Origin of the sequence: Paractinoplanes globisporus DSM 43857 (assembly GCF_000379645.1) — a bacterium.
In the GTDB taxonomy this organism is placed as follows: domain Bacteria; phylum Actinomycetota; class Actinomycetes; order Mycobacteriales; family Micromonosporaceae; genus Actinoplanes; species Actinoplanes globisporus.
Genome location: NZ_KB903306.1, coordinates 110,354 through 166,549, shown reverse-complemented (window position 1 = coordinate 166,549; position 56,196 = coordinate 110,354). Strand labels below are relative to the sequence as shown.

The window sequence follows — 56,196 nt, the reverse complement described above, 5'->3', positions numbered from 1 at the left end:
GACCCTGTCCAGCACCCACGACGTCGACCGGATACTGCAGGTCATCCTGCGGACCGCGCTGGCCGCGACCGGGGCGCGGGCCGGGCTCGTGCTGCTGCTCGACCCGGCCGGCGGGCACCTGGTGGCGCACAGCGCGATCGGACTGACCGGTGCCTGGGACGTGCCCGAGGCCGAGCTCGGCGCGCTGCGCCTGCCGGTCGGCTCGGGGGTGCTCGGCACGGTCGCGGCGGGCGGCGAGCCGCGGCGCGGGCACGGGGAGCTGGCCTCGGCCGAGCCGCCCTGCCGCACCTACGTCGCCGTGCCGATCCGCGCGCCGGCCGGCGTCGACGATCCGCTGCTGCCGGGCGAGTCCGCGCCGGCGACCCTCGGGGTGCTCGCCCTCTACGACCGGGTCGGCGGCGACGATTTCGACGACGCCGACCTGGGGACGCTGCGCACCTTCGCCGGGCAGGCCGGGGTTGCCGTGCACAACGTCCGGGTACACGAGGAGGCTCAGCGGCTCTCGCTCACCGACCCGCTCACCGGCCTGTGGAATTACCGTTATCTGCGGGAATCGTTGCGCCGGGAGGTGGAGCGGGCGAGCCGGTTCGGCCGGAAGCTGGCCGTGCTGGTGCTTGATCTCGACCACTTCAAGGAGGTCAACGACACGTACGGGCACGCGGCCGGTGACGCCGTGCTGGGCGAGTTCGCCCGCCGGATCCGGATCGGGCTGCGTGAGGTGGACGTGGCGTTCCGCCAGGGCGGGGAGGAGTTCGTGGTGCTGCTGCCGGAGACCGACGCGTACGGCGGGGTGATCGTGGCCGAGCGTCTCGGTGCGGCGGTGCGCGCCCGGCCGGTGTCGATCGAGGCGCGCGGCGCCGTCCCGGTGACGGTGTCGATCGGGGTGGCGGTCTTCCCCGAGCACGGCGCGACGGCGCAGGAGGTGCTCGAGGCGGCCGACGATGCCCTGTACGCCGCGAAGAACGCGGGCCGGGACACCTACCGTCTCGCCGAGGACGCGACTCGCCGCGTACCCGAAATGAATTTTGATCCTGCCGTGGGTCCGAGCGGTGGGCCGCAGCCGCCGCGTCAGGCACGCGGCCGATAGTCTCGCGGAATATCCGGGCACGATCCGAGCGAAGGTGCGGTGACCTGATGACCCAGAACGCGCATGCGACCCGTCGGCGGGCGGTCAAGGCCGTCATTCCCGCGGCTGGGCTGGCTACGCGGTTCCTGCCGGCCACCAAAGCGGTCCCCAAAGAGCTTCTGCCGGTTGTCGACCGGCCCGTGCTGCAATACATCGTGGAGGAGGCGGCCGCCGCCGGCATCACCGACGTGCTCCTGGTGACTGGGCGCGGCAAGACCTCCATGGTGGACCACTTCGACCGCCGCCCCGACGTCGAGCAGCGCCTCGAGGAGAAGGGCGACCTCGAGCGGCTCGCCGCCGTCCGCCGCACCAGCGAGCTGGCCGACATCTACACCTGCCGCCAGGGCGAGCCGCTCGGCCTCGGCCACGCGGTCGGCGTCGCCGCCTCGCACATCGGCGACAACGCGTTCGCGGTTCTGCTCGGCGACGAGTTCGTCGAGGAAGACAAGCCGCTGCTGCCCGCCATGCTCGACCTGCAGGCGCGGACCGGCGGGATCGTGCTCGCCTTCATGGAGGTCAAGCCTTCCGAAACGTCGCGCTACGGCATTGCTTCGGTGGCGCCCTCTTCCCTGGGCGACGACATCGTCGAGGTCACCGGCCTGGTCGAGAAGCCCGCCCCCGACGAGGCGCCCTCGAACCTGGCGGTTTTGGGCCGGTACATCCTGCCCGCCGCGATCTTCGACGCGATCGCCAACACCAAGCCCGGCAGCGGCGGCGAGATCCAGCTGACCGACGCCATGGCCCAGCTCCTGGCGGACGGCGTGCCGGTGCACGGCATCATCTACCGGGGCTTCCGTTACGACACCGGCATGCCGCTGGGTTACCTTCAAGCGGTGGTGATGTTGGCGAGCAAGCGGGCCGACCTCGGCGAAGAGTTCCGTTCCTGGCTCGCCGAGTTTGTCGCCGGCGGTGCGAAGGGATGACGGCAACGGCCGATGCCGAGGCGGCCGCCAACGAGCTGATGCCTCTCGCCGAATACCTGGGCAGCGTGCTGCGCAGGCTTCGGGCGCTGCCTCCGCTCGACCTCGACCTCACCCAGGCGCACGGCAACGTGCTCGCCGGTGACGTGCTCGCGCCGCACCCGTACCCCGCCTTCGACCAGGCCGCGATCGACGGATACGCGGCCCGGTGGGAGGACCTCGCGTCGGCCGGGCGCATCGGCTCGCATCCGTCCTTCGGCAAGTTCGAGGGCGGGCCGCGCCCGGTGCGGCTCAACGTCGTCGGCGACCTCGGCGCGGCCAGCTGGCGTCCGGTGCGGCTCACCCCGGGCACCTGTTTCTCGGTGGCGGCCGGCGCGCCGCTGCCGATCGGCACCGACGTGGTCGTCCCCGTGCACTGGACCGACCAGGGCATGGCGGCCGTCGAGATCCTGCATGCGCCCAAGCGCGGTTCGGGTGTCCGGCGTACGGGCGAGGAGCTGGCCGCCGGTCAGCTGCTCGCCTCGGCCGGCACCTACGTGACGCCGGCCATGGTGGCCACGTTCGCCGCAGCCGGCATCGGTCACGTGATCGTGCGGCCCAGCCCGCGCGTGGTCGTGGTGGCGACCGGCGACGAGCTGGTCGACGTGGGCCGGCCCAGCCAGCCCGGGCAGGTCGTCGACGCGAACTCGCACGCGCTCACGGCCGCCGCGGTCGAGGCCGGCGCGCTCGCGTACCGGATCGGGATCTGCGACGACGACCCGGAGGGCCTGCGCGGCCTGCTCGAGGACCAGACGCTGCGCGCCGACCTGATCATCACGACCGGCGGCACCGGCACCGGGCCCGGCGACATGCTGCGCCGCGTCCTCTCCCGGCGTGACCCGGGCCGGGGCGTCGTCGAGTTCACCGACGTGGCCCTCTGTCCCGGCGCGACGCTCGGCTTCGGCACGGTCGGCGGCGAGGAGGTGCCGGTCGTCTGCCTGCCCGGCGAGCCCGGCGCCGCGCTGATCGGCTTCGAGGTGCTGGCCCGGCCGGTCATCCAGCTGCTCGCCGGCGCCGAGCCGGTGTTCCGACCCAGCGTCAAGGCGCACCTGCTGGAAACCGTCTCCTCGCCCGGCGGGCTCCGCGAGTTCCGCCCCGCTCACGTGGCCGAACGGCGCGGCGGTGGCCACACGGTGCAGCCGCTCGCCGGTGGGCCGTACACTCTCTCCGGCCTTGCCGAGGCCAACGGTCTGCTGGTCCTCGGCGAGCGGGTCACCTCGGCCGCGGCCGGGTCGACCGTTGACGTGTTACTCCTCGACCGGAGGCGATGATGCTGGGCTCGACGCCCGGATGGCCTGCCGTCCTGGCGGACGGCCCCGTGCTGCTGCGGCCCTACAAAAGGGGTGACGCGCGCGCGTGGTCGGAGGTGCGCATCGCCAACCAGAAATGGCTCGCGCCGTGGGAGTCGTCGCCGCCCGGTCCGTGGGCCGAGATGAACTCGACCCGCGCGTACGCCTACGTCTACCAGGACATGAAACGTTCCGCCCGGCGCGGGGACAGCATGCCGTTCGCGGTCTGCCTCGACGATCGGCTGGTCGGGCACCTCAATCTGGGCAACATCGTGCGGCGAGCCTTCGGTTCGGCGTACGCGGGCTATTGGGTCGACTCCCGGGTGGCCGGCCGGGGCGTCATCCCGACCGCGCTGGCGCTCGCCGTCGACCACGCCTTCGGGCCCGGAGGCCTGCACCGCATCGAGGTCAACATCCGCCCGGAGAACCGGCCGTCCCGCCGCGTCGTGGAGAAGCTCGGCTTCCGCGAGGAGGCCTACCACCAGCGGTACATGCACATCGACGGCGGCTGGCGCGACCACCTTGGATACGCCCTGACCAGCGAGGAGGTGGCCGCCGAGGGCGGTCTGCTGGCCCGCTGGCGGCGCGTACGTGCTTGAAGCTTCGATCTTCGCAGCGTGACGCGCCCGGCGCGGCGCGCGCATTTCCGCAGCTCCCGCCCGTAGCCTCGGGGAGATTGGGTCTTGCGGTCCGCCTTGTTTTTCGGGTAGAGCGGGCCGCCCGTAGCTGACGGGAGGGGTGAGGGTGCCGACCTCGGTGCTCCTCGCCGTCCTCGCCGCGGCCGGACTGCTCGCCCTCGCGCCGGCGCTCGTTCGCCGTTACGACGCGACCGAGCGGCTGGCCGCGGAGCGGGCGTCGTCGACGGCGCGGGTGCTGCAGCGCCGCCGCCGTCGCCGCACCGTGCCCGGACGCCGACCGATCAACCCCGGGCGGGCCGTCACGGTTACGGTTCCGTCGGCTCCCGCTCCGGAACGGCGACTGCGCCTGGTGACCGGCCGGTCGCCGCGCCGGATCCCGCCGCGGCGGCACACGCCGGCGATGGTGCGGCGGCGCCGGGTCTTCGCGGCGCTGCTGCTGCTCAACGTCATCGAGCTGGTCGGGGTGCTGTCGGTCGGTCCGGGGTTCTGGATCGGGTTCGCGGTGACCGGGTCGCTGCTCGCTCTCTACCTGGTGCACCTGCGGAACCGGGCGCTGGCCGATCGGCGGCGCCGGCGGATCGAGGCGCGCGAGGCCGCGTGGCTGGCGGCGCGGCAGGCCGAGGTGCGGCGCGAACAGGCCCGGCGAGCGGCGGCGCGGCGGGAGGCGCAGCGGCGGCTGGCGGCCCAGCGGGAGGCCGTGCGGCGGGCGGCGATGGGTATCGACCGGGAACCGTCGGAGCTGCCGGCGGCGTCCGTTTCGTACCGGCGGGGCGGCGGGTTGCGGGGGCGGGCGTACGAGGCCGGTGGACGGCACCACACGGCGTGATGTTTGGGGGGTCCGGTTCGCAAGCCCGTCCGCTGACCTGTTAGCCTTGCTGCGGTTCGACGGACGCGTTCCATCGAGGGGCTGTGGCGCAGACTGGTAGCGCACCTCGTTCGCATCGAGGGGGTCAGGGGTTCAAATCCCCTCAGCTCCACTCTCACATCGACTGGCCAGCGGAAACGCTGGCCAGTGATCGTTAGGACCAAATCCGGCACGCTTCAGAGCCGGATGAGGGTCGCGACCGCCTCGCCGCCACTGCGCCCACAGCTTCGACCAGGTTTGGTCGTGAATCGGTTGGCCGAGATCGTCGGCGAACAGCCTGCGACCCGCTGTCAACCACACACTCCCGGCTGAGGTGTAGCTGCGCAGAGATGCGACGTTCCGCACGTTCACGCCCTGGTCAGGGCGCGAGAGATCCGTTTAGGGCAATTGAAGGGCGAACTCTCTCTACATCTTCAAGGCGCGGCTTTGGGGCATGGCCGCGCAGACCCTGAGTCCCGTCGGACACGACGAAGCGCCCGAGCATTCCCAAGCAGCAAACGTTCGGGGCTCATCCGATCGGGTGATCGACGTTCGACAGCCCGCAGGCGCGGCGTGCGCAGGCGGGGTCGCTGCCTGGTGGGCAGCTATCAATGGCGTTCGCACGCTCAGGCAGGCCCGAACCGACAGCCGCAACCGGAGTAGGCCGATGGTCGCGGCGGAACTTCAGCCGGTCGAATACTCCAAAGGGATGATCGCGCTGGTCGTCAAGAACTTCGGTCCGACGATTGCCCGCAACGTCAAGGTCACGTTTGATCCGCCGATCCCTGACCCGAACAACCCGGCCCAGAGCCTTACAACGTTCCTCAAGCGCCGCTACGAGAAGCCCATCCCGACCCTCACGCCCGAGATGAAGTTGTCGAACCTGTGGTTCATTGGGCGGGCGGGAGATGACGACCAGTTCCGCAACACGGAGCCGACTCCCGATCAGTGCACAGTGACGATCACGTGCGAGTCGGCCGACGGGACAGAGTACGAGGACAAGTTCGTGATCGATGTCGCCCTGGTGAAGGCCGAGACTTACGCCGAATCCTCGACGTCGCCCCAGGGTCGTATGAAGACTGTCGCCGACAGCCTCAAGTCTCTTGACGCTTCGGTGACGTCGATTGCCAGGGCTCATGCGCGCCCTCAGGCCGCTGCGGACTCCCTGGCAGGGCGAGTGCATCCCAGCACCAGCAACTGAGGGCCTCCGGCGGCCGGGGGCACAGCCCCGGACCCCGCCAAGACCGGCCGGTCACCTGCTGCGGGACAGTGCCTGAATTCGTGTCCGCTACGCACTGGAAGCGCGCATCCTTCGCCGACTGCTGCTGAACATTGATGCGCAGGTGTTCGCTACGCGCACGTCGTCATCATTGTTCGCCGGCTGTCGCTGAAGGTGCGCCGCTGGCATCCCGATACGCACATCGAGTCGTCAATCAATCATGACCGCGCGGCTGCCGCAGCACCGACGGCGATCGGTCGCACCCCGCGCAACCATGCGCCGCCCGGCCCATGGCACGCTCAGCCCGGCCACCGGCCGCGCGTGACTGGCGCGGATGACGCGTACGGGGAAATTGCCGGCTTTGGCGAGGCCGTGCCCAGCTCACACGCCTAATCGTCAGATGTCGATGTTGTAGTCTGCCGCAGAGGTCTGTGGGTTCAACCGTCGCGCATTCGTTGTAGACAGGCTGCAGGACTTCATCCGATCGTCCAGTTTCTCTTGACGATCAGCCGAGGTTCAGGTCGTAAGACTCGACGGCGATCAATTTGAGGACAAGAGTGTGAGCGCCCCCACACCCATCGTGCAAGGACGCTCGATGTCTTACGCGAATTCGCACCAGGGATATCAGCCGCCTTCCCCCGACGAACGCTGGCCTCAAGGACCTCGGCACACCGGCCAGCAACCGCATATCGGCCCCCAGCACTCCGGTCCGCAGCACTCCGGGCCGCAATATCCCGGCCCGCAATACACCGGTCAGCAACCCTCGTGGGCGCAGCCGACGCCTGCGCCGGCGCTACCCGCACGACCCAACTGGCAGCCGGGCTCCGGCTGGGAGCAGACACCGCCACCGCCTCCGCCCGCGCGGGGATCGGGCGGCAAGTGGGCGGTGATCGCCGTCGCGGTCGTCGCGCTTCTCGGCATCGGCTACTGGCTGTTCTGGCCGTCGACGGGCACCGGCTTCGACGTCAAGGTGACCAAGTGCCAGTCGTCCGGCAGCGTCGCCACGGTCGGACTCGAGGTGCACAACCGGTCCTCCAGCACGCAGACCGCGACGATTCGGGTCGAGTACCACGCCAAGGACGGCAAACTGATCGACACCGACACCGTGCTGGTGCGCGACATCGGATCGGGGGACACGTCGCGCATGGAGCAGAGCACCCTCATCGACGCAGGCGACGGCGGAGTCACCTGCAAGGTGACCGGTTCCGCCTGAGCCTCACCAGGCGGTCCACCCGCCGTCGACCACGAGGTTGGCGCCGGTCGTGAAGCTGCTGCGCGGTGACGCCAGATAAAGCACCGAGGTAGCGATCTCGGCCGGGTCCCCGACCCGGCCGAGTGGCGTCTGGCTGCCCAGCCGCGCCAGTAGCGAAGGGTCGCCGCCGCCCGGGAACGCCCCCGGCGTCAGGCAGTTGACCCGCACCCCGGCCGGGCCGAGCTCGACCGCGGCGTACCGGGCGAGCTGCACCAGGCCGGCTTTCACCGCGCCGTAGTAGGGCGGGTTGCCGGCCTCCGGCGTGTCGTACAGGTGCGGCTTGGGGCTGACCAGGCCGTACATCGAGGCGATGGCGATCACGGCGGGGGAGCTGTCGGCCGCCGCGGCCACCAACAGGTCGCGGGTCGCGTCGAGCAGGCGCTGGAACGCGGCCAGGGCGAGGTCGGCCGCCGCCAGATAGTCGGCCGGTTTCGCGGAGCGCAGCGACCCGCCCCGGCCGACGTGGGCGTTGTGCACGAGCACGTCGACCCGGCCGCCGGCCCGGCGCAGGGTCTCGCCGAGGGCCACGACGTCGTCGTCGACGGTGACGTCGCAGCGCGCGGCCTCACAGCCGAGTTTCGCGGCCAGGGCGTCCAGGCGGCCCTGGTCGCGGCCGACCAGCCAGACCCGCGCGCCGGCGCCGGCCAGCGCCTCGGCCATGACCGGGCCGAGCCGGCCGGTCGCGCCGGTCACCACGGCCACCTTGCCGTCTAGGCCGAAGAGGTCGTTCGGGGTGATCATTTCGACCACCGGCTCGGGTCGAGCAGGTCCACCGGCATCTCGGGCAGCTCCTGAAGAACGTGTGCGCGTTCGTCGGCGGTCAGTGGCGGGCGGGCGATCAGGGCGGCGTTGGCGCGCAGCTGCTCCTCGGTCTCCGCGCCGACGACCAGCGAGGTCACCCAGGGCAGCGACAGCAGGTAGGCCAGGCAGAGGTCGGCGCGGCCGTCGCGACCGAGGCCGGCCGCGAGCTTGTCGAGCGTGGCCACCACGGCGTCGCGGTCGGCGTCCGGCACGTTCGGCCAGCGCACGGCCGTTCCGGCCACAAGCAGACCTTGGAGGTACGCGCTGCGCACCGTCACGACGAGGTCGGGCCGCTGCCCCAGATCGGTGTCGAGCCACCGCCGGTCCAGGATGTTGCAGGGCAGCTGGACGTACCCGAGGTCGGGCAGGTCGAGGACCCGGCGCAGCTCGTCGGGGGACTGCACCGAGACGCCGATCCGATCGGCCTCGCCGGTGTCCAGCGTCGTCCGCAGCTCGGACCAGCCGTCGTCGGCGTCGGCCGCCCGGTGCAGCAGGATCGTCAGCGGCCCGCGCGGGCGCAGCGCGGCCCGGCTCGCGTCGACGCTCTCGCGGACCGGCACGCCCGGCGCCACCTTCGTGATCACCGAGAGGCCGTGGTCGACGGCGCCGATGCGCCGCTCGCTCTCGCCGTAGGCGCGGGCGGTGTCGAGGTGGGTGACGCCGAGGCTTCGGGCGGTGGCCAGGATGGTCGCGACCGCGTCGTCGCCCGGCACGCCGGTGCGGTTGGCTATCCCGTACGCGCCGCCGAGCTGGGCCGTGCCGAGCACCAGCGCCGACTGGCGATAGCCGCCGCGCTCCCGAGTTCTCATGGCTGGCGTCATCCGTTCGTCCGCAGTTCGATGGTCCCGCGCGCTTTCGGGCACCGCCGCCGTGGCGGGTACCATCCAACGCCGGGACCGAACGTATCCGCTCGGTTTTCCGGCGGGACTCCGGGGTCGGTGAGGGTATGCATCACGCGAACTACTACTACGGGCACGCCCACGTGCTGGCCCGGTACTGCGAGCTGCCCGAGCCGCTGCACCCGCCCCGCATCCAGGGCTACCTTCAGCACGGGTGGAACATCGGCGACGGCCTCGCCCCCGGCGTGCCGTTCGTCGAGGGCAGCCGGCTGCTGGTCTGGTCCGAGCAGGTTCGCCGTCGGGCCTGGTCGCAGGGCCGGCGCGACACCGTGGTGGTCGGTTCCCCGTTCGCCTACCTGCTCGAGATGGACCCGCCGGCCGACGACGAGCGCGAGGGCACGATCTTCTACCCGTTCCACGGCTGGGAGGGGCAGGAGGTGATGGGCGACCACCGGCGGTTGATCGACGAGATCAAGGCGCACGAGTCCGGCCCGATCACGGTCTGCCTGTACTGGAACGAGCACCGGGTCCGGGCGATCCGCAAGCTGTACGAGAACGCCGGTTTCCGGGTCATCTGTCACGGCTACCGCGGTTTCTGGTGGCGTGACACCGACCGCGATTTCCTGGTGCGCCAGCTCGCCGAACTGCGCCGGCACCGCCGCGTGGTCTCCAACCGTCTGTGCAGCGCGATCTTCTACGGCCTGCTGGCCGGCTGCCAGGGCGCGGTCTACGGCGACCCGATGGTCCTCGAGAACGGCGACACCACCTTCGGCGGCGAGCCGCGCCAGCGCCGCCAGTGGCCCGAGATCTTCGGCTACGACCCCGACCAGTCGGTGGGCTACCAGATCGCCCGCGCCGAGCTGGGCGCCGACGAGCTGGCCCGGCCGGAGGAACTGCGTGTCCTGCTCGGGTGGCCGGTTTCGGACCGTACGCTCGCCAGGGTTTAGGTCTTGGCCCAACGGTTCGCCCACTCGTCGAGCGGCCCCAGCGCCCGGCCGAGATCCCGGCCCAGCGGCGTCAGCTCGTAACCTCCCTCGCCCGCAGTCGCCAGGCCGCTCTCGGTGAGCTCACCGAGACGCTGGTACAGGACGCTCGACGACAGCCCCTCACAGCGGGCCAGCAGTGCGCGCGCGCCGAGGGGCTCGTCGCGCAGCTCCCAGATCACGCGCAGCGCCCAGCGGCGGCCGAGCAGATCCATGGCCGCCATGATCGGCCGGCCCGTGGTCGATCCGCGTACGGGATGTCCGGGGCGCGGAGTCGGCATGCGTTCTCCCTTGCGTTTCGTTTTCAGAAACACTAGCGTCCGTTTCGGAAATCGAAACAGGGGAGGGTCCATGCCGCGGATCGCCGTGCTTCAGCCGCCGTACGCCGAGGAGGCCGCCGCCCAGCTGGCGGGCATGATGCCGGCCGGGGTGCCGCCGATCGGGCTGTTCCGGATGTTCGCCCGGAACCTGCCGATGACCCGGGCCATGCACGGCTGGGGCCGGTACGAGCTCGGTCGCGACCTGACGCTGAGCATGCGCGAGCGGGAGCTCGTCATCGACCGCACCTGCGCCCGCTGCGGTTGTGAGTACGAGTGGGGCGTACACGTGATGATGTTTGGTGATCGGGTGGGTCTGACGCCCGGCCAGCGGCGCTCCCTGGCCCACGGCGGCCCGGCCGACCCGTGCTGGACTGATGAGCGGGAGCGGCTGCTCCTGGAGGCCGTCGACGCGCTGCACGACGACAACGACATCGGCGACGAGCTGTGGGCACGGCTCGCGGCGGCCTTCGACGAGCCACGTCTGATGGACCTACTGCTGCTCTGCGGCTGGTATCACGCGGTCAGCTTCGCGGCCCGCGCCGCCCGCCTGCCGCTGGAACCGGGAGCACCCCGCTGGTGAAAAGCACCGAAATTACTACTTTTCGGTGGTATCTCTGAAGCAAGTCTTCGGAGGTGACGCATGCAAGCTCCCCTGCCCGACAACGAAACCGATCGTCTCGCCGCTCTCTACGCGCTCGACATCCTCGACAGCGCGCCGGAACAGGATTTCGACGACATCGTGGCGCTCGCGTCGAGCGTGTGCGGCACGCCCATGTCCCTGGTCACCCTCGTCGACACCGACCGGCTGTGGTTCAAGGCCCGGGTCGGCACCGACCTCGCCGAGATCCCGCGCGAGATGTCGTTCTGCGCGCACGCGATCCTCGCCCGCGACCTGCTGGTCGTCCCCGATGCCACCAAGGACGCCCGGTTCGCGGACAACCCCTCGGTGGACATGGACGGGGGTATCCGCTTCTACGCCGGCGCACCGCTGATCACCACCGACGGGTACGCGCTCGGGACGCTCTGCGTGATCGACAACATCCCGCGGACCCTCGACGTCGAGCAGCAGCAGGCGCTGCGCGCGCTGGCCCGGCAGGTCACCTCGCAGATCGAGCTGCGCCGGCACGCGATCGCCCTGGCCAACACCACGGCCCGGCTGCAGGAGCTGGAGCGGCACAAGGACGATCTGGCCGGGCTGCTCGGCGGGGAGCTGCGGGCGCCGCTGCGGCTGATCTCGGCGTACCTCGACAAGCTGGGCAGCACCGGCTTCCACGACGCCGAGATGGCCGAGCTGGTCGGCCGGGCCACGGCGGGGCACATCCGCGGCTTCCTCGACCTGCTGCAGCACCTGACCTCGATGGCCGAGGCGGGGTACGGCAGCGAGAGCCTGCACATGCGCCAGATCGACCTGACCCGGATCACCCAGCGGGCGGTCGAGTCGGTGCGGCCGATCGCCGCCACCAAGCAGATCTGGATCCTCAACCAGGCCGGCGGTCCGGCGCTGCCCATCATCGCTGACCCGGTGCGGCTCGAGCAGGTGCTCACCCATCTGCTGTTCGCGGCCGTGAAGTACACGCCGTCCGGCGGGCGGGTGCGCGTCGGCACCGAGATCGAGTCGGGCCCGACCGTACGCCTCGACGACATGGACATGCCCGACGGCATACGGCCCGACCTGTTCCCGCACCTGTACTACGGCACCATCGCCAACCCGTCGGAGATCCCCGGCCCGGACCGCGGTCTGGCCGTGGCCAAGAAGATCCTCGACGCGCACCACGCGACGGTGGCGCTCTCGGACCGGCCCGGCGACGGCACCTCGCTGCACGTGGTGTTCCCGTTCGCCCAGTCGACCCCGGCCGATCTGATCGCCGACCTGGCCGCGGCGTAGGAGGCGGTACCGGCCCGCACCCGCCCGGCTGCAGTTCGGGCGGGTGCGGGCCGTTTCACCCGGTGTAGACCGGGCCGGAGCCGCCACCCGGGGGCGAGCCGGCTGACGGAAGGTCCTCGGGGTGCACCTGCGCCGGCACCGGTGGACGGGCCACGGCCCGGCCGGACGCCGGATGCGCCGGCGCCCGCCCCTGACCGATCGTCGACGGCCAGGTGTCCACGACCGGCGCGACCGGTTCCGGCGGGAGCTCCGGCAGCGCCGTGCGCGGCGTCAGCCCGGCCCGGTGCAGCTTGTGCCAGCGCAGCCGACCGCCGGTCAGCGCCGTCGTCGCCGACTGCATCAGCACCAGGTACATCAGCTGGCGGTAGGCGAACTGCTGCAGCGGCAGGCGCCACAGGGGAATCATCGACTCCCGGTCGAAGCGGAACGCGACCGCCGCGGTGAACAGCTGCAGGCTGAGCATGCCAAGCCAGGCGACCAGCGTCTCGTGCAGCTCCCAGAAGACCAGGCCGTAGACCAGCATGATGTCGACGACCGGGGCGAGCATCGGCAGCACCACCCCGAACAGGGCGAGGAACGGCAGCCCCACGCGCCCGAACCGGCCCGACGGCCCATGGTCGAACAATGCCCGGCGGTGCTTCCACATCGCCTGCATGGTGCCGTAGCTCCATCGGTAGCGCTGCCGGTACAGCTGCTCCAGAGTGGCCGGCGCCTCGGTCCAGGCCCGGGCTCGCTCCTCGTAGACGACCCGCCAGCCGGCCCGGCACAGCGCCATGGTGACGTCGGTGTCCTCGGCCAGCGTCTCGTCGCTGATCCCGCCGACGTCGGCCAGGGCCTGGCGGCGGAACCCGCCGATCGCGCCGGGCACGGTCGGCATGCAGTTGAGCACCTCGTACAGGCGGCGGTCGAGGTTGAAGCCGACGACGTACTCGATGTGCTGCCAGGCGGCGACCATCTTCTCCCGGTTGCCGACCTTGACGTTGCCGGCGACCGCGCCCACGCCCGGGTCGGCGAACGGCTGGACCAGCATCCGGATCGAGTCCTTCTCGAAGATCGTGTCGCCGTCGACGGTGACGATCAGGTCGTGCTTGGCCAGCGCGATGCCGGTGTTCAGCGCGTTCGCCTTGCCGCCGTTGGGCACCCGCACCACGCGCACGCCGGGCAGCGCGAGCCGCTCGACCAGCGCGGCCGTGCCGTCGGTGGAGCCGTCGTCGACCACCACCACCTCGATGCCGCCCGGGTAGTCGCCGCCGGCGAGCGAGCTGACGGCGGCCTCGATGCCCTCCTTCTCGTTGTAGGCGGGCACGATCACCGAGACCGGTTCGGTGACCTCGGGACCCCAGCTCCAGCCGCGCTTGCGCCGCTGCCGGGCGTGCCGGGTGGCGAGCAGCAGCAACAATCCCGTACGCCCGATGGTCAGCGCCCCGACCACCAGGAACAGCCCGGCGATCAGCCAGAGCAGCCCGTCGGCGGCGCGCACGGTGTCGATCACGGCGGTGCCCCGCCACACGTCGCTGCGGGGCGCCGGCGGGTTCTCGGGCAGCCGTGGCACCGCGGTCGCGCCCTTGGCCTTGTTCCGCTGGGCGATGCTCTCGTTGAGGCCCTCGGTGACCGTGGTGAACCGGTACCCGCGCGCCCGCATCATCGGGATGAACCGGCGCAGCGCGGCCACGGTCTGCGAGCGGTCGCCGCCGGCGTCGTGGAACAGGATGACCGCCGGTGTGTCCCCGGGCGGCGTCGCGTTGCGGACGATCTGCCGCACGCCGGGCCGCTGCCAGTCCTCGCTGTCCACGTCGTTGACCACGACCAGGTAGCCCTGCTTGCCGGCGTCCTTGACCAGTTTCCAGTTCACGTCGTCGATGGCGTTGGCCTTCGACGAGTACGGGAACCGGACGAGGTTGGTGTGCACGCCGGCGGCCCGCGCGATCGCCACCTGGGTCTGTGACAGCTCGAGGGTGCGCCGCCAGGCCGCGATCCGCTGCAGGTTCGGGTGGGTGAACGTGTGCAGCCCGAGCTCGTTGCCGCCGTCGGTGATCCGCTTGGTGAGCGCGGGGTGGCGGGCGACCTCGGAGCCGACGACGAAGAACGTGGCGTGCGCGTCGTTCTCGGCGAGCACGTCGAGGATCTGCGGGGTCCAGGTCGGATCGGGGCCGTCGTCGAAGGTCAGCGCGATGGTGTGCGCGGGCATCCGGCTGCTGCTCTCCTGGCCGCCGGTGGTGTTGATGACCGGGCCGCCGCCGCGGATGGCGAGCGGGACGCCGTCCTGGTCGCCGACCTCGGAGTCGAGGTGGTCGCTGGTGAACTCGGAGTTGATGTAGGCCTGCACGACCAGCACGCCGATGAAGACCAGCAGCAGGAGGATCGCGAGGGCGACCCGCGGCTTGGGCAGCAGCCGGCGGCGGACGGGCCCGCGTGGCTTGCGCGGGCTGCTCACGCGGCGGCCTCGGAGGCGGCGGCGCTCGCCGTGACCGTCGGCGCCGGATCGGCCTCGGTCGACGTCGACCCGGAGCCGCCGCCCTGTCCGCCGCCCTTCCCGCCGGCGTCCGAACCGGACGTGGCGGGCGGCGCGGGCGGCACGGGTGCCGGCGGCGCGACCACCGGCGGCGTCGTGGGCGGCACCGTGGTCGGCGTGGTGACCGGGACGGTGGTCGACTCCACCGGGTGGGTCGTGGTCGGCGTGACCTTGGGCGTGGTCGGCGCCGTCGTCGGCTTCTTGGTGGCGGTGGCCACGGCGGCTGAGGTCACGGTCGGCCGGGCCACGGCCGCCGACGTGATCCGGGCCGACTCGAGCTGGGGCGCCGCGTCGGCGCCGGCCGCGCTGGTGTGGCGTGACGGCAGCACTCCGGCGACGAACAGCGGCGTCGCCGGGTGGCTGGGCGTCGGCGCCGGCGTGGGGCTGGGCCGGGCCGGGGCGCCGCCGGTGGTGGCCGGCTCGAGGCCGGGCAGCGGCAGCACGGCGCTCGACCTGACCGGGCCGCCGGCCAGGCTGACGGCGATCAGGCCGCCGTAGAGCAGGACCAGACCGCCGAACCCGTACGCGACCCGGCGCAGCAGCCGGCTGCGGCGCCCGGTGCTGTCCACGAACACCGGTGCCGGCGGCGGTCCGGCGATCACAACCTCGGTGGCGGGGTTGTCGCGCTCGTCGATTTGCGGGTTTCCAGGCTCCTGCGAAGTCACCCGGCGAGCTTAAAAACAACCACGGAGATCTTGGTACCGATCACTCCACGGGATGACGGATGATCGCCATCGCTAAATCAACCGAAATGATGAGTGTGGACGTTTGACCAGATGGGCCGCGGTGTGTGTCGTCAGAAAAGTGATCGCTCTGAGCTGCGGCAGAATGGTCCGTCAATGGAGGTTACGCGAAATCATGGAATAGTTAGTTGTCGCATGGACGACACTTCAAACGCCATTTACGCGAAAACAATTCACGGCCCGATTAGCCAACCTTATACGGATACAACCGGTATGTCCGATGTGGCGATGTGGGCTTGGTCGAAATTTGAACCTTCGGCAGGTGACCCGTTGTGCCCGACATCGGAGGTCGTTAAGCTTCGAGGTGCGCGCCCCTATCGCCCGCTTCCCCCGTGGCAGGCGATCGGGGCGCGCCCTTGTGTGGCGGTTCCTCTGTGGCCGGCCCTAACCCCTTCAAATCCAGCGCGAGCCGAGCCACATCCGTGACGACCAGCTGTCGTACGTGATGAGTTGCCCCACGAAGATCGGGTGGAAGTAGGCGAAGCAGAGCGCCACCAGCACGACGTAGGCGCCCGCCACCACGGTTCCGACCAGTTGACGGTCCGATCTGGCCTTTCCGGTCGCGATCCCGCCCGGTGGCGTCATGATCGCCCCGAGCACGTAGACGACCGCGAGGATCAGGAACGGCAGCGCGGGCAGGACGTAGAACGAGAACATCGTCCGGCCGTCCTTGATCGCGTAGTAGAACCACGGCAGGATCCCGCCCGCGACCGGCACGAGGATCGCCCACGCCCGCCAGTCCCGCCGGGCGATGCCGAACCAGATCAGCGCCGCGAGCGCCGGCAGGAACGACCACCACAGCAACGGCGTGCCGAGCAGGATGATCTCGCGGGCGCAGCTGGGCGACCCGCAGTTGCCGCTGTTGTTCCAGTAGAACGAGACCGGCCGCCCGAGCAGCAGCCACTGCCACGGCCACGACTGGTAGGGGTGGTGCTCGGTCAGCCCGCTGTGGAAGTTGAACGCCTCGACGTGGTAGTGCCACAGGTTGCGCAGGGCGCCGATGACCGGCGGCTCGCTGAGCCCGTTGGCCTGCCGGTAGTGCCGGAAGTACCCGGTGTTGGTGACGAACCAGCCGGTCCACGTCGCGAGGTAGGTCACCAGGGTGAGCGCCACGGTCAGCACGCCCCAGCCGATGTCGCCGAAGATCCCGGCGATGACCGGCTGCGGGATGCCGGCCGAGCGGCGGGCCTGCCAGCGCCAGACGAGGATCAGCGCGCCGAAGAACGGCAGGAAGAACAGCCCGCTCCATTTCACCCCGCAGGCCATGCCGAACAGCACTCCGGAGACGAGCAGCCACCACGGCACGATCCGTGGGATCTTGGCCGTCTTGGTGGGGTCGTAGCCGTCCTCCAGCGCGCGCAGCAGCCGGCGGCGGTAGTGGTCGCGGTCGAGCACCATGGCGGCGAAGCTGGCCAGGATGAACAGGCCGAGGAAGATGTCGAGCAGCGACGTGCGGGACAGCACCAGCTGGAAGCCGTCGAGCGCCATCAGCAGGCCGGCCAGACCGGCCAGCAGCACCGAATGGAACAGCCGGTAGGCGACCCGGATCAGGATGAGGATCATCAGGGTGCCGGCGATCGCGGTCGGGACCCGCCAGCCGACCTCCTTGTTGCCCCAGACCATCTCGCCCAGCGCGATCAGCCATTTGCCCAGCGGCGGGTGGACGACGTACGCGGGGCCGTTGGTCTTCTCGTCCCACTCGACGCCGTGGTGGATCATGTCCCACGCGTCGGTCGGGTAGTACACCTCGTCGAAGATGTATCCCTTGGGCTGGCCCAGGTTCTGGAACCGCAGGATGGCCGCGATCACCACCACGACGCCGGTGACGAGCCACGAGTACGGATTGAGCCAGTTGTCGAGGGTCGCCAGGCGCCGGCGGACGATCTCGGGAACGCCGCGCACACCGGGGGGCTCCTCGGCCGCGGCCGGCTCCGGAGTGAGTTCTGTCTCAGCTGTCGCCGTCGTCACTCCGCGATCCTAGGGCCTACCGCTCGGAAGCGGGGCATGTGATGGACTCTCGCTGTGGCAGCGAACGAGAACGGGCGGGTGATCCTCGCCGGCGCGCCGCTCGGCAACGTCGGCGACGCGTCGGCCCGGCTGCGCGAGGTGCTGGCGTCGGCGGACGTGGTCGCGGCCGAGGACACGCGGCGGCTGGCTCGTCTCGCCCGCGACCTGGGCGTCACGGTGTCCGGCCGGGTGGTGTCCTATTTCGAGGGTAACGACGAGCGGCGTACGCCCGAGCTGGTGGCGGCGCTCGAGCGGGGCGAGACGGTCGCGGTGGTGACCGACGGCGGCATGCCGAGCGTCTCCGATCCCGGGTACCGGCTGGTCCGGGCCGCGCTCGACGCCGGATTCCCGGTGACCGCGGCGCCGGGCCCGAGCGCGGTGACCACGGCCCTGGCGCTGTCCGGGCTGCCCAGCGACCGGTTCGTCTTCGAGGGCTTCCTGCCGCGTACCGGATCGCATCGTCGCTCGCGCCTGCGCGAGCTGGCCGCCGAGCCGCGCACGCTGGTGTTCTTCGAGGCGCCGCACCGCATCGCGAGCGCGCTGGCCGACCTGGCGGCGACGTTCGGCGACGATCGGCCGGGCGCGGTCTGCCGCGAGCTGACCAAGACCTATGAGGAGATCCGCCGGGGCACGCTCGCCGAGCTGTCCGCGTGGGCGAGCGAGGGCGAGCCGCGCGGCGAGATCACGCTGGTGGTGGGGGGTGCGCCGGGCGGTCCGCCGCCGCGTCCGAGCGACGACGAGCTGCGCGACGCGGTGGCCGGGCGGGAGGCTTCCGGCGCGTCCCGCCGGGACGCGATCCAGGCGGTGGCCGACGAGTTCGGCCTGAAAAAACGCGAGGTCTACAGCCTGGTGCATCACTGACGCATTTTTTCCCGTACGCGCCGGGGACCCGGCCGGGCCACAGAGTGCAGCGCGGTCCGAGCCGTTGTCCCGTCCCGGCCTCAGAACGCCGCTATGAGGAAGCCCGCCAAGAGCAGCAGTGGGCCGGCCAGGCTGGCCAGCAGCGCCCCTCGGCGGGCTCGCCCGGTCTCGAGTCTTCGTGCTCCGGTCACGCCCGCGATCGCGTACCCGCAGAAGATCACCAGCAGGAAGCCGAGCAGCCAGCGCAGCTGCAGCAGTGGGCTGGTGTCGCCGAGGTAGGCGCGCGGGCTGTCCGGGCTGACCATCCGGGCCGGCGAGACCGTGCCCGGCACCCGATGGGCCGGACCGACCCCGAGCAGCGTGACCCGGCTGATCGTGAACCCACCGTCGGCCTCGGCGAACCGGCCGACGCAGTGCTGGGTGACGCCGGAGCTGGTGCAGTTCGTGACGGTCGCGTAACCCCGGTCGCCGTGGCCCATGGCCAGCCAGAACGGCTCGGCGCTGACCCAGGCGAAGAACGCGGCGAGCAGGCCGAGCGCGATCAGCGAGGCCGACGCGGCCACGGGGGTGCGCGAGGCGGCCCGGCGGGTGCCGCGGCGGGTGACCGCGTGGGCCGGGCCCGCCGGCGGCAGCGGCTCGGTGATCTGGTCGGGGTCGTTCTGCCAGAACGGCGAGTTCTCCAGCCGTTCCAGCCGCGCGTCGGTCTCCGGGTCGCCGGTGGGGCGGGGTAGCGGCTCGGTCGGGTGAACCCGCGACTCGGCCGGGTGACCGGTGGCCGGTTGCGAGCCGCGGTTCTGCCGGGCAAGCCCGGGGATCGGGCCGTGCGGGGGCGCGATCGGCTCGGGTGGCTCGGCGGTCGGGGTCGGCTCGAGCGGCACGGTGGGCCGGTTGCGGGCGCTCGGCTCGGGAAGCACCATCACGTCCGGCTCGTCTTCTTGCGCGGGCTCGTCCTTCTCCGCGGGCTTGCCGTCGACCATTTTGTGTTCGGACGTGGTCTCGACGGCCCAGTCCGCGACCACCTCGCCCGTCATGGTCTTCGCCGGTGACTGCTCGTCCGCGGCGACCGTGGCCGCGGTCCGCCGGGGCCGGTGGCCGCGCGGGGGCCGCATCGGGTCGTACCGGTGCGCGTCGGCCCGGTCGTGGTCGCGCTCCACCATCGGCGGGTCGACGAGGGGATCCAGCTGCCGCGTCGCGTCGTGGACGCCGGCGGCGTGCGCCTGCGCCGCCTCGCCGGTGTGTCGCGGCCCGGCCTCGCCGGGTGGCAGCAGCGTTCCCGTGCCGCCCGCCGCGGCCTCCGCCTGATGCCGGGGCGGGCGCCGGCGCGGGCTGCGGGAGCGTCCGGTCGGCGGGTCGGTCGGGTCCCGGTCGGTCTCGCCGCGCCACCATCCGGGGTCGGGGTCGGAGAACGACCAGGGGCTGCCCTCGTTGGGGGGCTTCTCCCCAGGTTGCGGCGTCTCTCCGATCACGGCTCCATTGGACAACGCGGTTGGCCGGTGATCACGCACAATTCGGGCGTGTCGCCATAAATGACTATCTCGCCGTGGGCAGAACGAATCCGTTCGCAAGCCACCCGCGCCGCTCACTACTCTTAGGAACCATGAGTCACGTTCTCGCCGCGGTCGCCTGGCCCTACGCCAACGGCCCGCGCCACATCGGTCATGTCTCCGGCTTCGGGGTGCCCTCCGACGTTTTCAGCCGGTACATGCGGATGTCCGGCCACGACGTGCTCATGGTCTCGGGCACCGACGAGCACGGCACGCCGATCCAGGTGCAGGCCGACGCCGACGGGGTGACCCCGCGCGAGCTCGCCGACCGGTACAACCGCGTCATCGTGGAGGACCTGCACGGCCTCGGCCTGACCTACGACCTGTTCACCCGTACGACGACCCGCAACCACTACGCGGTGGTGCAGGAGCTGTTCGGCGTCCTGTTCAAGAACGGGTACATCGTCCGGCGCACCACGCTGGGCGCGATCTCGCCGTCGACCGGGCGCACCCTGCCCGACCGTTACATCGAGGGCACCTGCCCGATCTGCGGCTACGAGAGCGCCCGCGGCGACCAGTGCGACAACTGCGGCAACCAGCTCGACCCGGAACAGCTGATCAACCCGCGGTCGAAGATCAACGGCGAGACCCCGGAGTTCGTCGAGACCGAGCACTTCTTCCTCGACCTGCCGGCCTTCGCGCAGGCGATCGGGCACTGGCTCGACCAGCGGGAGAACTGGCGTCCCAACGTCCTGAAATTCTCCCGCAACCTGCTCGACGACCTGCAGCCCCGGGCGATCACCCGCGACCTGGAGTGGGGCGTGCCGATCCCGCTCGACGACTGGCGCGACCGCACCGACAAGCGCATCTACGTCTGGTTCGACGCGGTCATCGGTTACCTCTCCGCCTCGATCGAGTGGGCCCGCCGGACCGGCGACCCGGAGGCGTGGCGGCAGTGGTGGTCGGCCGACGGCCTGGGCAAGGACGCGCAGTCGTACTACTTCATGGGGAAAGACAACATCGTCTTCCACTCGGTGATCTGGCCGGCGCTGCTGCTGGGTTACTCGGGCGAGGGCGACCGGGGCGGCGAGCCGGGCGAGCTGGGCCGGCTCAACCTGCCCACCGAGGTCGTCTCCAGCGAATACCTCACGATGGAGGGCAAGAAGTTCTCCTCGTCGCGGCGGGTCGTCATCTACGTGCGCGACTTCCTGGAGCGCTACGACGCCGACGCCCTGCGGTACTTCATCGCCGCGGCCGGCCCCGAGTCGACCGACACCGACTTCACCTGGGCCGAGTTCGTCCGCCGCAACAACGACGAGCTGGTCGCCGGCTGGGGCAACCTGGTCAACCGCTCGATCTCGCTGGCCGCGAAAAACTTCGGCGAGATCCCCGCGGCCGGCCCGCTCACCCCGGAGGACGAGGCTCTGCTCGCCGTGGCCAAGGCCGGTTTCGGCTCGGTCGGCGAGCTGATCGGCAAGCACCGGCAGAAAGCGGCGATCGGCGAGGCGATGCGCGTGGTCGCCGAGGCGAACAAATACCTCTCCGACCAGGCGCCGTGGAAACTGAAGGCCGAGGAGGACAAGCCCCGTCAGGCCACCATCCTGCACGTGGCGCTGCAGGTGGTCAGCGACGCGAACACGTTGCTGACCCCGTTCCTGCCGCACTCCGCGCAGAAGGTGTTCGAGCTGCTCGGCGGCGAGGGCGTGCACGCGCCGATGCCGCGCATCGAGCAGGTCGACGACCTCGACGGCGGCCCGTCCTACCCCGTGCTGACCGGTGACTACACGGTCGGCGCCAAGTGGGAGTCGGTCCCGCTGGTCGCCGGCACCCCGCTCGCGCCTCCGAAGCCGGTCTTCCGCAAGCTCGAGCCCTCCGTCGTCGACGAAGAGCTCGCCCGGCTCGAGGGCTGAGGTTTCCTCGCGACATCCCCTACGCGCTCAGAGCACGTAGGGGATGTCGGCGATGTGGTGGTCCAGGAGCTCGCCGACCGGGGCCCAGGTCTCGTAGACGCCGCGCTCGTAGCAGCGGGCGCCGGTCGCGTTGAGCGCGTCGACGTCCGGGCGCACCAGCCGCAGCCGGGCCCAGCTGTCGTCGCGCTGCAGCACCCAGCACGGCACGTTGCGCCACAGGGCCTGCTCGGCGCGGCGGCTCAGCGTGCTCACCGGGTACCGGGCGGCTCGGGTCAGCGCGCGGACGCGGAACTCGTCGGGCGGGTCGGCGACCGCCTCGTACTCCTTGTCCTTGATCCGGCCGACCAGCTTGCTCGATCCGGGTGTCGTGCACGGCACGTACTCCCGGTCGGGGCTGACGCCGGGCAGGTTGTCCAGCAGCGGCCGCCAGCGCGGGCCGGCCAGCCGCAGCCAGCCGTGCTGCTCCGGCTGGTAGGTGTACAGCAAAATCTCCTCGCCGCCGGGCACGTACGCGATGATCTGCGCGTTCGCCGGGATCGGCAGGTCGGTGAAGCCCGCGGTGATGTACTCCGGGATGAGGTCGTCGGTGCTCGGGCTGAACCCGGTGCCCAGCACCATCGCCCCGACCCGCGAGTGCGCCGGCAGCAGCGCCAGCCCCGGCTGTGCGGGCCCGGCCGGGACCTCGTAGTCGAGCGGGTCCACCGCGCGCCAGCGCAACGCGTACGCGACCTCGGGGTTCTCCTCGGCGCCGTCGGTGGCCAGCAGCGTCAGTTCGCGCGGGTCGTGCAGGTGCGCGATGTCGCAGGCGCGGTAGCAGAAGCCGTACGGAAGCCAGCCGCCGAGATGCCCGGCGACCTGGGCCGGGGAAAGTACCTTGGTCATCCTCGTGCCGCGCCGGATCGCCGCGGTCGCCCGGATGCGCTGCAGCATCACGTCGTCGCGGTACGCAGCGGACTGGCTCATCCGCTGGACCTGGGTCCAGCCGAGGTCGCGGCGCAGGGGCGCCGACAGGGGCGGCTCTAGGGGATCAGCGCCGACCGCGCTGTCCTCGCCGGTCAAGGTCACCCGGCGCAAACTAAGCGACAACAGTGGATACCAGGTGAACAAACGGTTGCGTCCAGGCGTAAGTGCAGAATGTCTCACATGCCTTCGACACCGTCCCAGTCCCGCCAGGACAAGGAAGCCCGCCGCCGGGGGGAGTTTCCCGCCGCGCCCGAGCCGTTGTCCGTTCCGGTCTTCGACAGCCACACCCACCTGGATCTGACGATTCAGGAGGCCGGAGTGCCCGGCGGCGGCGACGGCGACCCGATCGACGCGCTGATCGGCGCGGCCGCGAAGTCCGGTATCGATCGGCTGGTTCAGGTCGGTGTGGATGTCCCGTCGTCGCGCTGGAGCGCCGACCTGGCCGCCCGGAACGAGTCCGTTCTCGCGGCCGTCGCCATTCACCCGAACGAGGCGCCCCGCCTGTCCGACCTTGACGCCGCGCTCCGCGAGATCGAGGCGCTGGCCGCCCAGCCGCGGGTGCGGGGCATCGGCGAGACCGGCCTCGACACGTTCCGCACCGGCGACGACGGCCGCCTCGCGCAGGAGGACAGCTTCCGGGCGCACATCGCGATCGCCAAGCGGCACGGCAAGGCGCTGATCATCCACGACCGGGACGCGCACCGCGACGTGCTGCGCGTGCTCGACGAGGAGGGCGCGCCCGACACGGTGGTCATGCACTGCTTCTCCGGCGATCCCGACTTCGCCGCCGAGTGCGTGCTGCGCGGGTACCACCTCAGCTTCGCGGGCACGGTCACCTTCGCCAGCGCCGGCCCGCTGCGGGCGGCCGCCGAGATCACCCCGGCCGAGCAGATCATGGTCGAGACCGACGCGCCGTACCTGACGCCGGTGCCGCATCGCGGCCGGCCGAACGCCTCGTACCTGATCCCGCTGACCGTGCGCTCGCTCGCCGAGACCCGCGGCGACGACGTTGACGCCCTGTGCGCGGCGATCTCGGCCAACGGCGAGCGTGTCTTCGGACCCTGGCGCTAGTCCTCGATCACCCAGGCGGAGACACCGAGCAGCTCGCCGAGGCGTCGCACCGTCTCGGCGAACGACCCGGGCGCCGCGTTCAACGGCCCCCGGGAGACGAAGCGAACCGCCCAGCCGCGCCCCTGCGCCACGTTGAAGATCCGATGCACCACCCGGCTGCCGCGCGGATCGGGCTCCACCGAGGTGACCCCGCGGTACCACCACTCGCCCTGCAGAGCCACCTCGCGGTTCGCCCGGTCCACCGACACCGTCAGCCGGCTGCCGTCCTTGACCACCACGAAGTCGTCGCCGGTGTCGCTCTCAGTCACCTCGCCGGTGGCCGCCATCGGCGACCGGCCGCCCGGGCGCACATCGAGCAGCAGCTCGGCCACCCGGTCGGGCGGCGCCTCGACGACCGCCCGCAGTTCGAGCAACTCGGTCATTCCTGCTTTCTACCCCGTCGCGTCCAGCCCGGCCCGTGCCCGGCCGTAGGCTCTGACCCCATGGCTGACGCACTGCTCGGCCCGGCGGAGATCCGGGAGCTCGCGGCCCGCCTCGGCGTGTCCCCGACCAAGAAGCTCGGCCAGAACTTCCTGCACGACCCCAACACGATCCGCCGCATCGTGGCCGCCGCCGGCCTGCGCCCCGACGACGTGGCCCTCGAGGTCGGCCCCGGCCTCGGCTCGCTCACCCTCGGCCTGGTCACCGCCGTCCGGCACGTGCACGCGGTCGAGATCGACCGGAAGCTCGCCGCCGCCCTCCCGGCCACGGTCACGGCGGCGAACCTGACCGTCCACCCGGCCGACGCGATGCGGGTCACCGCCGCCGACTTCGACCCCGCGCCCACCATGCTGGTCGCGAACCTGCCGTACAACGTGGCCGTTCCGGTCGTGCTGCACCTGCTCGCCGGCCTGCCGTCGCTGCGCGGGGGCCTGGTGATGGTGCAGAAGGAGGTCGCCGACCGGCTCACCGCCGGTCCGGGGTCCAAGGTGTACGGGGTGCCGTCGGTGAAACTGGCCTGGTACGCCGACGCCCGCCCGGCCGGCAAGGTCCCGCCCGCGGTGTTCTGGCCGGTGCCCAACGTGGATTCCGGACTCGTGGCGTTCAGCCGGCGTAACCCACCGAGGGGGGACATCGACCGCGCTGATGTCTTCGCGATCGTCGACGCCGCGTTCGCCCAGCGCCGCAAGACCCTCCGCGCCGCCCTGGCCGGCTGGGCCGGCGGGCCCGACCGCGCCGAAAAGGTGCTGGTAGCCGCCGGAATCAGCCCCCAGGCCCGCGGCGAGTCCCTCACCGTCGCCCAGTTCGCCGAGATAGCGGCCGCGGCAAAACTGTCAGGCGTCAGCGGTAAGCTCAGCGCGTCCGGCAGGCAGCCCGAGGAGGTGGACTCATGACCGCGGAACTGATCGGTCCCGTGAGCTGGTCGCCCAACCCCGCACGGCAGCGGCTGGGCACTCCGTGACGGAGGCGTGGGGGCCGGACGACGATGAGCCACGCCGGCACAGCGGACCGGTTCGGGTGCGTGTGCCCGCCAAAATCAACCTGCATCTCGGGGTGGGGCCACTGCGCCCCGATGGGTACCACGAGCTGAACACGATCTATCACGCGATCAGCCTGTTCGACGAGCTGACAGCGCGGCCGGGCGACACGCTCGCTTTGACCATGGAGGGCGAGGGCGCCGGGTCGCTGGCGCTCGACGAGAGCAACCTGATCATCCGGGCCGCGCGGGCGCTCGCGGCACGCACCCGGGTGCCGGCGCACGCCCGGCTGCACCTGCGCAAGTCGATCCCGCTCGCCGCCGGGCTGGCCGGTGGCAGCGCCGACGCGGCGGCCACCCTGCTCGCCTGTGACCTGCTGTGGGGCACCGGCATGTCGCGCGACGAGCTCGCCGAGGTGGGGGCGACGCTCGGCTCCGACGTGCCGTTCCTGCTGCACGGCGGCACCGCCCTGGGCACCGGGCACGGCGAGTCGGTCAGCCCGATCCTGGCCCGGCCCACCACCTGGCACTGGGTGGTCGCCCTGGCCGACGGCGGCCTGTCCACCCCCGAGGTCTACCGCAAGCTCGACGAGCTGCGCGACAGCCCGTTCCCGCCCAAGGCCCTCGCCGGCGCCGACGACCTGATGACCGCCCTGCGCCAGCGCGACCCGGCCGTGCTCGGCGCCGCCCTCGGCAACGACCTGCAGCCTGCCGCCCTGGCCCTGCGCCCCGACCTGACCGCCGTCCTCGACGCCGGCCGGGAAGCGGGCGCCCTGGCCGGCCTGGTCTCCGGCTCCGGGCCCACCTGCGTCTTCCTCGCCGCCGACGCCGCGCACGCCGAGCGCCTGGCCGCCGCTCTCGACACGGCCGCCATCTGCCGCGAGGCCGTCACCGCCCGCGGCCCGATGCCCGGTGCCCGGGTAACGTAGTTCGCATCGTGGCCAACATCATCAACCTGGACCGGGTCAGCAAGGGATACGGCGCTGCCGGTCAGCTGCTCACCGACGTTTCGCTGGGGCTGGACGACGACGCCCGGGTGGGCGTCGTCGGCCTCAACGGAGCGGGAAAATCGACCCTGCTGCGGCTGCTCGCCAAGTCGGAAGAGCCCGACTCGGGGCGGGTGACGCACCGGCGTGACCTGCGGGTCGCCACGCTGCCGCAGACGCTCGACCTCGCCGCCGACGCCACCGTGCGCGACGTGGTGGTGGGCACGGCCTGGCTCGAGCGGGGCATGGGCGCCGAGCACGAGTGGGCCGGCGACGCGGGCGTGCGCGCCATCCTCGACGGGCTCGGGATGGGTTATCTAGGGCTCGATTCGGCGGTCGGGCCGATGTCCGGCGGCGAGCGGCGCCGGGTGGCCCTGGCCGCGCTGCTCGTGCGGCAGAGCGACCTGCTGATCCTCGACGAGCCCACCAACCACCTCGACGTGGCCGGGGTCGACTGGCTCGCCCGCCACCTCCTGACCCGGCGCGGCGCGCTGTGCGTCGTCACCCACGACCGGTGGTTCCTCGACGCCGTCTGCACCGCGACCTGGGAGGTCGTCGACGAGCAGGTCTTCGCGTACGAGGGCGGCTACGCCGCCTGGACCCTCACGCGCGCCGAGCGGCAGCGGGTCGCGGCGGCCGTCGAGGCGCGGCGGCAAAACCTGCTGCGCAAAGAGATCGCCTGGCTGCGCCGCGGCCCGCCGGCGCGCACGTCGAAACCGCAGTTCCGGATCGACGCGGCAAACGCGCTCATCGCCGACGTGCCGCCCGTGCGCGACACGGTCAGCCTGCGGCGGCTGGCCGTCACCCGGCTCGGCAAGCAGGTCTACGACCTCGAGGACGTCACGCTCACCGCGGGCAGCAAACCCATCCTCGACGGGCTCACCTGGCAGGTCGGACCGGGCGACCGGATCGCGATCCTCGGCGCCAACGGGGCCGGCAAGACCACGCTGCTGCGACTGCTCGCCGGCATCACCACGCCGGCCGCCGGGCGGCTGGTCACCGGGTCGACCGTGCGGTCGGCGTTCCTCTCCCAGGAGCTCAAGGAGCTGCCGGGCGAGTTGCGGCTGCTCGAGGCCGTCGAGGAAGTCGCCAAGCGGGTCAGGCTCGGCGACCGGGAGCTGACGGCCGGGCAACTGGCCGAGGTGTTCGGCTTCACCGACAAGCGCATCTGGACGCCGGTGAGCGACCTGTCCGGCGGCGAGCGGCGGCGGCTGCAGCTGCTGCGCCTGCTGGCGGCCGAGCCGAACGTGCTGCTGCTCGACGAGCCCACCAACGACCTCGACACCGACACCCTGGCCGCGCTGGAAGACCTTCTGGATTCCTGGCCGGGCACGATGATCGTGGCGAGTCACGACCGCTACCTCGTCGAGCGGGTCACCGACACCGCGTACGGGCTGTTCGGCGACGGCCGCCTCGTGCACCTGCCCGGGGGCGTCGACGACTACCTCGCGCGGAACGCGGGTCGTCTTCTGGGGGGCGTACGGGAAACGCAAGCGCAAGCGACACCAAGCGTGACCGGCCTCACGGCGGGTGAGTTGCGCCAAGCTCGCAAAGATCTTGCCCGGCTGGAACGGCAGCTCGGCAAGCTCGAGGAGCGGATCCTCAAAATCAACGAGTCGCTGGCCGAGCACGGCAGCGACTACGGCAAGCTCGTCGAGCTCGAAGCCCAGCTCAAGGCCGCCCAGGAGGAACGGGGACAGGTCGAGGAAGCCTGGCTCGAACTCGCCGAACAGGTGCCCGAAAGCTGACCTGGGGGGTGTGCCTGCGCCGCTTGACCGGGATACGCGAGAATCGGCGGGGACAACACCTGACCTTGGAGACGGACACTATGGCGCACAACCCCGTCAACCACCCGCTGCGGCCGCTGTACCGCGTTGTCGGCTTTCTCGCCGGCGCCTACCTGGTCGTGTTCGGGATCGTCGGACTGATCCAGACCTCCGGCGAGGACTTCACCGGCGCCAACGACAAGACCGTCCTGGGTCAGGGCGCCAACCTGCTGCTGTCGATCATCATGCTGGCCGTCGGCGCGATCGTGATCATCGCGACGCTGATCGGGCGCAACCTCGACACCGCCGCCGACAAATACCTCGGCTGGGGCCTGCTCGTGCTCGGCACGTACGGCCTCGCCTTCAGCCGCACCGACGCCAACCTCTTCGGCCAGGACATCCACACGGTGATCGTCACCTACATCGTGGGCATCGCGCTGATCACGACCAGCCTGTACAGCAAGGTCGCGCCGGTCGAGCAGGCCGGAGCGCCCCGGCAGGTACGAGAGGGCCGCACCGCCTGATCGCGGGCGCTATTTCGTCCTCCGGCGCTATTTCGTCCTCCGGCGCTATTTCGTCTTCCGGCGCTATTTCGTCTTGCGGGTCAGGAGCGTGGGCTTCGGCTCGAGATGAGACAGGCCGTTCCACGCCAGATTGACCAGGTGGGCGGCCACCATCTCCTTCTTCGGCTTGCGCGCCTCCCGCCACCACTGGCCGACCAGCGCCACCATGCCCACCAGCGCCTGCGAATACAGCTCGGCGAATTTCGGGTCCAGCCCCCGGCGCTTGAACTCGTCACCCAGGATGTGCTCCACCTGATGGGCCACGTCGTTCATGACGCTCGAGAAGTTCCCGGCCGGCGACAACACCGGCGACTCCCGCACCAGCACCCGGAAGCCGTGCGGCTCGTCCTCGATGTAGTCCAGCAGGGCCAGCGCCGCCTGCTCCAGCAGCTCCCGCGGATGGCCCGCGGTCAGCGCCGCGGCGATCCGATCGAGCAGCGAGCGCACCTCGCGGTCGACCACCACCGCGTACAGGCCCTCCTTGCCGCCGAAGTGCTCGTACACCACCGGTTTCGACACCTTCGCCCGGGCCGCGACCTCTTCCACACTGGTCGCGTCGAATCCCCGCTCGGCGAACAACTGCCGCCCGATCGCGATCAGCTGCTCTCGGCGCTGCGCGGCCGACATACGCACCCTGGGGGTCGACGCCGGCCGCTGTCGCCGCACACGATGTTGCTCGTCGCTGCTGTCGCCAGTCTCGGTCACCTGGCCATCCTGCCAGTTGTGCCCTTTGTCCATCTCCCCCGTGGCAGCGGTCACGCTTTGATCATCTTTGTCGCGAGCCGTTCCCGGTTCGGCCACTTCACCGCCGACGCCCAGCCGGCCTTCTCGAAAAGCCAGATCAGACGGGCCGAGATGTCGACCTGACCGCGCAGCACACCGTGCCGGGCGCAGGTCGGGTCGGCGTGGTGCAGGTTGTGCCAGCTTTCCCCGAACGAGATGATCGCGAGCGGCCAGAAGTTCGACGCCTTGTCCCCGTTGCGTACCTCGAACGGGCGCTCGCCGTACACGTGACACACCGAGTTGATCGACCACGTGATGTGGTGCAGCAGGCCGATCCGCACGATCCCCGCCCAGAAGAACGCGGTCAGCGCGCCCTGCCACGACCAGGTCACCAGGCCGCCGATCAGCGCCGGGCCCAGCGTCGAGAAGATCACCATCGCGGGGAAGAGCTTGTCGACCCGGTTGATGTCCTTGTCGGCCAGCAGGTCCGGCGCGAAACGCTCCCGGTTCGACAGCTCGCGGCTGAACATCCAGCCCATGTGCGCGAACCAGAGGCCCTTGGTCAGCGCCCAGTAGCCGGTGCCGTACCGCCACGGCGAGTGCGGGTCACCCTCCTGGTCGCTGAACATGTGGTGGCGGCGGTGGTCGGCCACCCACTGGATGATGTTGCCCTCGATCGCGAGCGAGCCCGCCAACGCCAGGGTGATCCGCAGCCAGCGCTTCGCCTTGAACGAGCCGTGCGTGAAGTACCGGTGGAACCCGACCGTGATGCCCAGACCCGACACCAGGTAGAACACGGCGCCGATGGCGATGTCGGTCCACGACAGCCAGCCACCCCAGGCGACCGGCACGGCGGCGAGCACCGCCAGGAACGGGACGACCACGAACGCGTACAGGGCGACGAGGATGCCGCGCGACTGCGGGCCCTCGGTGAGCGGCTTGGGACCGGCCTGCGGTGCGGCCTCGGCGGTGGTAGTCATGACACCTCGCTGATCTTGGGGACGGGGCTGGGCGGGCGCGGGGGTTCGGCTTTTCCGGCGGGGAGATCAAGTACTTACGCCTACGTTACCGTAACTTACGCCACCGTAGCCTGAGTCGGGCGCGACTCCAAGGGCCTGAGTCAAACGAATTTGGCACACCTACGGCCTTACAGCCAAGCGTCCACCCGTCCTAATGTAGGAACAGAACAACGAAGGACGGGAGTGATGATCAGATGAACGGGGACCCAAGACGAGAAGAAGCACGACGCCTGCGGATCGACCCAGGCATGTCGCGCTCGCAGTTGAAGCAGCATTTCGGGGTGGGCGACGGCACGCTGAGCGAGTGGTTGCGCGGGCTGGAGCCGCCCGCGTGGACGCAGCGGCCGAACGCCAAGGACGACCTGCGCGAGCTGGCGATCGAACTGCGTCGTGCCGGGTGCTCGGTGCCGAAGATCGCTGTTGAGCTGAGCGTTTCGAAATCCACCGCATATCTCTGGACGAAGCACATCCCACTGGACCGAACTCCCGCCGAGCGGGAGGAGCGCCAACGCCGTCACATGGAGCACATGAGGGAGGCACGTTGGGAGCCGCACCGGAGGGCCCGCGATGCCGACCGTGCGGCCATCGGTACGCGGCTTGGCGAATGGGTCGGCGAGCTGTCAGACCGTGAGCTGCTTCTCGCCGGCGCGGTTGCGTACTGGTGCGAGGGCGCGAAGGAGAAGCCCTGGCATCAGACAACCCTGAGTCTTTTGTTCATCAACAGCGATCCGCGCTTGATCCTGCTGTTTCTTCGGTATGTCGAGCTCCTGGGGGTCGAGCCGGCCCGGCTTACCTACCGTCTGAGCATCCATGAGACGGCCGATGTGCCGGCGGCCACCGAGTGGTGGTCCGAGGTGGTCGGTGTGCCTGCCGAGCGATTCCGCCGCCCGACCCTGAAGAAGCACATGCCTTCCACCGTTCGGCGGAACGTCGGAGATTCCTACCGAGGCTGCCTGATCGTCTACGTGCCGAAGTCAAGCCGTCTCTACTGGGAGGTCGAGGGAGTGATGGGCGGGATCGCGGCGAGTGGCGATCGGTGGCGTGCCGCTAGGATGTGACAGGAGGTCATCGCCCGAGAGGGAAATGTCCAAAATAGGTCCCGGATCGTCTAATGGTAGGACCACGGCTTTTGGCGCCGTTTATAGGGGTTCGAGTCCTCTTCCGGGAGCAGTGCGCCTTGCGGCTGTATTGTCGCCGCCTCCGTAAGTGCTAAAGCGAACAATGGAGTCCCGCGTGAGCCAGGCCCCTCGTCGTACCGTTGTTGTTCTTGCCGCCGGGGAGGGTAAGCGGATGAAGTCCGCTACTCCCAAGGTGTTGCATCCGCTGCTGGGGCGGTCGTTGCTCGGGCACGTGCTGGTCGCGGCCGGGGCGGCTGAGGCGGAGCAGACGGTTGTGGTGGTGGGGCACCAGGCCGACCAGGTTCGTGAGCATCTGGCCGAGGTGGCGCCGGCGGCCGTGCCGGTGTTGCAGGCCGTGCAGAACGGGACGGGGCATGCGGTGCGGATCGCGCTGGATGCGGTGCCCGAGGCCGCGGGAACCGTGGTGGTGCTCAACGGTGACGTTCCGCTGTTGCGGGCCGAGACGGTGGCGCGCCTGATCGGGGAGCACGAGTCGGCCTCGCGCGCGGCGACCGTGCTGGCCGCCGCGGTCGACGACCCGGCGGGGCTGGGGCGGATAGTGCGGGATGCCGGCGGTGGGCTGGCGCGGATCGTGGAGGAGCGGGACGCGTCGGCCGAGGAGCGGGCGATCCGGGAGATCAACGCCGGGATCTACGTGTTCGACGTGTCGTCCCTGCGTGAGGCGCTGGGGAAGCTGTCCACCGACAACGATCAGGGCGAGGAATACCTCACGGACGTGTTCGGCCTGCTGGTCGAGGTGGGTAGCCCGGTGGGCGTGTTTGTGGCGCCGGATGCCGACGAGACGCTGGGTGTGAACGACCGGGCTCAGCTGGCGGAATTGCGCGCGCTGCTGCGTGACCGGGTGAACACGGCGTGGATGCGGTCGGGGGTGTCGATTCTCGATCCGGCCACGGCGTGGATCGATGTGACCGTCTCGCTGGAGCCGGATGCGGTGATCGACCAGAACACGCAGCTGCGCGGCACGTCGTCGGTGGCCTCGGGCGCGGTGATCGGGCCGGACACGACGCTGATCGACACCTCCGTCGGCGAGGGTGCGACCGTGCTGCGGGCGCACGCGGTTGGTGCGGAGATCGGTGCGCAGGCGTCGGTCGGTCCTTTCTCCTATCTGCGGCCGGGCACGCGGCTGGGGCGGAAGTCGAAGATCGGTGGCTTTGTCGAGGCGAAGAACTCGGAGCTCGGCGAGGGCGCGAAGGTCCCGCATCTGTCGTATGTGGGTGACGCCACCATCGGCGCGAGGGCGAACGTCGGCGCGGGGACGATCGTGGCGAACTACGACGGGGTGCGGAAGAGCCGGACGACGATCGGCGAGGCCGCCTTCGTCGGGTCGGACACGGTGCTGATCGCTCCGGTGGAGGTGGGCCCGGGCGCCTATGTGGCCGCGGGGTCGACGATCGCGTCGGATGTGCCGCCGGGGAGCCTGGGTGTGGCGCGGGCGCAGCAGCAGCGGAACGTGGAGGGCTGGACCGCGAAGCGCCGGCCGGGGACGCCGTCGGCGGAGGCGGCCGAGCGGGCGTCGGCGGGGGACGGGGAAGTTTCCGAGGCCGAGTAGGGCGGGAAGCCCTCGCGCCGGGGCGTGTCATAGGGGAGGCTGGGCTGGCGGGGTGGGTGAGGCATCCCACCCGGCAGGCTGGGCGCATGGCAGGTCGGTGGCCTCGGGGGATACTTCAGGTGACTAACCCCCTCGATCCAACGGGAGCAGCGAGCCGATGGGCAGCATCGTCGCGGAGAACCGTAAGAGCCTGATGCTTTTCTCCGGCCGGGGTTTCCCGGAATTGGCGGAGGAGATCGGCCAGGTGCTGGGCGTGGGGCCGACGCCGTCGGACTCGTACGAGTTCGCGAACGGCGAGATCTTCGTGCGGTACCGGGATTCGGTACGCGGGTCGGATGCCTTCGTCGTGCAGTCGATGACGGAGGGCGTGAACCGGTGGGTCATGGAGACCCTCATCATGATCGACGCGTTGAAGCGGGGATCGGCGAAGCGGATCACCGTGGTGTTGCCGTTCTATCCGTACGCGCGGCAGGACAAGAAGCACCGGGGCCGTGAGCCGATCTCGGCGCGGCTGGTGGCCGACCTGCTGAAGACGGCCGGGGCGAACCGCATTCTGACGGTCGACCTGCACACGGCGCAGATCCAGGGTTTCTTCGACGGTCCGGTGGATCACCTGTTCGCGATGGACATCCTGGCCGAGCACGTGGAGCGGAAGTTCGCGGGCCGGCCGCTGACGGTGGTGGCGCCGGACTCGGGCCGGGTGCGGGTGGCGGAGCGGTGGACGGACCGGCTGGGCGGGTGCCCGCTGGCGTTCATCCACAAGACGCGTGACCCGTTGAAGCCGAACCAGGTGGTGGCGAACCGGGTGGTCGGCGAGGTGGAGGGCCGGGTGTGCCTGATCGTCGACGACATGATCGACACGGGCGGGACGATCACGAAGGCCGCGGACATCCTGTTCGATGAGGGCGCGGCGGACGTGATCGTGGCCTCGACGCACGCGTTGCTGTCCGACCCGGCGACCGAGCGGTTGAAGAACAGCCGCATCTCGGAGCTGGTGGTGACGAACACGTTGCCGCTGCCGCCGGAGAAGAGGCTCGACAAGATCACCGTGTTGTCGATCGCGCCGCTGCTGGCGCGGGCGATCCGCGAGGTCTTCGATGACGGTTCCGTCACCACTCTGTTCGGTGGATTGAGCTGATTTGAGGGCATAGTCCCGATGCAAGTTGCATCGGGGGCGTGAACCTTTGCGGGGTGGCCATACCCGCTGAGGAGCTGCGTCGCGCGGAGGGTAGGATAGTGCGGTTGCCACGGCGAGGGTGCCCCGCGGTCTGCTGAGCTTCGCAGCCGCTCGGAGGCACCGTGATCGACGCGGTGCTCCGGGCCTGTGCCCAGCGCGCCTTCCCTTGCCCGGCAGCGCCGACGAACGGCCTTCGGCCGTACGCCACTGCCGGACCCAGCAGCCCGCCGACTTACGACGCAGCCCGATCGAAGAGTTTCAGGAGTTTCCCCGTGTCCGAGGTAAAGATCAGCGCCGAGCCCCGCACCGAGTTCGGCAAGGGTGGTGCCCGCCGCACGCGCCGGGCCGGTTTGGTGCCCGCCGTGCTGTACGGCCACGGCGAGAAGCCGCAGCACATCGCGCTGCCGGCCCGTGAGTTCGCGGCTGCCATCCGGCACGGCGGGCTCAACCAGGTCTTCACGATCGACATCAACGGCGCGTCGGGCACCACGCTCGCGCTGCCGAAGGCGATTCAGCGCGACCCGATCAAGGACACGTACGAGCACGTGGACCTGCTGATCGTGAAGCGCGGCGAGAAGGTCCAGGTCGACGTCCCGGTGACGCTGACCGGTGAGGCCGCTCGGAACACGCTGGTCGTGCACGAGTCGACGACCCTGGCCGTGGTGGCCGAGGCCATGCACCTGCCGTCGGGCTTCGAGGTCTCGATCGAGGGCCTGGAGGCCGGCACGCAGGTGACCGCCGGCGACGTGACGCTGCCGGCCGGCTCGGAGCTGGCCGTGGACCCCGATTTCGTGCTCGCGATCATCTCGCAGGCGCAGACCGCCGAGCAGCTCGAGGGTGGCGAGCCCACCGCTGCCGCCGAGGGCGAGGCCGAGGCTGCCGCCGAGGGCGCGTCGGAGGAGTAATACTCCGCTCGGCGGAGCAGGCAGTGATCAGGGAAAGCGCCCCGGGTGGGCGCTTTCCCTGACGTGCGTCTGGAGGGCGGACAATCGTGAGCGACGACGCGCCGTGGCTGGTGGTCGGCCTGGGCAATCCGGGCAAGGAGTACGCCGGTAACCGGCACAATGTGGGCTTCATGGTGGCCGATGTGCTGGCGTCCCGGGTGGGCGGCAAGTTCGGCCGGTCGAAGCGCGCGCACGCCGAGGTGGCCGAGGGCCGGTTGGCCAATCAAAGCGGGTTCAGCGGCGGCCCGAAACTGGTGCTTTTGAAGCCGCTGACTTACATGAACCTGTCCGGCGCCCCGGTGGTCTCGCTGGCGCAGTTCTTCAAGGTGCCGGTCTCGAACGTGATTGCCGTGCATGATGAGCTTGACGTGCCGTTCGGGCAGGTGCGTGCCAAGCGGGGCGGCGGTGAGGGCGGACACAACGGGTTGCGTTCGATGTCCAAGTCGCTGTCGAGCAAGGAGTACGCGCGGGTCCGTTTCGGGATCGGGCGGCCGCCGGGCCGGCAGGATCCGGCGGACTACGTGCTGTCCGATTTCTCCGGCGCGGAGCGTAAGGAGCTGGAGTTCCTCGTCGACCGGGCCGCGGACGTCGTAGAGGCGATCGTGCTCGAGGGCGTCGAGTGGGCGCAGAACAAATACCACGGCGGTTGATCTCGCGGGGCCGGAACGGATAGATCCTTCGAGGGGTTTTGTCCGTCCTGCCATCCCGTGACGCTGGCCGCCGTCCGTGCGTTGGTCACACGTACGCACCACCGCGTGGTGCGGACGTGGCCGGCGCGACGGGGGGAGGGTTACGGGGTGCAGCAGGAGGCTGCCGAGGAGTCGGTGCTGACCGAGCCGACCGTGCTACTGCCGGAGATCCGGCCGGCGAAGCGGGGTCCGCGCCCGAACCGGCCGGCGGCGCGCCGGTCGACGCGCAACGGGAAGATCCCGGCGCCGGCGGTGATGCCGTTGAGTCCGCCGCCGTCGGGCGCGGGCACCCGTCAGGCGCCGCCGCCGAATCCGAAGCCGGACAACGCGCCGCCGCGGTCGGTGCTGGGCGCGCCGGACCGGGAGCGCAACCGGGCCGTCGACCGGCACTGGTCGAAGCGGCAGAACCAGTCGGCGGCGACCAGGCCGGTGGCCCGTCCGTTCGTGCGGGTGCGGGGGCGGCACGCGGCGATGTCGCGGCGGCAGCGCTGGGAGCGCCGGTACGTGCGGGCGCTGGTGGTGTGCGACCTGGTCGCGGGCACCACGGCCGGCGCGGTGACGTTCGGGCTGCGGTTCGGCGACGAGGTCACCGCGTACAACCGCGGCTACCTGATCCTCACCGCCCTGCTGCCGGTGCTGCTGCTGGCCGTGCTCGGGGTCTCCCGGGCGTACGAGCGAAGGTTTTTGTTTGTCGGCACCGATGAATATCAGCGGGTGTTGCGGGGTGGCGTCGGGCTGATCGCGGGGGCGGCGCTGGTGTCCTACGCGCTGGATCTCGACCTGGCGCGGGGCTACGTTCTCGCCGCCCTGCCGACTGCGATCGTGACGGCGGTGGTGTTGCGGTTCGTCCTGCGCAAGCGGTTGCACCTGGCCCGCTCGCGGGGGGAGAGCCTGCGCCGGGTGATCCTGGTCGGGCACGAGCTGTCGGTGACCGGGATGACCCGCCAGCTGCGCCGGGAGCGGTATCACGGCCTCGAGGTGGTGGGCGCGTGCCTGCCGCCGGGGCGCGACGGCGTCGGGCTGGGCGGGCCGCCGGTGTACGGCACGTTCGAGGACGTGGCGAACGCGGTCGAGCTGGCCGACGCGGACACGGTGGTGGTGCTCAGCTGCCCGGAGCTGGACGGGGCGGCGCTGCGCCGGCTGGCCTGGCGGCTGGAGCGCGACGAGGTCGACCTGATCGTGGCGAGCACGCTGGTGGACGTCGCCGGTGCCCGCACCACGATCCGGCCGTTCGACGGGCTGCCGATGCTGCACGTCGAGCATCCCCGGTTGTACGGCGGGTCGCGCCTGGTCAAGGAGCTCGTCGACCGGGTCGGCGCGCTGGCGCTGCTGGCCGCGTTCGGGCCGTTGCTGCTCGCCGTCGCACTGTGTGTGCGGATGACGTCGCGGGGGCCGGTACTCTTTCGTCAGGTGCGGGTCGGGCGGGACGGCAGCCTGTTCCGCATCTTCAAGTTCCGGAGCATGTATGTGGATGCCGAGGCGAGGCTCGCCGAGCTGCGGCATCTCAACGAGCACGACGGTGTGCTCTTCAAGATCCGCGACGACCCTCGGGTCACCCGGGTGGGCCGCTGGCTGCGCCGGTTCTCGCTGGACGAGCTTCCCCAGCTGCTGAACGTGGTGCTCGGGCAGATGTCGCTGGTGGGGCCGCGGCCGCCGCTGCCGGCGGAGGTGGCCTCGTACGCCGGTGACGTGCGTCGCCGTCTCGCGGTGAAGCCGGGCATGACGGGCCTTTGGCAGGTTTCCGGCCGATCGGACCTGCCGTGGGAGGAAGCCGTCAGGTTGGACCTGCGCTATGTGGAGAACTGGTCTCTCAGTTTGGACCTGGTGATCCTTTTGCGCACCATGACGGCCGTGGTGCGCTCGTCGGGGGCGTACTGACGTTGGAGGAAGGCTTTATGACCAGCGAGCGGACAGAGACGTCGCCGCGGATCGTCACCCAGCGGGAGGACGGCGCCGGCGCGCCGCCGGTGATCGACGCGGCCTTCGCCCGCTGGCTGGCGGAACGTGCCGGCCAGGTGTTGCTCCAGGTCCGCGAGGAGATGGGGTACGCGGACGGCAAGGCTCTGAAGACCGCGGGCGACCGGGCCGCGCACGACCTGCTGCGCGCCGAGCTCGCCCGGTGGCGCCCCGCCGACGCCGTTCTCTCCGAGGAGGACGATCACTCGCGGCTGGCCTGGCAGGACGCCGAGCCGGCGACACCCCGCCCGGAGCGGCTCGAGTCGACCCGGGTCTGGATCGTCGACCCGCTCGACGGGACCAGGGAGTTCTCCGAGGAGGGCCGCACCGACTGGGCCGTGCACGTCGCCCTCTGGAGCGCCGACTCGGCCAGCCCGAGCCACCTGGCCGCGGGCGCGGTCGCCATGCCCGCCCAGCACCGCACGGTCGCCACCGACCACCCGCCGGCGTACCCGCCGCTGCCGCCGGGTGACCCCCGCCCGATCCGGATCGCGGCCAGCCGCACCCGCCCGCCGGCGTTCGTGACCGAGCTGGCCGAGGAGATCGGGGCCGAGCTGGTGCCCATGGGATCGGCCGGCGTGAAGATCGCCGCGGTGATCAGCGGGGAGGCCGACGCCTACGTCCACGCGGGCGGCCAGTACGAGTGGGACTCGGCCGCTCCGGTCGCTGTGGCGCTGGCCACCGGCCTGCACGCTAGCCGAATCGACGGTTCTGCGCTGAAATACAACGAGGGCGATCCTAAGTTGCCGGACCTCGTGGTGTGCCGCAAGGATCTCGCTCCTCGGTTGCTTGCAGCGTTGCAGCGTCACCTCCCGTCAGAATGACGGTTCAACACGTGCAACACAGCCGTAAACCCCCGGAAAGGTCGGGAAACCGCATGAGCCAGGCAGGGCACTACCGCGTCTCACATCTGGATGCGCTCGAGGCCGAGAGCATCTTCGTCATGCGCGAGGTGATGGCCGAGTTCGAGCGCCCGGTCCTTCTCTTCTCGGGGGGCAAGGACTCGATCGTCATGCTCCGGCTGGCCGAGAAGGCGTTCGCCCCGGCCCGCATCCCGTTCCCGGTGATGCACATCGACACCGGGCACAACTTCCCCGAGGTCCTCGAGTTCCGCGACAGCCGGGTGGCCACGCTCGGGCTCAACCTGGTGATCGCCAGCGTGCAGGAGGCCATCGACACCGGCCTCGTGCGGGAGCTGCCGGACGGCACGCGCAACCGGATCCAGACGCCGGTGCTGCTCAACGCCGTGGAGAAGTACCGCTTCGACGCGCTGTTCGGCGGCGCCCGGCGCGACGAGGAGAAGGCGCGGGCCAAGGAGCGGGTGTTCAGCTTCCGCGACGAGTTCGGCCAGTGGGACCCGAAGAACCAGCGTCCCGAACTGTGGTCGCTGTACAACGGGCGGCACCATCCGGGCGAGTCGATCCGGGTCTTCCCGCTGTCCAACTGGACCGAGCTCGACGTGTGGCACTACATCGCCCGCGAGCGGATCCCGCTGCCCTCGATCTACTACGCGCACGACCGCGAGGTCGTCGAGCGCGACGGCATGTTCTACGCGGTCAACGAGTTCATCCGGCTGCGCGACGGCGAAGTCTCGGAAACGAGAACAGTGCGCTATCGGACGGTCGGCGACGCGTCGCAGACCGCGGCGGTGCTGTCCGACGCGGACACCGTGGAAAAGGTGATCGAGGAGGTCGCGGCGACCCGGATCACCGAGCGCGGCGCCACCCGCGGCGACGACAAGGTCAGCGAGGCAGCGATGGAAGACCGCAAGCGAGAGGGCTACTTCTGATGAGCCAGGCCGTCCTGGAGACCGACACGGCGCCGTCCCAGCGGATGGACCTGCTGCGGTTCGCCACCGCCGGCAGCGTCGACGACGGCAAGTCGACCCTGATCGGGCGTCTCCTGTTCGACACGAAATCGCTGTTCTCCGACCAGCTCGAGGCGGTCGAGGCGGTCAGCGCCGCCCGCGGCGACGAGTACACCAACCTCGCGCTGCTCACCGACGGCCTGCGCGCCGAGCGGGAACAGGGCATCACGATCGACGTCGCGTACCGGTACTTCGCCACGCCGCGGCGCAAGTTCATCATCGCCGACACCCCCGGGCACATTCAGTACACCCGGAACATGGTCACCGGCGCCTCCACCGCCGACCTCGCGCTGATCCTCGTGGACGCGCGCAAGGGCCTGGTGGAGCAGTCCCGCCGGCACGCGTTCCTGACCAGCCTGCTGCGCGTGCCGCACCTGGTGCTGTGCGTCAACAAGATGGACCTGGTCGGCTGGGACAAGGCGGTCTACGACAAGATCGCCGACGAGTTCACCTCGTTCGCGGCGAAACTCGAGATCACCGACCTGACGATCATCCCGGTGTCGGCGCTCAACGGCGACAACATCGCCTCCCGCTCCGAGAACAGCCCGTGGTACGAGGGCCCGTCGCTGCTGCACCACCTCGAGCACGTGCACATCGCCTCCGACCGCAACCTGGTCGACGTGCGCTTCCCGGTGCAGTACGTGATCCGTCCGCAGTCGACCACGGTCACCGACTACCGCGGCTACGCCGGCCAGGTCGCCTCCGGCGTGCTCAAGCCCGGCGACGAGGTGATGGTGCTGCCGTCCGGCCTGCACAGCACGATCGCGGCGATCGACACCGCGGACGGGCCGGTCGCCGAGGCGTTCCCGCCCATGTCGGTCACCGTCCGGCTCGCCGACGAGATCGACATCTCCCGGGGCGACATGATCTGCCGGCCGCACAACGCGCCGGCCGTCGCCCAGGACATCGAGGCGATGGTCTGCTGGATGGACGAGACGGCGCCGCTGCGCGTCGGCGGCAAGTACGCCATCAAGCACACGACCCGCACCGCGCGCACCGTGGTCCGCGGGCTGCAGTACCGGCTCGACGTGAACACACTGCACCGCGACGAGAACGCCGGTGAGCTTCAGCTCAACGAGATCGGCCGGATCAAGCTGCGCACCACCGTGCCGCTGCTCGCCGACGAGTACCGCCGCAACCGCACGACCGGCGGCTTCATCCTCATCGACGAGAGCACCAACCGTACGGTCGCCGCCGGAATGATCATCGAGGCTCAGTAGGCGATCGCAGCGTCGCCCAGACCACCTTGCCGGTCCGCGTGGGCAGCCAGCCCCACGCGGTCGCGGTGCCTGTGACCACCCGCATGCCGCGGCCCCGCTCGTCCAGCGGCCGGCCGCGCTGCGGACGGGCCGGGCTGAGCAGCCGCGGCGGCTCGGGCACCCCGTCCGAGACGGTCAGGTGGACGCCGGCGCCGCGCAGGCTCGCCACCACGACGATCGCCGTACGCGCGTGCTCGATGGCGTTGGTGACCAGCTCCGACATCACCAGCCGGCCCGGGTGCAGCAGCTCCGGCAGGCCCCAGGCCAGGCAGGCGTCGCCGACCAGGTTGCGGGCGATGCTCGCCGACTCCGGCGCCGGCGGCAGGGTCAGCGTCACCCGCTCGGTGAGCGGCAGCCGCCCGGCGACCGCGACCCGGGCCTGGCGCACCTTCGCGTAGACGGGCAGGAAACGCGGTGAGCCGAGCCGCTGCATGCGGTCGGCCAGCGGCAGCCGGGGCGGGATGCACAGGGCGAGCTGCACAGGAGGCTCCCGCGTCGCCGCCGACCGCTGGGCGGCGACCCACGTCGGCGCGCTCGTGCTGTACGGGTCGTGCAGGCCGGACAGGTCCACGATCAGCGCCTCGGGGTGCTCGGCGAGGCACTTCTGCAGCTTCGCCGTGACGTCCTCCCGCAGACGGCGGTCCCAGTGGCCGCAGATGGTCATCAGAGCCACCGCGGCATCCAGATCACCCTCGATGAGGACGCGCTGGTCCTCGATGGGTGGCCACGCCGCGCTTACGGACATGCCGCCACGGTAATCGGGCGCTGAGGACTATCGGGCGGCCCTTAGCTCCCCCGGGTGATCGGCCTTAAGTACTGCAACGCTGTAAAGTCCAGCCGTGCCGCCAGGCCTCAAGGACGTTGCCGCCCGGGCCGGTGTGTCGATCAAGACGGTGTCCAACGTCGTCAACGGCTACGTGCACGTCGCCCCGGAAACGCGCGCCCGGGTGCAGGAAGCCATCGACGCGCTCGGTTATGTGCCCAACCCCGCCGCCCGCCGCCTGCGTGGCGGCCTCTCCGGCGTGATCGCGCTGGCCGTGCCCGACCTGCGCTCGCCCTACTTCGCCGAGCTCGCCGGGCACGTCGTGGCCGCCGCCGCGCCGCGCGGCTGGACCGTGCTCATCGACCAGACCGACGGCCGGGGGGACCGGGAACTCGATCTGGTCGCCGGGTTGCACCGGCACGCGATCGACGGCATCATCCTCAGCCCCGTCGCGACCCCCGCCGCCGAACTGACCAGCCGGCACGGCGTGCCCTCGGTGCTGCTCGGCGAGCGGAACAGCCGGGGACCGGTCGACCACGTCGCGATCGACAGCGTCGCGGCCGCGGCCGACGCCACCCGGCACCTGCTGGGGCTGGGCCGCCGCCGGATCGCGGTGATCGGCGCGCCCGACCGGCCGACCGCGGTCACCCGGCAGCACCGGCTCGCCGGGTACCGGACCGCGCTCGCCGACGCCGGGATCGCCGCCCGGGCCGGGTTCGCGGTGCCCGTCGGCGGCCTGCACCGGGCCGACGGCGCCGAGGCCATGGCACGCCTGCTGGACACCGGGGCCCGGCCGGACGCGGTCTTCTGCTGCACCGACCTGCTCGCCCTCGGTGCGATCCGCACCCTGCTGGAGCGCGACATCGACGTGCCCGGCGACGTCGCGGTGATCGGCTTCGACAACATCGACGCCGCGCGCTACAGCATGCCGACGCTCAGCACGATCGACCCGCACAACGAGCGGATCGCGCAGATCGCGGTCGACCTGCTCGGCGAGCGGCTCGGCGAACGACCGGCCACGGCCCCGCCACCGCGCGAGATCCGGGTGGAGCACCGCGTGATCGCCCGGGAGAGCACCCTGGGCCGGCCGCCGCGCCGCCGCTAGCCCTCGTCCTCGTCCTCGTCGTGGTGGCGGTCGGTGACCTCGTCGATGGCCCGGGTGATCGAGCCGGTGAGGTCGCCGGCGGGCACCGCGATGCTCTCGCCGTCGACCTCCTCGGTCGGGCGGGGGTCCGGCTCCGGCTCCGGCGCCGTGGCGCCCCCGGAGAAGCCGAACTCGTTGGGCTGGTCGGTTTCCCGCGACTCGTCCGTCATAGCCCCATGGTTACCCGGGGAAGGGGCCTTTCAAAGCCGCCCGGCGCCGGGGCCGGCCGTCGCTATCCAGCAGGTGGGCGGGGTGAAGGCCTCTTTCGCGTATGCGGTCTCGACGGCCTCGATCGTGGCGTCCGCCCGGTCCGTGTCGATCAGGGCGAGCACGCACCCGCCGAAACCGCCGCCGGTCATTCGCGCGCCGTAGGCCCCGGCGGACAGGGCGGCCTCGACGGCGAGGTCGATCTGCCGGACGGTGATCTCGAAGTCGTCGCGCATCGAGGCATGCGAGGCTGTCAGCAGCGGGCCGATCTCGCGGACCCGGTCGGCCTCCAGCAGCGCCACCGTGTCGAGCACCCGCTGGTCCTCGGTCACGATGTGCCGCACCCGGCGGCGCATCACCTCGTCGTCGAGCCGGTCGAGGGCGTCGGCCAGGCCGTCCAGCGGCACGTCGCGCAGCGCGGGGACACCCAGGATGCGGGCCGCCTCCTCGCAGGACTTGCGGCGGACGCCGTACTCGCCGTCGACGTGCTGGTGCGGGGCGTTGCTGTTGATCACCAGGATGGCCAGGCCCTCGGCGGCCAGGTCGAACGGGATCTGCTTCACCTCGTACGTCCGGCAGTCGAGGAACAGGGCGCGGCCGGCCTGGCAGCGGATCGACGCGGACTGGTCGAGGATGCCGGTGGGCGCGCCCACGTACACGTTCTCGGCGCGCTGGGCCAATGCCGGGCGGCGCTCGAGCGGCAGGTCGAGGCCGCCCAGGTCGGCCAGCGCGGTCAGCACCGACGACTCCAGCGCCGCCGACGAGGAGAGACCCGAGCCGACCGGCACGTCGGAGTCGAGCGCGATGCGCGCGCCCGGCACGTCGAAGCCCGCGTCCCGCAGCGACCAGACGACGCCGGCGACGTAGGCCGCCCAGCCGGTCACCTCACCGGGCGCGGTCACCCCGAAGGAGACACAGCCGTCTTCGAACGTGGAGCACACCGTCCACTCGTCGGCCGGGGCCGGGCCGACCGCGGCGACCGTGCGCTGCGGCAGGGCGAAGGGCAGGACGAAGCCCTCGTTGTAGTCGGTGTGCTCGCCGATCAGGTTGACCCGGCCGGGCGCGGCCCACAGGCCGGCCGGCTCCGTCCCGAACTGCTTGTGGAAGAGGTCGGCCGCGCTCATGCGACGTGCGAGCGGTAGAAGGTCCACGCGTCGCCGATCATCGCCTGCAGCGTCGGTTTCCGCGGCACCCAGCCCAGCTCGGCCCGGGCCTTCGCGGACGAGGCGACCAGGGTGGCCGGGTCGCCCTCGCGGCGCGGCGCGATCTCGGCCGGCAGCGCGGCGCCGGTGACCTCGCGGGCCACCTCGACGACCTGCTTGTTGGAGAAGCCGTTGCCGTTGCCCAGGTTGTAGATGCGGTGCTCGCCGGGGGTGGCCGCGTCCAGCGCCAGCAGGTGCGCGCGGGCCAGGTCTTCCACGTGGATGTAGTCGCGCACGCAGGTGCCGTCGGGCGTCGGGTAGTCGTCGCCGAACAGCTGCAGCTTTGCCCGCTTGCCCGCCGCCACCTGCAGCGCGATCGGGATCAGGTGGGTCTCCGGGTCGTGCCGCTCGCCGATCTCGTGACCGTCGTGGATGTACGCCCCGGCCACGTTGAAGTACCGCAGGGAGACCGCGGCGAGCTTGTGCGCGTACGCCTCCGAGGTCAGCGCGTGATCGAAGGTGAGCTTCGTCGCGCCGTACGTGTTGGTCGGGGCCTTCACCGCCGTCTCGGTGATCGGCAGCTCGACCGGGTTGCCGTAGACCGCGGCCGTCGAGGAGAAGATGAACCGCGGCACCCGGGCCGCACGCACCGCGTCGAGGAACGCCAGCGACTTGACCACGTTGTCGTGCCAGTACAGCTCGGGCTTGACCATCGACTCGCCCGCCGCGATCAGCCCCGCGAAGTGCAGCACCGCGTCGAAGCCGGCCTCCGGGGTGAGCACGTCGGCGGCGTCGCGGATGTCCTTCTCCACAAAGGTGGCATCCGGGGCGACGGCCTCGCGGAAGCCGGTGACGAGGTTGTCGAGCACGACGACCTCGTGGCCGGCGTCCAGCAGCAGTCGGCTGGTGACGCTGCCGACGTAGCCGGCGCCCCCGGTGACGAGCAGTTTCACGTCGGTTCAAGCCTCTCGGAGAAGGAACAGTAGGCTGTCTAACAAGGAAGTCTTGCTCGAAAACGATCACGAGTCAACAAGAATGAACATAGACTTTCATGTGATCACGCTGTGCGCCGTCACGTGGCCTCCGGCGGGGGCGTTGGCCATTCGGTAACCCCGACTGACAGAATGGCGCTCATGTCCGACGTCGCCCGCCGACCCCGTGTGCTCTCCGGCATCCAGCCCACCGCCGACTCGTTCCACCTCGGCAACTATCTGGGCGCGGTCCGCAACTGGGTGGCGATGCAGGACACCCACGACGCCTTCTACTGCGTGGTCGACCTGCACGCGATCACCATGGGGCACGACCCGATCGCGTTGCGCAACCGCACCCGCATCTCGGCCGCCCAGCTGCTCGCCGTCGGCCTCGACCCCGAGCGCTGCACGCTGTTCGTCCAGTCGCATGTGCCCGAGCACGCCCAGCTCAGCTGGGTGCTCAGCTGCATCACCGGCTTCGGCGAGGCCGGCCGCATGGTCCAGTTCAAGGACAAGTCGGCCAAGGCCGCCGACACGACCACCGTGGGCCTGTTCACCTACCCGATCCTGCAGGCCGCCGACATCCTGCTCTACCAGGCCGACCAGGTCCCGGTCGGGGAAGACCAGCGGCAGCACCTCGAGCTGACCCGTGACCTCGCCCAGCGGTTCAACACCCGCTATGGGCGTACGTTCACGGTCCCGTCGGCGTACATCGTGCGCGACACCGCGAAGATCACCGACCTGCAGGACCCGACGGCGAAGATGTCCAAGTCGGCCTCCTCGCCGAACGGCATCATCGAGCTGCTGGAAGACCCGTCCCGCTCGGCCAAGAAGATCAAGTCGGCGGTCACCGACACCGGCCGCGAGATCCTCTACGACGAGGAGAACAAGCCCGGCGTCAGCAACCTGCTCACCATCTACGCGGCCCTGACCAACCGGGCCATCGACGAGCTGCTCGAGCAGTACGAGGGCAAGGGCTACGGCGACCTCAAGAAAGACCTCGCCGAGATCGTCGTCGACTTCGTCAAGCCGATCCAGGAACGCACCCGCGCCTACCTGGAAGACCCCGGTTACCTCGACAAGGTGCTCGCCATCGGCGCCGAGAAGGCGCGCGCCGTCTCCTCGGTGACGCTGGCCGCGGCGTACCAGAACGTGGGTTTCCTGCTTCCGGGCCGCGAGGCCTGACCCGGCGTGGGCCCCGAGAGTCCGGCCGAGCCGACGACGCGGATCGGCGTCGCGATCGACATTCCCGAGCCCTGGGGCGCCCGGCTCACCGACCGGCGCGCCCAGGCCGGGGACCCGCAGGCCGCCTACGTCCCGGCCCACGTCACCCTGCTCGGACCGACCGAGGTCGAGAGCTCCGCGCTGCCGGCGATCGAGCGTCACCTGGAGAAGGTCGCGGCCGCGCAGCAGCCGTTCACCATCCACCTGCGCGGCACCGGCACGTTCCGGCCGGTCACCGAGGTGGTCTTCGTGACCCTCGCGGTCGGCATCAGCGAGTGCGAGCTGCTGGCCGAGGCGATCACCTCGGCCGACGACATCGACCGCGACTCCCGCTTTCCCTACCACCCGCACGTCACGGTCGCCCAGGACGTGCCGCCCGAGCAGCTCGACGCCGTCTTCGAGGACCTCGCCGGCTTCTCGGCGAAGTTCCACGTCACCTCGTTCACGCTGTTCTCGCACGGCGGCGAGGGTCCGTGGCGGCCACGCCGCGACTTCCCCCTGGGTGTCTGAGTTTCCGCGCGGCTGATTTCGGTTACCGTGCGGCCGTGAACCCGATCGATCGCGCGTACGAGGCCGCCGAGGCGCGCATCATGCGGGTTCGGCTCAAGTCCCGCCATTTCGACCATTTCTGCCGGGCGCTGCTGCGCTACTGGGACGTGCAGGGCGGGCGGCTGGCCGCCGCGATCGCCTACTACGGGTTCTTCGCGATCTTCGCGCTGCTGCTGATCGGGTACTCGATCTTCGGCATCCTGCTCACCAACAACGTCGAGCTGTTCGACATCGTCCGCGACTTCCTCGCCCAGAACCTGCCCTTCCTCGACGTGGGGGCGATCCTCTCCAGTGGCCGGACGGTGGGGATCGTCGGCATCATCGGCCTGACCTTCACCGGCATCGCCTGGGTCGAGGCGATCCGCTCCTCGCAGCGGCTGATCTGGCGGGTCCCCGAGCAGCCCGGGTACGTCGGCGTCCGGCAGGCCCTCGACCTGCTCGTGCTGATCGGCCTCCTGCTGCTGCTCGCCCTCTCCCAGCTCGCCGTGTACGGACTCGAGAAGGTGACCGACTGGCTCGCCGACGGGCTCGTGCAGACCTCGATCAGCTGGCTGCTCACCGTCGCGGTCAACATGCTGCTCGCGGCGGCGCTACTGGTGGCCGTGCCGCGGCTGCGGATGACCGTGCGGCGCCTCATTCCGCCGGTGCTGCAGGTCGGCATCGGCATCACGCTGCTCAACACGGTGGGCAAGTCGTTCGTCGCGCTGGTCCAGCACAATCCCGCGTACGGCCTGGTGACCTCGGCCGTGGGCGCGCTCATCTATCTCTACGTCTTCAACCAGCTGCTGCTGTTCGGTGCGGCCTGGGCGGCGACCAGCCCGCACGGGCGCGTGGTCGACCTGTCAGCTGACGATAAAACTGCCCCTGTGGGGCAAAATACCTGGATTCGGCACAGCCGCCCGGAATGATGTCACCCGTGGGCACTCTGGTGACACTTGACCTACCGGCCAACTCGCCGGTGGCCGACCTTCCCTGGGTCATCACGATCGGGTCGCTGGGCGACGAGGAGGACTGGGAGCCCGTCGTCTGCGGCCCCTACGAGCGGGCGCACGCCCTGGCCCTGGCCCAGGCCGTGGTCGCCGACGAGGACCTGATGGCGGTCGTCGAGCCGCTGCTGCCCCGCCCCGACGCCGAGGCCATCCGCGACGAGATCGAGCTGGCCCGGGCCGCCGCCGAGGAGCCCGAGGCCACCGACGACAACGACAATCACGAGACCCGGCGGGTACGCCCCGGACGGGCGCCCACCGAAGCGGAAGTGCGAGCCGGCTGGGCGCGCATAGCGGCCCGCCTGGCCGGCTGAGAACGCGAATGGGGAAGGGCTCCGAAAAGCCCCTCCCCATTCATCGGTAATTGGTCAGGCGCGGATCACGGGTATCCGTCGGCCCAGGTCGTGTAGCCGGCGAAACAATCCTGCCAATAGGTGCCGTTGTCCCACCGGAAGGTGAGGCAGCCGTGCGGCATGAATCCGATGCCGACCGTGTACGTGTCCCAGTAGTGGTAGTTCCACTCGATGTTCAGGTCGAGCGAATTCTGGCAGTCCTTGACGACGTGGGTGGTGTCCCAGGTCGACGTGCGACTGTAGATGGTCGCCCACCCGGTGACGAGGCAGGTGGGTGCGCTGGTCGCGTGGGGGGCGACGAGCACGTCGATGGAGAACTGGAGATACGAGTTGTACCCCGGACCGCTGATGTTGATCGCGTTGGCGTTCAGGCAGTACCGGAACAGCGTGTCGGGGTTGTCGCCGAATTGCTTGCAGTTGCGGTTGCTGGCGGCTTCGGCCGGTGCCGCCACGATTGTCGAAGCCAGAATTCCGACGGCGAGAACGGCGAGGACCTTGGTGAGGAGTCGGCGCAAACGCATTTAACCTCCGCGAATCGAGTCGCTTCGGCATCGCCCTGGGTAGCGTAACAAGGGCAGAGGGTAAATTCGATCTTCATCTTTATTGACGGCTCTGGATAACCGCCGCGTCATCTGCCGGTCGCCGGGAATTCAGCAGCGTGCGAATTCCGACCAGGTATGTCGCTTTGTCGGGGACGCCGGTGAGCAGGCGCTGGAGCGCGTAGCCCGGCAGGAACCCGTAGATGGCGGCCGTGGTGGCGTCGATGTCCGCATCCGCCGGCAGTTCGCCGCTCTCGACCGCCTGCACGACCAGCACCCGCATGCTGGCCCGCAACCCCTCGTACTTCTCCTTGACGATGGCGCCGATCACCGGGTCGAGCGTCGCCTCGCTCCAGACCTGCAGCGCGACCGGAAGGTAGCCGCCGGGGCCCAGCTGATCGTCGACGCCGTCGAGGACCAGCGACATCGAGTCGATCAGCGGCAGCCGGCGGACCGCGACCTGGTCGATGTGCTGCTGGATGCCGCCGACGACGGTGGCGGCGATGGCGGCGATGATCTCGTTCTTGGACTTGAAGTAGCGGTAGACCGCCCCCACCGACAGGCCGGCCTCGTGGATCAGGTCCTGCATCGACGTGGTGTGCAGGCCCTTGCTCAGGAAGCAGACGCGGGCCGCGGCCAGGATCTGCTCGCGGCGGGCGATGAGGTGTTCCTCGGAGACTCGTGGCACGCCCCACATTGTAAAACGAACGCTCGTTCTTGACTCGATCTCGTGTCCGGGGTCATGCTGGGCGCATAAAAGAACGAGCATTCGTTTTAGGAGAATGAGATGCGACGCAACGCTCTGACCCTGGGCGTGCTCATCGCGATCGCGGTGGTCGTGGGGCAGGCCCTGCTCATCCCGCTGTTCGCCGCGCCGGCGGCCAACCTCGCGCCGCGCGACCTACCGATCGCCGTGGCAGGACCGCCCCAGATCACCGCCCAGCTCGAGGCCGCGCACCCGGGCGCCTTCGAGGTCACCGCGGTCGCCGACCCCGCGGCCGCCGATTCCAAGATCAAAGACCGTGAGGTGTACGGGGCCATCCTGGTCACCGCGTCGGGGCCGGAGGTGCACGTCGCCTCGGCCGCCGGCCCGACCGTCGCGCAGCTGCTCACCCAGGCGGCCGCCGGACTCGGGTCGAACGTCCCGGTCCGCGACGTCGTCCCGGTCGACCCCGACGACCCGCGTGGCGCCGGGTTCGGCGCCGGCTTCCTGCCGCTGGCCATCACCAGCCTGCTCGCCGGTGTGCTGATCTTCTTCTTCGTGCCGCGCCGGGGCGCCCGGCTCGCCACGCTGGTCACCTTCGCCGCGCTGGCCGGGCTGGCCGGCGCCGCCGTGCAGATCGGCTGGCTGGGCATCCTGCCCGGCGACTACTTCGCGGTGGCCGGGGTGTTCGCGCTGTTCACGCTGGCCGTCGCCGGCGCGATGACCGGGCTCGCGGCGCTCCTCGGGCGCGAGGGGCTCGCTCTCGGCGCGGTGGTGATGTTCCTGGTGGGCAACGCGCTGTCCGGGATCGCGGCCGCCCCCGAACTGCTGCCGCAGCCGTGGGGCGAGGTCGGCCAGTGGCTGCCGATCGGGGCCGGTGGCACGCTGCTGCGGTCGGTGGCGTACTTCGGGGGCAACGGCGCCGCCTTCGCCGCGACCGTGCTCACCGCGTACGCCATCGGGGGTCTGGCCTTGGTTTTGATCGGACGGCACGGCCTCGTGCGCAAGGCTCCGGCCGAGCCGGTCGCGGCCACGCCCGAGCTCGTGGGCGCGAACTGAGACACGCGAACTGAGATACTGGGAGCCGGTGCCCGCCGAAGAATCGGTGGGTTCCGGCTCTTTCGGACCGCAATATTAACGGCATGTTACGCGATTGACCGGTAAATTGCCGGTCAGATCGACCTAAACCGACGTTCAAAGTGATCTGCGGTTGCTTTGATATAACGGTGCGCCAACAGTCCGGCGCAAACCTCCGCTACCGTCCTGGCCTGCGGCTACGCTCCCCAACTTGAAGACTCACCGACGGGTGTCGGTGTGCGTTGGAAGGAGGGCGTCTTGCGCCCAGTACGTGGGAAGCGGATCCTTGCGGTTCTCGCGGCAGGTGGGCTGACGCTCGCCGCCGCCGCATGTGGTAACGCCCCGGACGAGACTCCCAGCGGTGGCGGCGCCAGCACGGCCACCGCCGCGGCATACAAGGCCTGCATGGTGACCGACACCGGCGGCATCGACGACAAGTCGTTCAACGCTTCCGCGTGGGCCGGTATCCAGGCGGCCAAGGCCCAGGCCAGCAACGTCGACCCGAAGTACGTGGCATCGACCGCCGAGGCCGACTACGAGCCCAACCTGCGCGGCTTCGTCACCCAGAAGTGCAACTTCATCCTCGCGGTCGGCGGTCTGATGGGCGACGCCACCAAGAAGGTGTCGGACGAGAACGCCAGTTCCCAGTTCGCGATCGTCGACTCGGGCAGCACCGGCGCGAACGTCTACCCGATGCAGTTCGCGACCGACCAGGCCGCGTTCCTCGCCGGCTACCTCGCCGCGGGCTTCTCCAAGACGGGCACGGTCGCGACCTTCGGCGGCCTGAAGATCCCGCCGGTCACCGTCTTCATGGACGGCTTCGCCGACGGCGTGGCGTACTACAACCAGCAGAAGGGCAAGAGCGTCAAGGTCCTCGGCTGGGACAAGGCCAAGCAGGCCGGCAGCTTCACCGAGGACTTCGCCAGCCCGGCCAAGGGCAAGGCGCTGGCCAACACGTTCGTCAGCCAGGGCGCCGACATCATCCTGCCGGTCGCCGGTGGCACCGGCCTCGGCGCGGCCGAGGTCGCCCAGGGCTCCAGCGGCAAGGTCTCGATCATCTGGGTCGACCAGGACGGCTGCAAGAGCGCGGCGCAGTACTGCAACGTCTTCCTGAGCACGGTCGTCAAGAACATCACCGACGCCGTGCAGAAGGCCGTCGTGACCGGCGCCAGCGGCCAGCCGCTCGCCGCGTCCCCGGGCTACCTGGGCACGCTGGAGAACAACGGCGTCCAGCTCGCGCCGTACAACCAGTTCGACAGCAAGGTCGACGCCGGCCTCAAGGCCGAGGTCGACCAGCTGAAGGCGGACATCATCTCGGGCAAGGTCAAGGTCGAGTCGGCCAACGCGCCCAAGTGAGCTGGTAGTCGGTAACATCCAGGCCGCCGCACGACCGTGAGACTCTCTCGCGGCCGGGCGGCGGCCCGGTCATAGGTACGCCCGAGCGGCAGGAGATTCCGCTGAGACTCGAATTGCGCGGCATCACCAAGCGCTTCGGCGACCTGGTGGCCAACGATCACATCGACATCACCGTCGAGCCCGGTGAGGTGCACGCCCTGCTCGGCGAGAACGGCGCCGGCAAGTCGACGCTGATGAACCAGCTCTACGGCCTGCTGCAGCCGGACGAGGGCGAGATCCTGGTGGACGGCGAGGCCAAGGTCTTCCGCAGCCCCCGGGACGCCATCGCGGCCGGCATCGGCATGGTCCACCAGCACTTCATGCTGGTGCCCGTCTTCACCGTCGCCGAGAACATCGCGCTCGGCGCCGAGGACGTGCGCGGCGGGCCGCTGGGCATCCTCGACCGGCGGCGCAACCGCCGCGACGTGCTGGAGACCTCGCGCAAGTACGGCCTGCCGATCGACCCCGACGCGCTGGTGGAGAACCTGCCGGTCGGCGCCCAGCAGCGGGTCGAGATCGTCAAGGCGCTGACCCGCGAGGTCGACCTGCTCATCCTCGACGAGCCGACCGCGGTGCTCACCCCGCAGGAGACCGACGAGCTGCTCGGGGTCATGCGCTCGCTGGCCGAGACCGGCAAGTCGATCGTCTTCATCACGCACAAGCTGCGCGAGGTCAAGGCGGTCGCCGACCGGATCACGGTGATCCGGCGCGGTCGCACGGTGGCCCCTTCCAACCACCCCGCCGCCGCCCTTGACCGGACTGAAGGCTCCGCCTTTTCCCCGGACACCTCCGAGGACGAGCTGGCCGCGCTCATGGTCGGCCGGGACGTCAATCTCGAGGTCACCAAGACCCCGTCCGAGCCCGGCCGCGAGGTGCTCAAGATCAGCGGCCTCGTGGTCGACGACGATCGTGGCGTGCGGGCGGTCGACGGCATCGACCTGACGGTCCGGGCCGGCGAGGTGCTGGGCGTCGCCGGCGTGCAGGGCAATGGGCAGACCGAGCTGGTCGAGGCGATCATGGGCCTGCGCGGCATCCGGGCCGGCGCCATGGAGCTGGACAACGAGAGCCTGGCCGGCATGGGCACCAAGAAGATCCTGAGCGCCGGTGTCGGCTACATCCCCGAGGACCGCAGCCTCGACGGCGTGGTCAAGGAGTTCTCGGTCGCGGAGAACCTCGTGCTCGACATGTACGACCGGCCGCCGTTCGGCAACGCGTTCAAGCTGAACCCCAAGGCGATAAACGAATCCGCGCGCGAGCGGGTCACCCAGTTCGACATCCGTACGTCATCTGCGGAGCACGCGGTCAGCACGCTCTCCGGCGGCAACCAGCAGAAGGTCGTGGTGGCCCGGGAGATGTCCCGGCCGCTACGCCTGATGATCGCCAGCCAGCCCACCCGCGGCGTGGACGTCGGCTCGATCGAGTTCATCCACAACCAGATCATCCACGAGCGCGACAGCGGGACCGCGGTGCTCGTGGTCTCCAGCGAGCTCGAGGAGGTGTGCGGCCTCGCCGACCGGGTCGCGGTGATGTACCGCGGCCGGATCCTGGCCGTCGTCTCGCCCGACACGCCCCGCGAGGAGATCGGCCTGCTGATGGCCGGCGCCACGTCACCGGCTCAGGCTTCGCCGGATGCTGCACAGGAAGCGGCGGCACAGGAAGAGGAATCAGAGTGAGCACCGACGTCGCGGAGACCCCGGCCAAGCCGGCTCCGCCCCAGAAAGAGGACTCGTTCCTCAGCCTCTTCCTGAAGAACCTCTGGTCGGCCAACACGGTCACCGTCACGTTCCTGTCGATCTTCCTGGCGCTGGTCATCGGCGCGGTATTGATCGTCATCTCCGACTCCGAGGTGCTGTCGAAGTTCTCCTACTTCACGGCCCGGCCCAGCGACGCGCTCAACTCCAGCTGGGACCTGATCAGCCAGGCCTACTCCGACCTGTTCAAGGGCGCGATCTTCGACCCCGCCGCCTTCCAGGCCTGGTTCGACGGCACCGGGACCTGGCAGGCCGCGTTCGGGCCGATCTCCGAGACCCTCACCTACGCGACCCCGCTGGTCTTCACCGGCCTGTCGGTGGCGATCGCGTTCCGCGGCGGCCTGTTCAACATCGGCGGCCAGGGTCAGGCCGTGATCGGCTGTGTCCTCGGCGGCGTGGCCGGCTTCGCGTTCAGCCTGCCGGCCGGCATCCACCTGATCGTCGCGCTGCTGTTCGGCCTCATCGGCGGCGCGCTGTGGGGCTTCCTGCCCGGCCTGCTCAAGGCCCGCACCGGCGCCCACGAGGTCATCACCACGATCATGCTCAACTACGTGGCCACGCTGTTCCTCGGCTGGCTGATCCTGCAGAAGGGCGTGCAGGACCCCAACCGCTCCGACGCGATCAGCAAGGCCATCAAGAGCACGGCCGAGCTGCCGGCGCTGCCCTCGCCGCTGCGGGTACACCTGGGCATCGTGCTCGCGGTGCTGGTCACGGCCGGGGTCGCCTGGCTCATCAACCGGTCGTCGTTCGGCTTCGAGCTGCGCGCGGTCGGCGTCAACCCGCCGGCCGCCAAGACCGCGGGCATGAGCGTCGCCAAGACGTACACGCTGCTCATGGTGGTTGCCGGTGGTCTCGCCGGCCTCGGCGGCGCGGTCCAGGTGCTCGGCACCGCCGACAAGCTCACCGCCCAGGTCGCCGGCAACATCGGCTTCGACGGCCTGCTGGTCGCCCTGCTCGGCCGGAACAAACCGTGGGGCACGCTGCTGGCGGCGATCCTCTACGGCGCGCTGCGGGCCGGCGGCAACCTCATGCAGGTCGACGTGGGCATCTCGCTTGAGCTGGTCACCGTGCTGCAGGCCCTCATCGTCATCTTCATCGCCGCGCCCGCCCTGGTGAAGGCGATCTTCCATCTCCGCGCCGCCCGTTCCGCACGGCTCGGCACCTCGTTGGCGAAGGGCTGGTGAGCCGGGTGTCGACGGCAACCGTGGACGAGGTGGCGGTGGTCGCCGCCCCCGACCCGTTCTGGAACCGGGAACGCCGGCTCGGCGTAGGCATCACGGTCATCGGTCTCCTCGCGACGTTCGTGTTCGGCGCGCTCGCCGAGTCGAAGACCGCGCGCTTCACGCTCAGCGCCGACGCGAGCGGCGCCGCCCTGTCGATCAACGGGCAGGTCGGCACGATCCTGTTCGGCCTGTTCACCGTGGCGGTCGGCGTGATCATGCTGACCGGCAAGGCCCGCAGCTGGCAGACCCTGCTGCTCTGCCTCGGCATCCTGGCGTTCGTGCTGTCGTTCCTGTGCTGGCAGGTGGCCGGCAAGTTCATGCCGCTGGTCGACACCCTCGACGGCAGCCTCGAGTACGCCCTGCCGCTGATCCTGGGCGCTCTGGCCGGTGTGCTCGGCGAGCGGTCGGGCGTGGTCAACGTGGCGATCGAGGGCCAGTTCCTGATGGGCGCGTTCGGCGCGGCCCTGGTCGGCACGCTCGCCACCAGCGTCTGGGCCGGTCTGGTCAGCGCCATGGTCGGCGGTCTCATCATCGCGGCGATGCTGGCCGTGCTGGCCATTCGCTACCTGGTCGACCAGGTCGTGGTGGGCATCGTGCTCAACCTGTTCGCGCTCGGCATCACCGGCTTCCTCTACGAGCGGCTCATGCAGCCCAACGCGCTGAAGTACAACCAGCCGCCGAAGATGCCCGAGTGGAAGATCCCCGGCCTCGCCGAAATCCCGGTGATCGGCCCGGTGCTGTTCCACACCAACCTGCTGGTCTGGCTCGCGCTGATCCTGGTGCCGGTCATCCACTTCGCGCTCAAGAACACCCGGTGGGGCCTGCGTACCCGGGCGGTCGGCGAGCACCCGACGGCGGCCGACACGGTCGGTGTGCGGGTGCGCGGCCTGCGGTACGTGAACGTGCTGCTCGGCGGCCTGGTCGCGGGGGCCGGCGGCGCGTACTTCACGCTGGTCTCGACGGGCGCGTTCAACAAGAACATGACCGCGGGCGCCGGCTTCATCGCGCTGGCGGCGCTGATCTTCGGGCGGTGGACGCCGTTCGGAGCCCTCGGGGCGGCGCTGTTCTTCGGCTTCGCGCAGAAGCTGGCGTACTACCTGAGCGTGGCCGGCAGCCCGGTGCCCAACCAGTTCCTCAACATGCTGCCGTACATCGCGACGATCGTCGCCGTGGCCGGTCTGGTCGGCCGGGTGCGGGCGCCCGCCGCCGACGGTGTGCCGTACGTGAAGAGCTGACATCTTTCGATGGGGCAGAATTTGCCCCATGGAGATCGACTGGGCTGGCTTGCGGGCCGCCGCCATCGAGGCGATGCGGCACGCGTACGCCCCCTACTCCGACTTCCCGGTCGGCGTGGCGGGTCTGGTGGACGA

The 56,196-nt window shown here is 70.5% G+C and carries 54 protein-coding genes and 2 tRNA genes (2 of these 56 only partly in view); 39 read left to right on the top strand and 17 right to left on the bottom strand.

Annotation, left to right across the window (positions count from 1 at the left end; genetic code table 11):
* The 8 genes from A3CQ_RS0121025 to A3CQ_RS0120990 form a co-directional block, all read left to right on the top strand.
* Positions 1-1,087: the 3' portion of a diguanylate cyclase gene (locus tag A3CQ_RS0121025; protein WP_026205973.1), read on the top strand. The gene continues 842 nt to the left of window position 1, outside the view; only the last 1,087 of its 1,929 coding nucleotides appear in the window; its start codon lies beyond the left edge, outside the window; it ends in the stop codon at positions 1,085-1,087.
* 47 nt (positions 1,088-1,134) lie between these two features.
* The gene (locus A3CQ_RS0121020; protein WP_020512923.1) at positions 1,135-2,049 is read left to right on the top strand and encodes a UTP--glucose-1-phosphate uridylyltransferase; all 915 of its coding nucleotides are present in this window, start codon (positions 1,135-1,137) and stop codon (positions 2,047-2,049) included.
* Positions 2,046-3,356, top strand: a complete 1,311-nt coding sequence (locus A3CQ_RS0121015) for a molybdopterin molybdotransferase MoeA (RefSeq protein WP_020512922.1) — start codon at positions 2,046-2,048, stop codon at positions 3,354-3,356. Before A3CQ_RS0121020 ends, A3CQ_RS0121015 begins: the two co-directional genes overlap by 4 nt.
* Complete coding sequence (locus tag A3CQ_RS0121010; RefSeq protein ID WP_020512921.1) at positions 3,353-3,973, top strand: GNAT family N-acetyltransferase; 621 nt, start codon at positions 3,353-3,355, stop codon at positions 3,971-3,973. Before A3CQ_RS0121015 ends, A3CQ_RS0121010 begins: the two co-directional genes overlap by 4 nt.
* Positions 3,974-4,118: 145 nt before the next feature.
* Positions 4,119-4,838: a divisome protein SepX/GlpR gene (gene sepX, locus A3CQ_RS0121005; RefSeq protein ID WP_020512920.1), complete on the top strand. Its 720-nt coding sequence runs from the start codon at positions 4,119-4,121 to the stop codon at positions 4,836-4,838.
* A gap of 77 nt (positions 4,839-4,915) precedes the next feature.
* Positions 4,916-4,989, top strand: a tRNA-Ala gene (locus A3CQ_RS0121000).
* Between the two features lie 321 nt (positions 4,990-5,310).
* The gene (locus A3CQ_RS57605) at positions 5,311-6,057 is read left to right on the top strand and encodes a DUF8453 domain-containing protein (protein WP_157296121.1); all 747 of its coding nucleotides are present in this window, start codon (positions 5,311-5,313) and stop codon (positions 6,055-6,057) included.
* A gap of 904 nt (positions 6,058-6,961) precedes the next feature.
* Positions 6,962-7,288, top strand: coding sequence for a hypothetical protein (locus A3CQ_RS0120990; RefSeq protein ID WP_020512918.1), 327 nt, complete (start codon positions 6,962-6,964; stop codon positions 7,286-7,288).
* A 3-nt stretch (positions 7,289-7,291) separates the two neighbouring features.
* Here the strand turns inward: A3CQ_RS0120990 and A3CQ_RS0120985 are convergent, their stop codons facing one another.
* Positions 7,292-8,068 carry an SDR family NAD(P)-dependent oxidoreductase gene (locus tag A3CQ_RS0120985; protein ID WP_020512917.1) on the bottom strand — a complete coding sequence of 259 codons (777 nt, stop codon included), beginning with the start codon at positions 8,066-8,068 and terminating at the stop codon, positions 7,292-7,294.
* Positions 8,065-8,937 (bottom strand): aldo/keto reductase, encoded by an 873-nt coding sequence (locus A3CQ_RS57600; protein ID WP_020512916.1) that lies wholly within the window; start codon positions 8,935-8,937, stop codon positions 8,065-8,067. Before A3CQ_RS57600 ends, A3CQ_RS0120985 begins: the two co-directional genes overlap by 4 nt.
* Positions 8,938-9,074: 137 nt before the next feature.
* Between A3CQ_RS57600 and A3CQ_RS0120975 the strand changes: the two genes are divergently transcribed.
* Positions 9,075-9,914 carry a hypothetical protein gene (locus A3CQ_RS0120975; RefSeq protein ID WP_020512915.1) on the top strand — a complete coding sequence of 280 codons (840 nt, stop codon included), beginning with the start codon at positions 9,075-9,077 and terminating at the stop codon, positions 9,912-9,914.
* On the opposite strand, the gene A3CQ_RS0120970 is transcribed toward A3CQ_RS0120975, so the two are convergent.
* The gene (locus A3CQ_RS0120970; protein WP_040432656.1) at positions 9,911-10,231 is read right to left on the bottom strand and encodes a winged helix-turn-helix transcriptional regulator; all 321 of its coding nucleotides are present in this window, start codon (positions 10,229-10,231) and stop codon (positions 9,911-9,913) included. The genes A3CQ_RS0120975 and A3CQ_RS0120970 overlap by 4 nt on opposite strands.
* 70 nt (positions 10,232-10,301) lie before the next feature.
* On the opposite strand from A3CQ_RS0120970, the gene A3CQ_RS0120965 reads away from it, so the two are divergent.
* Positions 10,302-10,850: a carboxymuconolactone decarboxylase family protein gene (locus A3CQ_RS0120965; RefSeq protein ID WP_020512913.1), complete on the top strand. Its 549-nt coding sequence runs from the start codon at positions 10,302-10,304 to the stop codon at positions 10,848-10,850.
* A gap of 60 nt (positions 10,851-10,910) precedes the next feature.
* Entirely contained in the window at positions 10,911-12,155 is a 1,245-nt protein-coding gene (locus A3CQ_RS0120960) for a GAF domain-containing sensor histidine kinase (RefSeq protein ID WP_020512912.1), read from the top strand.
* A 55-nt stretch (positions 12,156-12,210) separates the two neighbouring features.
* On the opposite strand, the gene A3CQ_RS0120955 is transcribed toward A3CQ_RS0120960, so the two are convergent.
* The 3 genes from A3CQ_RS0120955 to A3CQ_RS0120945 all read right to left on the bottom strand — a co-directional run bounded on the left by A3CQ_RS0120955 (position 12,211) and on the right by A3CQ_RS0120945 (position 17,378).
* Positions 12,211-14,589: a bifunctional polysaccharide deacetylase/glycosyltransferase family 2 protein gene (locus A3CQ_RS0120955; protein WP_020512911.1), complete on the bottom strand. Its 2,379-nt coding sequence runs from the start codon at positions 14,587-14,589 to the stop codon at positions 12,211-12,213.
* Positions 14,586-15,332, bottom strand: a complete 747-nt coding sequence (locus A3CQ_RS0120950) for a hypothetical protein (protein WP_020512910.1) — start codon at positions 15,330-15,332, stop codon at positions 14,586-14,588. The genes A3CQ_RS0120955 and A3CQ_RS0120950 overlap by 4 nt, the downstream gene beginning before the upstream one ends.
* A gap of 471 nt (positions 15,333-15,803) precedes the next feature.
* Entirely contained in the window at positions 15,804-17,378 is a 1,575-nt protein-coding gene (locus tag A3CQ_RS0120945; protein WP_026205971.1) for a dolichyl-phosphate-mannose--protein mannosyltransferase, read from the bottom strand.
* A gap of 54 nt (positions 17,379-17,432) precedes the next feature.
* On the opposite strand from A3CQ_RS0120945, the gene rsmI reads away from it, so the two are divergent.
* Complete coding sequence (gene rsmI, locus A3CQ_RS0120940; protein ID WP_020512908.1) at positions 17,433-18,278, top strand: 16S rRNA (cytidine(1402)-2'-O)-methyltransferase; 846 nt, start codon at positions 17,433-17,435, stop codon at positions 18,276-18,278.
* Positions 18,279-18,358: 80 nt separating this feature from the next.
* Here the strand turns inward: rsmI and A3CQ_RS59235 are convergent, their stop codons facing one another.
* The gene (locus tag A3CQ_RS59235) at positions 18,359-19,744 is read right to left on the bottom strand and encodes a hypothetical protein (RefSeq protein WP_026205970.1); all 1,386 of its coding nucleotides are present in this window, start codon (positions 19,742-19,744) and stop codon (positions 18,359-18,361) included.
* A gap of 131 nt (positions 19,745-19,875) precedes the next feature.
* On the opposite strand from A3CQ_RS59235, the gene metG reads away from it, so the two are divergent.
* Positions 19,876-21,672 (top strand): methionine--tRNA ligase, encoded by a 1,797-nt coding sequence (gene metG, locus A3CQ_RS0120930; RefSeq protein WP_020512907.1) that lies wholly within the window; start codon positions 19,876-19,878, stop codon positions 21,670-21,672.
* A gap of 27 nt (positions 21,673-21,699) precedes the next feature.
* Here metG and A3CQ_RS0120925 read toward each other — a convergent pair whose 3' ends face one another.
* Positions 21,700-22,737: a hypothetical protein gene (locus tag A3CQ_RS0120925; protein WP_026205969.1), complete on the bottom strand. Its 1,038-nt coding sequence runs from the start codon at positions 22,735-22,737 to the stop codon at positions 21,700-21,702.
* A 69-nt stretch (positions 22,738-22,806) separates the two neighbouring features.
* Here A3CQ_RS0120925 and A3CQ_RS0120920 point away from each other — a divergent pair, with 69 nt between their 5' ends.
* Positions 22,807-23,706, top strand: coding sequence for a TatD family hydrolase (locus tag A3CQ_RS0120920; protein WP_020512905.1), 900 nt, complete (start codon positions 22,807-22,809; stop codon positions 23,704-23,706).
* Here the strand turns inward: A3CQ_RS0120920 and A3CQ_RS0120915 are convergent.
* Positions 23,703-24,128 carry a hypothetical protein gene (locus A3CQ_RS0120915; RefSeq protein WP_020512904.1) on the bottom strand — a complete coding sequence of 142 codons (426 nt, stop codon included), beginning with the start codon at positions 24,126-24,128 and terminating at the stop codon, positions 23,703-23,705. The genes A3CQ_RS0120920 and A3CQ_RS0120915 overlap by 4 nt on opposite strands.
* A 60-nt stretch (positions 24,129-24,188) precedes the next feature.
* Here A3CQ_RS0120915 and rsmA point away from each other — a divergent pair, with 60 nt between their 5' ends.
* The 4 genes from rsmA (at position 24,189) to A3CQ_RS0120895 (ending at position 28,438) form a co-directional block, all read left to right on the top strand.
* A complete protein-coding gene (gene rsmA / locus A3CQ_RS0120910; RefSeq protein WP_020512903.1) occupies positions 24,189-25,079 on the top strand; it encodes a 16S rRNA (adenine(1518)-N(6)/adenine(1519)-N(6))-dimethyltransferase RsmA in 891 nt (296 codons plus the stop codon).
* A gap of 64 nt (positions 25,080-25,143) precedes the next feature.
* Positions 25,144-26,091, top strand: coding sequence for a 4-(cytidine 5'-diphospho)-2-C-methyl-D-erythritol kinase (locus A3CQ_RS0120905; RefSeq protein ID WP_026205968.1), 948 nt, complete (start codon positions 25,144-25,146; stop codon positions 26,089-26,091).
* 8 nt (positions 26,092-26,099) lie between these two features.
* Positions 26,100-27,896, top strand: a complete 1,797-nt coding sequence (locus A3CQ_RS0120900) for an ABC-F family ATP-binding cassette domain-containing protein (protein WP_020512901.1) — start codon at positions 26,100-26,102, stop codon at positions 27,894-27,896.
* Between the two features lie 65 nt (positions 27,897-27,961).
* Positions 27,962-28,438 (top strand): DUF4383 domain-containing protein, encoded by a 477-nt coding sequence (locus A3CQ_RS0120895; protein WP_245577290.1) that lies wholly within the window; start codon positions 27,962-27,964, stop codon positions 28,436-28,438.
* Between the two features lie 63 nt (positions 28,439-28,501).
* Here A3CQ_RS0120895 and A3CQ_RS0120890 read toward each other — a convergent pair whose 3' ends face one another.
* Together A3CQ_RS0120890 and A3CQ_RS0120885 are read right to left on the bottom strand one after the other, a co-directional pair.
* Positions 28,502-29,104: a TetR/AcrR family transcriptional regulator gene (locus A3CQ_RS0120890; protein WP_020512899.1), complete on the bottom strand. Its 603-nt coding sequence runs from the start codon at positions 29,102-29,104 to the stop codon at positions 28,502-28,504.
* A gap of 128 nt (positions 29,105-29,232) precedes the next feature.
* Entirely contained in the window at positions 29,233-30,180 is a 948-nt protein-coding gene (locus A3CQ_RS0120885; protein ID WP_020512898.1) for an acyl-CoA desaturase, read from the bottom strand.
* Between the two features lie 287 nt (positions 30,181-30,467).
* On the opposite strand from A3CQ_RS0120885, the gene A3CQ_RS0120880 reads away from it, so the two are divergent.
* The 10 genes from A3CQ_RS0120880 to A3CQ_RS0120835 all read left to right on the top strand — a co-directional run bounded on the left by A3CQ_RS0120880 (position 30,468) and on the right by A3CQ_RS0120835 (position 40,760).
* The gene (locus A3CQ_RS0120880; RefSeq protein WP_020512897.1) at positions 30,468-31,277 is read left to right on the top strand and encodes a hypothetical protein; all 810 of its coding nucleotides are present in this window, start codon (positions 30,468-30,470) and stop codon (positions 31,275-31,277) included.
* A gap of 39 nt (positions 31,278-31,316) precedes the next feature.
* Positions 31,317-31,387 (top strand) — tRNA-Gln (locus A3CQ_RS0120875).
* A gap of 122 nt (positions 31,388-31,509) precedes the next feature.
* Positions 31,510-32,907, top strand: a complete 1,398-nt coding sequence (gene glmU / locus A3CQ_RS53540; protein WP_245577289.1) for a bifunctional UDP-N-acetylglucosamine diphosphorylase/glucosamine-1-phosphate N-acetyltransferase GlmU — start codon at positions 31,510-31,512, stop codon at positions 32,905-32,907.
* A 157-nt stretch (positions 32,908-33,064) separates the two neighbouring features.
* Positions 33,065-34,045, top strand: a complete 981-nt coding sequence (locus tag A3CQ_RS0120865; RefSeq protein ID WP_020512895.1) for a ribose-phosphate diphosphokinase — start codon at positions 33,065-33,067, stop codon at positions 34,043-34,045.
* A 311-nt stretch (positions 34,046-34,356) separates the two neighbouring features.
* Positions 34,357-34,989, top strand: coding sequence for a 50S ribosomal protein L25/general stress protein Ctc (locus tag A3CQ_RS0120860; protein WP_020512894.1), 633 nt, complete (start codon positions 34,357-34,359; stop codon positions 34,987-34,989).
* Positions 34,990-35,075: 86 nt separating this feature from the next.
* Complete coding sequence (gene pth / locus A3CQ_RS0120855) at positions 35,076-35,678, top strand: aminoacyl-tRNA hydrolase (RefSeq protein WP_020512893.1); 603 nt, start codon at positions 35,076-35,078, stop codon at positions 35,676-35,678.
* Positions 35,679-35,825: 147 nt separating this feature from the next.
* A complete protein-coding gene (locus A3CQ_RS0120850; protein ID WP_020512892.1) occupies positions 35,826-37,595 on the top strand; it encodes a sugar transferase in 1,770 nt (589 codons plus the stop codon).
* A 17-nt stretch (positions 37,596-37,612) separates the two neighbouring features.
* Positions 37,613-38,497 carry a 3'(2'),5'-bisphosphate nucleotidase CysQ gene (locus tag A3CQ_RS0120845; RefSeq protein ID WP_020512891.1) on the top strand — a complete coding sequence of 295 codons (885 nt, stop codon included), beginning with the start codon at positions 37,613-37,615 and terminating at the stop codon, positions 38,495-38,497.
* Positions 38,498-38,550: 53 nt separating this feature from the next.
* Positions 38,551-39,462 (top strand): sulfate adenylyltransferase subunit CysD, encoded by a 912-nt coding sequence (gene cysD / locus A3CQ_RS0120840; RefSeq protein ID WP_020512890.1) that lies wholly within the window; start codon positions 38,551-38,553, stop codon positions 39,460-39,462.
* Positions 39,462-40,760, top strand: a complete 1,299-nt coding sequence (locus A3CQ_RS0120835; protein ID WP_020512889.1) for a sulfate adenylyltransferase subunit 1 — start codon at positions 39,462-39,464, stop codon at positions 40,758-40,760. Before cysD ends, A3CQ_RS0120835 begins: the two co-directional genes overlap by 1 nt.
* Here A3CQ_RS0120835 and A3CQ_RS0120830 read toward each other — a convergent pair.
* The gene (locus tag A3CQ_RS0120830; protein ID WP_020512888.1) at positions 40,744-41,544 is read right to left on the bottom strand and encodes an ATP-binding protein; all 801 of its coding nucleotides are present in this window, start codon (positions 41,542-41,544) and stop codon (positions 40,744-40,746) included. The genes A3CQ_RS0120835 and A3CQ_RS0120830 overlap by 17 nt on opposite strands.
* 94 nt (positions 41,545-41,638) lie before the next feature.
* Here A3CQ_RS0120830 and A3CQ_RS0120825 point away from each other — a divergent pair, with 94 nt between their 5' ends.
* Complete coding sequence (locus A3CQ_RS0120825) at positions 41,639-42,667, top strand: LacI family DNA-binding transcriptional regulator (RefSeq protein WP_026205965.1); 1,029 nt, start codon at positions 41,639-41,641, stop codon at positions 42,665-42,667.
* Here the strand turns inward: A3CQ_RS0120825 and A3CQ_RS0120820 are convergent.
* The 3 genes from A3CQ_RS0120820 to galE are packed head-to-tail and all read right to left on the bottom strand — an operon-like array spanning position 42,664 to position 45,008.
* Positions 42,664-42,876, bottom strand: a complete 213-nt coding sequence (locus A3CQ_RS0120820; protein ID WP_020512886.1) for a hypothetical protein — start codon at positions 42,874-42,876, stop codon at positions 42,664-42,666. The two genes, A3CQ_RS0120825 and A3CQ_RS0120820, sit on opposite strands and share 4 nt — an antisense overlap.
* 30 nt (positions 42,877-42,906) lie before the next feature.
* Positions 42,907-44,037 carry a galactokinase gene (gene galK, locus A3CQ_RS0120815; RefSeq protein WP_020512885.1) on the bottom strand — a complete coding sequence of 377 codons (1,131 nt, stop codon included), beginning with the start codon at positions 44,035-44,037 and terminating at the stop codon, positions 42,907-42,909.
* A complete protein-coding gene (galE, locus tag A3CQ_RS0120810; protein WP_020512884.1) occupies positions 44,034-45,008 on the bottom strand; it encodes a UDP-glucose 4-epimerase GalE in 975 nt (324 codons plus the stop codon). The genes galK and galE overlap by 4 nt, the downstream gene beginning before the upstream one ends.
* 180 nt (positions 45,009-45,188) lie before the next feature.
* On the opposite strand from galE, the gene trpS reads away from it, so the two are divergent.
* From trpS to A3CQ_RS0120790, 4 genes are read left to right on the top strand one after another with little or no spacing between them, the layout of a single operon-like run.
* Positions 45,189-46,211, top strand: coding sequence for a tryptophan--tRNA ligase (trpS, locus tag A3CQ_RS0120805; protein ID WP_026205964.1), 1,023 nt, complete (start codon positions 45,189-45,191; stop codon positions 46,209-46,211).
* A gap of 6 nt (positions 46,212-46,217) precedes the next feature.
* Positions 46,218-46,760 carry a 2'-5' RNA ligase family protein gene (locus A3CQ_RS0120800; protein WP_020512882.1) on the top strand — a complete coding sequence of 181 codons (543 nt, stop codon included), beginning with the start codon at positions 46,218-46,220 and terminating at the stop codon, positions 46,758-46,760.
* 35 nt (positions 46,761-46,795) lie between these two features.
* On the top strand, positions 46,796-47,707 hold the full coding sequence (locus tag A3CQ_RS0120795; protein WP_020512881.1) for a YihY/virulence factor BrkB family protein: 912 nt from the start codon (positions 46,796-46,798) through the stop codon (positions 47,705-47,707).
* Between the two features lie 8 nt (positions 47,708-47,715).
* Complete coding sequence (locus A3CQ_RS0120790) at positions 47,716-48,099, top strand: hypothetical protein (protein ID WP_020512880.1); 384 nt, start codon at positions 47,716-47,718, stop codon at positions 48,097-48,099.
* Positions 48,100-48,164: 65 nt separating this feature from the next.
* On the opposite strand, the gene A3CQ_RS0120785 is transcribed toward A3CQ_RS0120790, so the two are convergent.
* Both A3CQ_RS0120785 and A3CQ_RS0120780 read right to left on the bottom strand, forming a co-directional pair.
* Positions 48,165-48,659 (bottom strand): hypothetical protein, encoded by a 495-nt coding sequence (locus tag A3CQ_RS0120785; protein WP_026205963.1) that lies wholly within the window; start codon positions 48,657-48,659, stop codon positions 48,165-48,167.
* A 79-nt stretch (positions 48,660-48,738) separates the two neighbouring features.
* Positions 48,739-49,365: a TetR/AcrR family transcriptional regulator gene (locus A3CQ_RS0120780; RefSeq protein ID WP_040432680.1), complete on the bottom strand. Its 627-nt coding sequence runs from the start codon at positions 49,363-49,365 to the stop codon at positions 48,739-48,741.
* 99 nt (positions 49,366-49,464) lie between these two features.
* On the opposite strand from A3CQ_RS0120780, the gene A3CQ_RS0120775 reads away from it, so the two are divergent.
* The 6 genes from A3CQ_RS0120775 to A3CQ_RS0120750 form a co-directional block, all read left to right on the top strand.
* On the top strand, positions 49,465-50,439 hold the full coding sequence (locus A3CQ_RS0120775; RefSeq protein WP_020512877.1) for a hypothetical protein: 975 nt from the start codon (positions 49,465-49,467) through the stop codon (positions 50,437-50,439).
* A gap of 276 nt (positions 50,440-50,715) precedes the next feature.
* The gene (locus tag A3CQ_RS0120770; RefSeq protein ID WP_026205962.1) at positions 50,716-51,813 is read left to right on the top strand and encodes a BMP family lipoprotein; all 1,098 of its coding nucleotides are present in this window, start codon (positions 50,716-50,718) and stop codon (positions 51,811-51,813) included.
* A 113-nt stretch (positions 51,814-51,926) separates the two neighbouring features.
* Positions 51,927-53,525, top strand: a complete 1,599-nt coding sequence (locus A3CQ_RS53535) for an ATP-binding cassette domain-containing protein (protein WP_020512875.1) — start codon at positions 51,927-51,929, stop codon at positions 53,523-53,525.
* Positions 53,522-54,787, top strand: coding sequence for an ABC transporter permease (locus A3CQ_RS0120760; protein ID WP_020512874.1), 1,266 nt, complete (start codon positions 53,522-53,524; stop codon positions 54,785-54,787). Before A3CQ_RS53535 ends, A3CQ_RS0120760 begins: the two co-directional genes overlap by 4 nt.
* A gap of 5 nt (positions 54,788-54,792) precedes the next feature.
* Entirely contained in the window at positions 54,793-56,061 is a 1,269-nt protein-coding gene (locus A3CQ_RS0120755; RefSeq protein WP_026205961.1) for an ABC transporter permease, read from the top strand.
* Between the two features lie 28 nt (positions 56,062-56,089).
* Positions 56,090-56,196, top strand: the start of a protein-coding gene (locus A3CQ_RS0120750) for a cytidine deaminase (protein ID WP_020512872.1). The gene runs 613 nt beyond the window's last position; the window shows 107 of its 720 coding nt (coding positions 1-107); its start codon is at positions 56,090-56,092; its stop codon lies off the right edge, out of view.

Bases quoted from the DNA above. Each gene is read 5' to 3' on its own strand.
- rsmA (WP_020512903.1), top strand. From the start codon at position 24,189: ATGGCTGACGCACTGCTCGGCCCGGCGGAGATCCGGGAGCTCGCGGCC.
- A3CQ_RS0120975 (WP_020512915.1), top strand. From the start codon at position 9,075: ATGCATCACGCGAACTACTACTACGGGCACGCCCACGTGCTGGCCCGG.
- A3CQ_RS0120820 (WP_020512886.1), bottom strand. From the start codon at position 42,876: ATGACGGACGAGTCGCGGGAAACCGACCAGCCCAACGAGTTCGGCTTC.
- A3CQ_RS57605 (WP_157296121.1), top strand. From the start codon at position 5,311: ATGGCCGCGCAGACCCTGAGTCCCGTCGGACACGACGAAGCGCCCGAG.
- A3CQ_RS0121015 (WP_020512922.1), top strand. From the start codon at position 2,046: ATGACGGCAACGGCCGATGCCGAGGCGGCCGCCAACGAGCTGATGCCT.
- A3CQ_RS0120970 (WP_040432656.1), bottom strand. From the start codon at position 10,231: ATGCCGACTCCGCGCCCCGGACATCCCGTACGCGGATCGACCACGGGC.
- trpS (WP_026205964.1), top strand. From the start codon at position 45,189: ATGTCCGACGTCGCCCGCCGACCCCGTGTGCTCTCCGGCATCCAGCCC.
- A3CQ_RS0120960 (WP_020512912.1), top strand. From the start codon at position 10,911: ATGCAAGCTCCCCTGCCCGACAACGAAACCGATCGTCTCGCCGCTCTC.
- A3CQ_RS0120865 (WP_020512895.1), top strand. From the start codon at position 33,065: ATGGGCAGCATCGTCGCGGAGAACCGTAAGAGCCTGATGCTTTTCTCC.
- metG (WP_020512907.1), top strand. From the start codon at position 19,876: ATGAGTCACGTTCTCGCCGCGGTCGCCTGGCCCTACGCCAACGGCCCG.
- A3CQ_RS0121020 (WP_020512923.1), top strand. From the start codon at position 1,135: ATGACCCAGAACGCGCATGCGACCCGTCGGCGGGCGGTCAAGGCCGTC.
- A3CQ_RS0120880 (WP_020512897.1), top strand. From the start codon at position 30,468: ATGTCGCGCTCGCAGTTGAAGCAGCATTTCGGGGTGGGCGACGGCACG.
- A3CQ_RS0120785 (WP_026205963.1), bottom strand. From the start codon at position 48,659: ATGCGTTTGCGCCGACTCCTCACCAAGGTCCTCGCCGTTCTCGCCGTC.
- cysD (WP_020512890.1), top strand. From the start codon at position 38,551: ATGAGCCAGGCAGGGCACTACCGCGTCTCACATCTGGATGCGCTCGAG.
- A3CQ_RS0120985 (WP_020512917.1), bottom strand. From the start codon at position 8,068: ATGATCACCCCGAACGACCTCTTCGGCCTAGACGGCAAGGTGGCCGTG.
- A3CQ_RS0120845 (WP_020512891.1), top strand. From the start codon at position 37,613: ATGACCAGCGAGCGGACAGAGACGTCGCCGCGGATCGTCACCCAGCGG.
- A3CQ_RS0120965 (WP_020512913.1), top strand. From the start codon at position 10,302: ATGCCGCGGATCGCCGTGCTTCAGCCGCCGTACGCCGAGGAGGCCGCC.
- A3CQ_RS0120835 (WP_020512889.1), top strand. From the start codon at position 39,462: ATGAGCCAGGCCGTCCTGGAGACCGACACGGCGCCGTCCCAGCGGATG.
- A3CQ_RS0120830 (WP_020512888.1), bottom strand. From the start codon at position 41,544: ATGTCCGTAAGCGCGGCGTGGCCACCCATCGAGGACCAGCGCGTCCTC.
- A3CQ_RS57600 (WP_020512916.1), bottom strand. From the start codon at position 8,937: ATGAGAACTCGGGAGCGCGGCGGCTATCGCCAGTCGGCGCTGGTGCTC.
- A3CQ_RS0120775 (WP_020512877.1), top strand. From the start codon at position 49,465: ATGCGACGCAACGCTCTGACCCTGGGCGTGCTCATCGCGATCGCGGTG.
- A3CQ_RS0121010 (WP_020512921.1), top strand. From the start codon at position 3,353: ATGATGCTGGGCTCGACGCCCGGATGGCCTGCCGTCCTGGCGGACGGC.
- glmU (WP_245577289.1), top strand. From the start codon at position 31,510: ATGAAGTCCGCTACTCCCAAGGTGTTGCATCCGCTGCTGGGGCGGTCG.
- A3CQ_RS0120915 (WP_020512904.1), bottom strand. From the start codon at position 24,128: ATGACCGAGTTGCTCGAACTGCGGGCGGTCGTCGAGGCGCCGCCCGAC.
- A3CQ_RS0120885 (WP_020512898.1), bottom strand. From the start codon at position 30,180: ATGACTACCACCGCCGAGGCCGCACCGCAGGCCGGTCCCAAGCCGCTC.
- A3CQ_RS0120890 (WP_020512899.1), bottom strand. From the start codon at position 29,104: ATGTCGGCCGCGCAGCGCCGAGAGCAGCTGATCGCGATCGGGCGGCAG.
- galK (WP_020512885.1), bottom strand. From the start codon at position 44,037: ATGAGCGCGGCCGACCTCTTCCACAAGCAGTTCGGGACGGAGCCGGCC.
- A3CQ_RS0120920 (WP_020512905.1), top strand. From the start codon at position 22,807: ATGTCTCACATGCCTTCGACACCGTCCCAGTCCCGCCAGGACAAGGAA.